The following is a 51,647-nucleotide window of genomic DNA, read 5'->3' as shown; positions in this document are numbered from 1 at the left end:
GATTGCCGCGTTTGCTGAGCACCAGCACCCGGAAATCGGTGCAAATCTTGGCGTCCAGAAGATCTTTGGGCAGGCGCTGCGGGTCTACCGCGTCCAGGTCGATTAGGGGGGTTGCGAACGCCTGCGACAGTGTTTGCGCCAGATCGGCCGAGGACACGGCCGCTGAACCCACCAGCTCTGCGATGAAACTATTTTTGCCTGAGACCGCCTTGCGGTAGATATCCTCTGCTGCTTTTTGCGGCAGTTTGCCGGCCGCCACCAAAGCGCGGCCAATACCCGGCAGGGCAATCGAGGCGGTGTCGCCGGTCAACATGTCAGCAGAGGCCATAGCGCCCGAGGATAGCCGATGCTTTTTACGTTTGTACTAGGCGCCCCACGGGCTGCCCGCTGCGTCTTTAGCGGAGAGCAGGGGCGCGAAACGCAGCGCCGGCCAAGCGATAGCCAATGTCGGGTCGTTCCAGGCGATGCAACGCTCGTGTTCAGGGGCGTAGTAGTCGGTGGTCTTGTACAAAAACTCGGCGGATTCCGACAGCACCACAAAGCCGTGCGCCAGTCCCGGCGGCACCCAGAGTTGTCGCTTGTTGGTGGCGGACAGAATCTCCCCGACCCACTTGCCGTAGGTGGGAGACTGCGGGCGGATGTCCACCGCTACATCGAACACTTCCCCCGCTGTCACCCGAACCAGCTTGCCCTGCGGCTGCTGAGTCTGGTAATGCAGGCCGCGCAGCACGCCGTAGGCTGACTTGGAGTGGTTGTCCTGCACAAAGGGCAGCGTGACGCCGGTGGCTTGGCGGAAAGCGCGCTCGTTAAAGCTCTCAAAAAAGAAGCCCCGCTCATCCCCGAACACCTTGGGCTCAATCAGCAAGACGTCGGCAATCGCCGTTGGGATGACCTGCATCAGAACACCTTGTCCTGCAATAGGCGCAGCAGGTATTGGCCATAACCCGACTTGGCCAGCACCTGCGCGAGCTTTTCCAACTGTGCGTCGTCAATCCAGCCGCTGCGCCACACAATTTCCTCGGGGCAAGCCACTTTGAGGCCTTGGCGGTTTTCGATGGTGTGGATGAACTGCCCCGCTTCCAGCATGGACTCGTGGGTGCCGGTGTCCAGCCAGGCGTAGCCACGGCCCATGGTTTGCACATCCAGCGTTCCGCGCTCCAGGTATAGGCGGTTGAGGTCGGTAATTTCCAGTTCGCCACGGGCAGACGGTTTGACCTGTTTGGCCAATGCCACCACGTCCGCGTCATAAAAATACAGGCCGGTGACGGCGTAGCGGGACTTGGGCGCTTTGGGTTTTTCTTCAAGGCTGATGGCCCGGCCCTGCGCATCAAACTCCACCACACCGTAGCGCTCGGGGTCATTGACCGCATAGGCGAACACGGTAGCGCCGTGGGTCTGGCGGTTTGCGTTTTGGAGCAGGCCGGCAAAGTCGTGCCCGTAAAAAATGTTGTCGCCCAGCACCAGGGCGCTGGGGGCGCCATCCAGAAACTGCTCGCCAATCAAAAAGGCTTGCGCCAAACCGTCCGGAGAGGCCTGCACCGCATATTCAATATGGATGCCCCACTGGCTGCCGTCGCCCAGAAGCTGCTCGAAGCGCGGCGTGTCTTGCGGTGTGCTGATCACCAACACCTCCTTGATGCCTGCCAGCAGCAGCACGCTCAAGGGGTAGTAAATCATCGGCTTGTCGTAGACGGGCAGCAACTGCTTGCTGACCGCCTGCGTGGCCGGGTAGAGCCGCGTGCCCGAGCCGCCGGCGAGGATGATGCCTTTGCGAAGTTTGTCGCCTGCGACCGCGCTGCCAAGTTTGCTGGTGTTTTCGCTGGTGTTTGTCATGGTCTTAGTTCCCTGAAATCTCAATCAACATGCGTTTCACACCCTCTTGCCAGTGCGGCAGGCGCAGCCCGAAGGCGTTCTGCAGTTTGGTGGTGTCCAGCCGGGAGTTCAGCGGCCGGCGGGCGGGGGTGGGGTAGCTGCTGGTGGGCGTGGGTGCCACCTGCGCCGCCGTGGCCTTGAGTGGGAGTCCCAGCGCTGCGGCCTGCTCCAGCACAAACTGCGCATAGCCATACCAGCTGGTTTCTCCTGCCGCAATGCAGTGGTAGAGCCCGGCCAGATCAGGCTGGGTTTGCAGGCTGCGGATGGCGTGGGCCGTCACGTCGGCTAAAAGTTCAGCGGAGGTGGGCGCACCGAACTGGTCGTTGATGACGGTGAGGCTTTCGCGCTCAGCGGCCAGGCGCAGCATGGTCTTGGCAAAGTTGCCGCCGCGCGCGGCATAGACCCAGCTGGTGCGCAGGATCAGGTGCCGTGGAGTGTTCGCCACCGCCTGCTCACCTTCCAGCTTGGTCTGGCCATAGACACTCAAGGGGCCGGTGGCATCGGATTCTTTCCAGGGCGCGCTGCCGCTGCCGTCAAACACATAGTCAGTGCTGTAATGCACCAGCCATGCTCCTGTTTTTGTAGCTGCTTGCGCAAGTATGGCGGGCGCTCGGGCGTTAATAGTGTGTGAAAGTTCGGGTTCGGACTCGGCCTTGTCGACAGCCGTGTGGGCCGCGGCGTTGACGATGACATCGGGCTGCACCGCTTCTACCGTGCGGGCCAGACCTTCGAGGTCGGTAAAGTCGCCGCACAGGCCTTGCGGGTTCTGGCGGGCGTCAAAGTCCAGCGCGACCACCTCGCCCAACAGGCTCAGAGAGCGCTGCAGCTCCCAGCCCACCTGGCCGCCGCGGCCGAACAGCAGGATCTTCATGCCGTCGCTCCAGCGTGGCCCACAGTGTTACCGGTATTGCTGGGGTCGCCGTACTGCTTGCTCACCCAGTCGCGGTAGCTGCCGCTCAGCACGTTGGCCACCCACTGAGGGTTGTCGAGGTACCACTGCACGGTTTTTCGGATGCCGGTCTCAAAGGTTTCGGCCGGCTTCCAGCCCAGTTGCTGCTCAATCTTGCGGGCATCAATCGCGTAGCGGCGATCGTGTCCGGGCCGGTCGGTCACAAAAGTGATTTGATCCTTATAGGGCCTGCCGTCGGCACGCGGCTTGAGTTCGTCCAAAAGGGCGCACACGGTGTGGACGATGTCGAGGTTGGGCTTTTCGTTCCAGCCACCCACGTTGTAGGTCTCGCCCAACACACCGGCTTCCAGCACGCGGCGGATGGCGCTGCAGTGGTCTTTGACGTAGAGCCAGTCACGGATTTGCTGGCCGTCGCCATACACCGGCAGCGGCTTGCCGGCCTGGGCGTTCACGATCAGCAGCGGGATGAGCTTTTCCGGGAAATGGAAGGGGCCGTAGTTGTTGCTGCAGTTGGTGGTGAGTACCGGCAGGCCGTAGGTGTGGTGGTAGGCGCGCACCAGATGGTCGCTGGCGGCTTTGCTGGCGCTGTACGGGCTGTTGGGCTCGTAGCGCTTGGTCTCGGTAAAGGCCGGGTCGGTTTTGGCGAGTGAGCCGTATACCTCGTCGGTGGATACGTGCAGAAAGCGAAAGGCAGCCTTGGCGTCCGCGGGCAAGGCACCCCAGTAAGCACGCACGCTTTCCAGCAGGTGGAAGGTGCCCACGATATTGGTCTGGATGAATTCGCCCGGGCCGTGAATCGAGCGGTCCACATGGCTCTCTGCCGCAAAGTTCAGCACCGCGCGGGGTTGGTGTTCCTGCAGCAGGCGAGTGATGAGCTCCGCGTCACCAATATCGCCCTGCACAAACACATGGGCCGGGTTGCCCGACAGCGCAGCCAGATTCTCCCGATTGCCGGCGTAGGTGAGTTTGTCCAGGTTCACCACCGTCTCGCTGGAGCCGGCAAGCCAGTCCAGCACAAAATTGCTTCCAATGAAGCCGGCGCCGCCGGTTACCAAAATAGTCATGCTTCTTGTTCCCTGGGTTTGCGGTCATCCGGACAATTATCTGCCGCACTGTCCGTGCCAAAAGCGCAAAAAGCGCAAAAAGCAGCTGGCTTACCCTGCTGCCAGCGGGTGGCGTAGTTCGTGCCCCACACGCGCCAGGCAGTCGGCGCAGAGCAGACTGGCCTCCGTGGGGCTGCTGCTTTCTGCGTAGCAGCGCAGTTCGGGGGCGTTGCCGCTGGGGCGCAGGTGCACGATCTGGCCGCCGGCAAAGTGCACCCGCAGGCCGTCCGTCTCGTCGATGGATGTGATAGCGCCGGCATCAGGGGCCAGCAGCGTTTGCAATTGCGCCGCATTGCCCCGCAGGCGCTCCAGGAGCGCGCGGCTGTTGTCGGTGGGAATACCTTGCAGGCGGTCGCTGGCGGTAAATCGCTGTGGGAGGTTCCGGCTGAGCTCGGACATTTTCAGGCCGCGTGCCTTGGCACTGCACAGCAGCGCCAGGATGGGCAGTACCGCATCCCGCGTGGGAAGAGGGGCCAGGCATGGGCCTTGCGCAGGAGATGCGCCAGCGCGGAGCACCTCGCTGCCCAACAAAAATCCGCCATTGGCCTCAAAGCCCACTACCAGCGGTGCGCCGGATTCGGCGGCCTGCTGCATGCCCTCAATCACATAGGGCGAGCCGATGCGGGTGCGGATGATGCGCGGGAATGACCCGCTGCGCTCCAGCATGGTGTTGCTGCTTACCGGTGTGACCACTGCCGTGGCTTGCAAGGTTTGTGCGCACAACACCCCCACCACATCGCCACGCAGCCAATCGCCGTTTTCGTCGCCAATCAGGGGGCGGTCGGCATCGCCGTCGGTAGAGACGATGGAGTCAAAGGCATGCTCCTGCGCCCATGTGCGGGCCTGCGCGATGTCCTCGGTTCGAACGGCTTCGGTGTCAATAGGCACAAACACATCGGTGCGACCTAAAGACACGACCTTGGCGCCCAGCGCCTCAAGGATGGTGCGCAAGATATCGCGCGCAACGCTGCTGTGTTCGTAGACGGCGATGGTTTTTCCGGCCAAGGCGTCTGTGCCAAAAAAACCGGTGTATCGCGCAAGATAAGCCTGCTGCACGCGCGCATCAGGCGTTGGCAATTCGACCAGCGCGGCCGCTGGACCTGCATTTACCGCGCAGGCCAGCATGGCTTGTTCATCGGCTTTGCTGATTTCGCCGCTGGCGGTATAGAACTTGATTCCGTTGCGGTCGAAAGGGATGTGGCTGCCGGTTACCACCATCGAAGGGGCGCCCATCTGCATGCCAAAGAGTGCCAGCGCCGGGGTGGGCAAGGCGCCGGCGAATACCACACGGATCCCGCGCTGTGCCAGGGCTGCTGCGCAGGCAGCCGCAATGGCGGGGCTGCTGGGGCGCAAATCGTGGCCCAGCACCACGGTGCTTGCTTGGGGCACCACCGCCTCGATGAAAGCGGCGGTGTAGGCCTGGCAGACGGCCGCTGTCATGTCGGCCACTTTGCCGCGCGCGCCGCTGGTGCCAAAGGCCACGCCGGACTGCGCGGCGACTTGCTGAAGGGTGATGGCGGGCACGGAGCGGGTGTTTGACTCAGGAATTGAGGACCGAATTGGCAACCTGCTCAGCGCCCGATGGCGAGGTATTCGATACCCATGCCGCGCACCTGTTGGGGGTCGTAGAGATTGCGGCCGTCAAAGATGACCGGTTGCTTGAGTTTGGCTTTGATGTTGTCGAAGTCGGGGCTACGGAACTCGCGCCATTCGGTCACGATGATGAGCGCGTCCGCGCCTTCGAGCGCAGCCGTCTGGTTGTCGGCATACGACAGGCGGGCTTCGTCGGGGAAGCAGTGTTGCGCCTCTTTCATCGCTACCGGGTCGTAGGCGGTGATGGTGGCGCCGGCGTCAAGCAGGTCTTGAATCACGTCGCGGCTGGTGGCTTTGCGCATGTCATCGGTATTGGCCTTGAAGGCCAGGCCCCACACCGCAAAGTGCTTTCCCTTCAGATCCGCGCCAAACCGTTGAATCACCTTGCCGCCAAGCACCCGCTTTTGGGCGTCGTTCGCCTCTTCCACCGCATTGAGCACGCGCAGGCGGATGCCGGCATCGGTTTGGGCTGTTTTGATCAGCGCCTGCACATCTTTGGGAAAGCAGGAGCCGCCGTAGCCTGCGCCGGCGTACAAGAAGTCGTAACCGATGCGGGGGTCCGATCCGATGCCCTTGCGCACGTTTTCAATGTCGGCACCCAGCTTCTCAGCCAGATTGGCCAGCTCGTTCATAAAGCTGATGCGGGTGGCCAACATGGCGTTGGCGGCGTATTTGGTGAGTTCTGCACTGCGGATGTCCATCACGATCAGGCGGTCGTGGTTGCGCTGGATAGGGGCGTAGAGCGCGCGCATGTTGAGCGCGGCCTGCTCGTCGTCGCAGCCCACCACGATGCGGTCGGGGCGCATAAAGTCGTCAATGGCAGCGCCTTCCTTCAGGAATTCGGGGTTGCTGACCACGCTGAACGGGGTGCTCACGCCGCGTTGTGCCAATTCGTCGGCAATGGCGGCTTTCACGCGGTCTGCGGTGCCTACCGGCACGGTGCTCTTGTCCACCACGACCTTGTAATCGGTCATGTATTTGCCGATGTTGCGGGCTGCGGCAATCACGTACTTCATGTCGGCAGAGCCGTCTTCATCGGGCGGGGTGCCAACGGCGATGAATTGCACGGTACCGAAGTGCGCTGCTTTCTCGACGTCGGTGGTGAAATGCAAGCGGCCTGCGGCCACATTGCGTTTGACCATCTCTTGCAGGCCGGGCTCATAAATCGGAATACCGCCGTCTTCCAGGATTTTGATTTTTGCGGGATCCACATCCAGGCACAACACGTCGTTGCCGACGTCGGCGAAGCATGCGCCTGAGACCAGGCCCACGTAGCCGGTTCCGATGACAGTGATTTTCATAGCTAGAGTTTAAAAAACGCGCAACAGGCGCTTGGGCAGGCAAAGCCCGCTTGAGTGACAAAAGAGTGAAAATTTAATGCTAATAATATTTCACTAATAAGTCTGATTTGAGTGCTCTCGCGCAAGCCGAACGGCTTGGTGTGAGGGGTCTGGCTGCGGGTACATTATTTGGTCACACCGCATTTTTCAGGGCGCGAGGAGAAAGACAGCATGGCAAAAGGAATGATTCTGGCGGCGGGTCAGGGAACGCGGGTCCGCCCCCTCACCAAAGACCTGCCCAAGCCGATGGTGCCCATTCTGGGTAAGCCGGTCATGGAGTACCTGATTGAGCATCTGGCCCGCCACGGCATCCGCGAAATCATCGTCAACGTGGCCTACCACCACCAGCGCATCGAGCAGTATTTTGGCGACGGCAGCCGCTGGGGCGTGGAGATTGCCTACTCCTACGAAGGCGTGCGGGAGCATGGCGACATCCTGCCCAAGCCGATGGGGTCTGCCGGCGGCATGCGCCGGATTCAGGATTTCAGCGGTTTTTTTGACGAGACGACCTTGGTGCTGTGCGGCGACGCGCTGATCGACCTTGACATCACCGCCGCCTTGGCCGAACACAAGGCCAAGGGCGCGTTGGCCAGCGTGGTCGCGCTCGAGGTGCCGCTGCACGAAGTGCAAAACTACGGTGTGGTGGTGGCTGACGCTGATGGGCACATCCAGTCTTTTCAGGAAAAGCCCAAGCCCGAAGAGGCCAAGTCCACACTCGCCAGCACCGGCATTTACATTTTCGAGCCGGCCGTGCTCGACAAGGTGCCCGCAGGCAAGGTGTACGACATCGGCTCCGAGCTGTTTCCCCGTCTGGCGGCCGACGGTTCGGCATTTTTTGTACAAAACCGCCCTTTCAACTGGATTGATATCGGGCGGGTGAGTGATTACTGGACGGTGTTGCAGCGCGTGCTCAAGGGCGAGGTCGAGAACATGCCCATCCCCGGCAAGCAAGTGAAGCCCGGCGTCTGGGTGGGGCTCAACACCAACATTCCGTGGAACCAGGTGAAGATTGAAGGCCCGGTGTATATCGGCTCCAGCGTCAAGATTGAGGCTGGCGCCACCATCATCGGCCCGGCGTGGATCGGTCACGGCAGCGTTATCCGCTCGGGGGCCAACATCACCCGCAGCGTGTTGTTTGAGTACACCCGCGTCGCGCCCGACATGCATTTCTTCGAAATGATCGTCTCGCGCCTGTATTGTGTGAACCGGTACGGTGAAACCTTGTACGCCGGGGACGATACGTCCATGCTGCGCTGGGGCGATGCCCGGGCCTGAGCACAATGCCCCATCCTGTTTGAGAACTAACTTATGTTGATTCAACCTGTTGTCTTGTCCGGCGGCTCTGGTACCCGTTTATGGCCTTTGTCGCGCGAAAAATATCCCAAGCAGTTGCTCCCCCTGATTGGCGAAGATTCTCTCTTGCAAGCCACCATCCGCCGGGTGGACGGCATTGCCGGTGCCGAGTTGGCCGCACCCATGGTGGTGTGCAACGAGGAGTACCGCTTCGTCATCGCCGAGCAAATGCGGCTGATGGGCAAGCCGGGCAGTGTGATTCTGGAGCCTTTGGGCCGAAATACCGCACCAGCGCTCACCATTGCTGCGTGGGCTGCTCTTAAAAACGGAGCGGACCCCGTCTTGCTGGTGATGCCGGCTGACCATGTCATCATGGATTTGACGGCGTTTCAGGCGTCAGTGGCGCGCGGCGCGGCCTTGGCGGACGGCGGCGCGGTGGTGACATTCGGCATCACCCCCGATGCGCCTGAGACAGGCTACGGCTACATCCAGTCCGGCGCAGCGTTTGGCGACGATGGCGCACGACGCATTGCCCGGTTTGTGGAAAAGCCCAACCTGGCCACCGCCCAGGCCTATCTGGACGAGGGCAGTTATTCCTGGAACAGCGGGCTCTTCATGATGAAGGCGTCGGTGTGGCTGCGGGCCTTGGCGATCTGCCGGCCCGATATCGCCCAGGCGTGCGAAGCGGCGTGGCAGGACGGCAGCGCCGACGGCACCTTCACCCGGGTCGGTAAAGAGGCCTTCAGCGCCTGCCCCAGCGATTCGATTGACTACGCTGTGATGGAGCGTCTGGCGGGTGATGGCGGCGCTGCGCCGCAGGGCCTGCCTGTGGGTGTGGTCATTCCCATGAGTGCGGGCTGGTCCGACGTGGGTGCGTGGGAGGCGCTGTGGAATGTGCTGCCCAAAGATGCGTCCGGCAATGTGACGCAGGGCGACGTTCTCATGCAGGACAGCAGTAACACGCTGGCCCTGTCCGAGGGGCGCTTGATTGCGTGCGTCGGCGTGGATGATTTGATCGTCGTGGAAACCGCCGATGCGGTTTTGGTGGCGCACAAGAACAAGACGCAAGACGTGAAGAAAATCGTGGACCGCCTGAAACAGATGGGCCGCCAGGAGGGGCAAACCCACCGCAAGGTGTTTCGCCCCTGGGGCTGGTACGACAGCATCGACCACGGCGAACGCTTTCAGGTCAAGCGCATTGTGGTCAAGCCCGGCGCAGCACTGTCTTTGCAAATGCACCATCACCGCGCAGAACACTGGATTGTGGTGAGCGGCACCGCCCGGGTGACGGTGGGCGACAAAGTGGTCCTGTTGTCAGAAAATGAGTCCACCTATATTCCGCTGGGGACCACCCATAGGCTGGAAAACCCCGGAAAGCTGGAGCTCGAAATGATTGAGGTGCAGTCGGGCAGCTACCTGGGCGAAGACGATATCGTTCGCTTTGAGGACGTTTACGGGCGCTCTGCCTAAAGGGCCTGGGGGGGAAGTGTCGGATTGAGAGGGTTTGAGCCTCCTGATTCCTCGCCCCTCCGCCCTGTTAGTGGTTTCGCTCCAGCAGCTGGTGCGCCAGATTGATCAAACAGGCTGAATAGTCGTTCTCCGGCAGGCGCCGGGCAGCCGCAATGGCGCGCTCAGCTTCTGCCCGGGCGCTGGCCCTGGCTACATCGAGCGCGCCGGTCTTGAGCACGATGGCAACCACCGCGTCCAACATGGCAACGTCGCCGTTTTCGATGGCAGTTTGGATGGTGGTTCGCTCGGCTTCGCTCGCGCGTTGCATCGCAGCAATCAGGGGCAGGGTGGTCTTGCCCTCGCGCAAGTCGTCGCCGAGGTTCTTTCCCATCACCGCGGTGTCGCCGGTGTAGTCCAGTACATCGTCAATGACCTGAAAGGCGGTACCCATGGCCTGGCCGAATTCCGCGCAGGCCTCTTCCTGCAGAGGCGACGCACCCGACAAAATGGCGCCGACCCGGGCGCTGGCCTCGAACAATTTGGCGGTTTTCGATCGAATGACCTGCAGGTACCCCGCCTCATCGAGGTCGGCGTTGTGCATATTCATCAGCTGCATCACCTCGCCCTCCGAGATGATGTTGGTGGCGTCCGCCAGCACATGCATGATGCGCATGCTCTGGGCGTCGACCATCATCTGAAAAGCACGGGAATACAAAAAGTCACCCACCAACACGCTGGCCGGATTGCCAAAATTCGCGTTGGCGGTGGGGGCGCCGCGGCGCAGGGCGGACTCGTCCACCACGTCGTCGTGCAGCAAGGTCGCGGTGTGGATGAACTCGACCACCGCAGCCATATTGAAGCGTTGATCGCCCCGGTAGCCCAGCGCGCCACAGCACAGCAACAGCAGCGCCGGCCGCAACCGCTTACCGCCGGCGGAGATGATGTACCGGGACACACTGCTGACGAGTGGTACGCCGGAGTCCAACCTCCGGGCGATTACCCTGTCAACTTCGCGCATATCGCTCTCGACGATCGAAAGACCCGTCGCAGGAGCAGGAGTAGAAACTTGCAAGGCGTATGACCGTTTTTGTTTCGCGGATTATAGGGACGCGGGAGTCGCTGCAAGGGCACGGGGTATACCGCTTTTGTTAAGCGATTTTGACGAATTGCCACCCAATGCTATAATCCTAGGCTCTGTAAAAATCAATTTGCAGAATTTCCTAGTCGAAGAGGTCAATATGTACGCGGTCATAAAAACCGGCGGCAAGCAATATCGCGTTGCGGCCGGCGAAAAAATTAAAGTAGAACAGATTGCTGCGGACGTAGGCCAAGAGATCGTGTTGGACCAGGTTTTGGCAGTCGGCAACGGCGCTGAACTCAAGGTCGGCACACCCTTGGTGTCCGGTGCGACCGTTACGGTCACAGTAATTTCCCACGGAAAGCACGACAAAGTGCGCATTTTCAAAATGCGTCGTCGTAAGCACTACCAAAAACGTCAAGGTCACCGCCAGCAGTTCACTGAACTGCAAATCGGCGCGATTTCTGCTTAAGGGGCATAGGTCATGGCACAGAAAAAAGGCGGCGGCTCTACGCGAAACGGGCGCGATTCCAAGCCCAAGATGCTCGGTGTGAAGGCTTTCGGCGGTGAGTTGATCAGCGCCGGCTCCATCATCGTGCGCCAACGCGGCACCAAGTTCCACGCAGGCGAAAACGTCGGCATGGGAGTGGACCACACCCTGTTTGCACTGGTGGACGGCAAAGTGTCGTTCGCAGTCAAGGGTGCATTGAACAAGCACACAGTGAGCATCACTGCAGCGTAATCTGCACAGGCTCCCCCGAAAAACCCTGCGCCCTTCGCGCGGGGTTTTTCATTTCTAACCGCGGTGTACCACCATGAAGTTTGTTGACGAAGCCTACATTGATATCTCCGCGGGAGACGGTGGCGCAGGTTGCGTTTCATTCCGCCATGAGAAGTACAAAGAGTTCGGCGGTCCCAACGGGGGAGACGGCGGGCGTGGCGGGCATGTGTTCGCGGTGGCCGATTCCAATCTCAACACGCTGGTGGACTACCGGTTTGCGCGCCGCTATGACGCCAAGCGGGGCGAACACGGCATGGGCTCCGACATGTTCGGCGCCGCCGGTGACGACATCACCCTCAAAATGCCGGTGGGCACCATCATCACCGACGCCGAGACCGGCGAGGTCTTGTTTGAGCTGCTGCAACCCGGCGAGGTCATCACCATTGCCAAAGGCGGCGACGGCGGCTTTGGCAACCTGCGCTTCAAGAGCGCCATCAACCGCGCCCCGCGCCAAAAGACACCCGGCTGGCCCGGCGAGAAGCGCAACCTCAAGCTCGAACTCAAGGTGCTGGCCGATGTGGGCCTCCTGGGCATGCCCAACGCCGGCAAATCCACTTTTATTTCGGCGGTCTCCAACGCCCGCCCGCGGATCGCCGACTACCCGTTCACCACCCTGCACCCCAATCTGGGCGTGGTACGGGTCGGTCCGGAGCAAAGCTTTGTGGTGGCCGATTTGCCGGGCCTGATTGAAGGTGCGGCCGAGGGCGCCGGTCTGGGGCACCAGTTTTTACGTCACTTGCAACGCACCCGGCTGCTGCTGCATGTGGTGGACATCGCGCCGTTTGACGAAGGCGTGGACACCGTTGCGCAGGCCAAGGCCATTGTGAACGAGCTCAAAAAATACGACGAGAACCTCTACAACAAGCCGCGCTGGCTGGTCTTGAACAAGCTCGACATGGTGCCCGCTGATGAGCGCGCTGCGGTGATCAAGGATTTCGTCAAGCGCTACAAGTTCAAGGGGCCGGTGTATGAGATCTCGGCCTTGACGCGGGAGGGGTGCGACCCTCTGATCAAGGAAATCTACAAGCACATCAAGGCGCAGCAAGTGGCCGAGATGCCTCATGTGGAGGTGGACCCGCGCTTTGCTCCAGGTTCCACGGCACCAGACCTCCCGTCCGCAGAACAAGCCTCTGCCGACAAGTCTGCTGAAGAATAGTCGGCGGTAGTTGATTCTGCTTTCGCCTGGCATTCGCTCCTGTTTTTATAGCTGCCTGCGCATATTCCATAAGGGTTTGAGTCGCTTATGAGCCAAAAATTTAGTTCGACCGTGTTGCGCGATGCGCGCCGTGTGGTGGTCAAGGTTGGCTCCAGCCTGGTCACCAACGATGGCCGCGGGTTGGACGAGGTGGCCATCGGCGAATGGTGCCGGCAGATGGCGCACCTGATTCGCGACGGGCGCGAGGTCATCATGGTCTCCAGCGGCGCCATTGCCGAGGGCATGAAGCGGCTGGGCTGGACCACCCGCCCTCACGCTGTGCCGGAGCTGCAGGCCGCCGCCGCGGTGGGGCAAATGGGGCTGGCCCAGATGTACGAGACCAAGCTGCGCGCCAACGGACTGGGCAGCGCACAAGTTTTGCTGACGCATGCCGACCTGGCCGACCGCGAGCGTTACCTCAACGCCCGCTCCACCTTGCTAACGCTGCTCAAGCTGGGGGTGGTGCCAGTCATTAACGAGAACGATACGGTGGTCAATGACGAAATCAAGTTCGGCGACAACGACACCCTGGGCGCGCTGGTGGCCAATTTGGTGGAAGCGGACGCACTGGTCATCCTGACCGACCAGAGGGGCCTGTTCACCGCCGACCCCCGCAAAGACCCCCACGCCACGCTGGTGACCGAGGCGCTGGCAGGTGATGTGGCGCTGGAGTTGATGGCCGGTGGCGCCGGCAGCAGTATCGGCCGCGGCGGCATGCTGACCAAGATTTTGGCGGCCAAGCGGGCGGCCGGTTCGGGCGCGTCCACCGTCATCGCCTGGGGGCGCGAGCCCGATGCGCTCATCCGTTTAACGCAGGGCGACGCGATTGGCACCCTGCTCACCGCCGACACTCCCAAGCTGCAGGCCCGCAAGCAGTGGATGGCCGACCACCTGCAAATGCGGGGTGCCGTGGTGGTGGATGCGGGAGCCGCGGCCAAGCTGCGCGACGAAGGCAAAAGCCTCCTGCCGATTGGCATGCTGCAGGTCGAGGGGGAGTTTTCCCGGGGTGACGTGATTGCGGTGCGCGATGAAGGCGGCCTTGAGATTGCGCGCGGCTTAGCCAACTACGCCAGCGCTGAGGCGCGGCTGTTGTGCCGCAAGCCCTCCGCTGAATTTGAGCGCTTGCTGGGCTACGCTGCCGAGCCTGAAATGCTCCACCGCGACAACCTGGTCATCAGCCGCTGATACCGCCCGCTAGCCCCGCCCGCTAGCCCCAGCGGTTATGAATCGACTGCTTGCCCGCTGCCTCAAAACTGCAGGTTGGGCGTGGTGATGCCGGTTTTCTTGCCGGTTTGCAAGGATTTGATGATGTCTTCCTTGCTGCTGGCCAGGCGGGTGTCGCAGGCGGCTTGCCTGGCAAACACCCGCGCGTGCTGCGATCCCATGTTGTCCATCACATCGCGCCACACCGGGTTAGATGCCGGATTCCAAACGCCGTTCGATCCCGCCCGGGCGTAGGTCTTCACTTCACTGGTCAGGCAGCGCAAGCCCTCGTACACCGCGTTGCTGTTGCCATTGGCGTTGGTCATGACCGCCACATAGCGCACCACGCCGTCGTCTCCGACCTTGATAGTGTTCGGGTCGATGCCAATCTTCACCGTAACGAATTGCGGCATCTCGAGTGCCAGCACCTTGGTCGTGGAGTAAGCGGGCGCAGGGGGCTCTTTCTCTTCCTTCCAGTCGAGGTTGTCCCGGGTGTTCTGGGCCAGACTTGCGGCGCAACTCAGGCACAGGACCAGGGCCGTGGTGATGGGGGGGAATTTATTCATGGTGCGGTGGCCGGTTGGTGCCCGGGTCGGGCTCGAAACTGGCGCCCGGTGGCAGTTCCATCTGGTTGTTCGGTTGCGAATCTTCCCGCCCCGAATCGGACTCCCGCGGGCGGCTGCCGCCGTGTCGCAAAAAACGATTACGCGGCTCTGTGCCCGCCTCATGGCGCGGCAGGTAACGGGCGAGTTCGATCAGCGCCATCTCGTACACACCGCGCTTGAATTCGACCACTGCATCCAGCGGCACCCAGTAGTCGTTCCAGCGCCAGGCGTCGAATTCGGGATGGCTGGTGGCGCGCAGGTTCAGGTCCCAGTCGTGGCCCACTAGCTGCAGCAGGAACCAGATCTGTTTCTGTCCCTTGTAATGGCCTCTTGCATCTCTGCGGATGAATCGATCCGGCACCTCGTAGCGCAACCAGTCGCGGGTACGGGCCACAATGCTCACATGCTCCGGGAGGAGCCCGACTTCCTCGTGCAACTCGCGGAACATGGCCTGCTCGGGGGTCTCTCCCCGGTCAATGCCACCCTGCGGGAATTGCCAGGAGTGGGTGCGTATGCGCTTGCCCCAAAATACCTGGTTTTTCTGGTTGAGCAGGACGATGCCGACGTTGGGCCGAAAGCCGTCCCGGTCAAGCATAATCAAACCCCAATTTTTAAACTTCATTCATTATGCACAGCGAAAGCAGTGCTTCAAGGTGTGGAGTTCCCGTAGTCCACCGAGCGACCCATGAAAGCCTCCCAATTCCTGATTTCCACCCTCAAAGAAGCGCCCACCGATGCCGAAGTGGTGAGCCACAAACTCATGATGCGGGCGGGCATGATCAAGAAACTGGGCGCCGGCATTTACAACTACATGCCCATGGGCTTGCGTGTGATTCGCAAGGTCGAAGCCATCGTGCGCGAGGAAATGAACCGCGCCGGCGCCGTGGAGCTGACCATGCCCGTGGTGCAACCCGCTGAGCTGTGGCAGGAAACCGGCCGTTTCGACAAGATGGGCCCTGAGCTCTTGCGCATCAAAGACCGCCACGACCGCGACTACGTGGTGCAGCCCACCAGCGAAGAGGTGGTGACCGACATCGCCCGCCAGGAAATCAAGAGCTACAAGCAGCTACCCAAAAACTTTTACCAGATTCAGACCAAGTTTCGTGACGAACGCCGGCCCCGTTTTGGCCTGATGCGCGGGCGCGAGTTCATCATGAAGGACGCCTACAGCTTTGACCGCGACCAGGACGCCGCCAAGGCCAGCTACCAAGTCATGGCCCAGGCCTACCGCCGGATTTTTGACCGTTTTGGCCTGACCTACCGCGCGGTTGCCGCCGACAGCGGCGCGATTGGTGGCGATTTGAGCGAAGAGTTCCAGGTGATTGCTGCGACCGGCGAAGACGCCATCGTCTATTGCCCCACCAGCGACTACGCCGCCAACATGGAAAAGGCCGAGGCCCTGGCTCCAGTTCCTGTGGTTTCGCGTGCGGCGCCGGAAGCGACTGCGCAAGCCGCTATGGAAAAAATAGCAACTCCGGGCAAGAGCACCTGCGCGGATGTGGCGGCCTTGCTGCAAGTGCCCCTCACCAGCACCGTCAAATCGCTGGTGCTTGCGACCGACGAAATGGACGAGCAAGGCGCTGTCAAAAAAACGCAGGTGTGGCTGCTGCTGCTGCGCGGTGACCACGATATGAACGAAGTCAAGGTCGGCAAGCTGCCCGGCTTGGAGGGCTTTCGGTTTGCCACCGTGCCGGAAATTGAGGTGCACTTTGGCGCCAAGCCCGGCTACCTCGGGCCGATTGGCCTGCGCCAGCCGGTGCGCCTGGTGGCGGACCGCGACGTCGCCGTCATGGCGGACTGGATTTGCGGCGCCAATGAAGAAGACTTCCACATCCGCGGCGTCAACTGGGGCCGCGACCTGCCCGAGCCCGACCTGGTGGCCGACATACGCAACGTGGTCGAGGGCGACGCGTCTCCGGACGGACGGGGCGTGTTGGCGATTGAGCGCGGCATCGAGGTGGGTCATGTGTTTTACCTCGGCACCAAATACAGCCGCGCGATGAACGCCACTTTTCTGGACGTGAACGGCAAGCCCCAGTTCATGGAAATGGGCTGCTACGGCATTGGCGTGACCCGGCTGCCGGCTGCTGCCATCGAGCAAAACCACGACGACCGGGGCATCATCTGGCCTGACGCGCTGGCCCCGTTCACCGTGGTGCTATGCCCCATCAGCCCCGACCGCTTTCCCGACGTTAAGTCCGCTGCCGACGCGCTCTACCAAGAGCTGCTGGCAGCCGGGGTCGACGTGATTCTGGACGACCGCAACGAACGCCCAGGCGCCATGTTTGCCGACTGGGAGCTCATCGGCGTGCCGCACCGCGTCAACATTGGCGACCGCGGGCTGAAGGAAGGCGTTGTCGAATACCAGCACCGCCGCGACAGCGCGCCCACCAGCGTGCCCTTGGCGGATATTGCCTCGCTCCTGCTCGGCCGCCTCAAGGCATGACCCAGCTGGTCGCCGGTTCGCAGTTTTCAAGGCGAATCGGCCTCCAGCGCGCTGCAGCATTGTGCGGGCTGCTATTTTTTTCGGAGCGCAGCGCCCGGGCTGGTGCGCAAATCGAGGAGCCGCTGGCAGACGCCGTGCGCACCGCGCTGAGCTCTGCCATTCACAACGCTGCGCCGCCGGTGCCCGAGTTCTCTGATACCGAATCGCGCCTTGCGTATTTGCGCTGGCTGGGCGCCATGAGCGAGCGTCTCAAGAAGAAAAAGCCCGAATGGGACGTGCGTCGCGAGTTCCTGCAAACCGTTTGGTACGAGAGCAAGCGCGCGGGGCTGGACACCGCGCTGGTGTTGGGCTTGATTCAGGTGGAGAGCAACTTCCGTAAATTTGCGGTGAGTAGCGCTGGCGCGCGGGGCTATATGCAGGTGATGCCCTTCTGGACACGGGCCATCGGCGATGGCGACCCCGGCACACTCTTTCACATGCAAACCAACCTGCGCTTCGGCTGCGTGATCTTGCGCCACTACCTGGAGCGCGAGCGTGGCGATTTGTTTCTGGCCTTGGGCCGCTACAACGGCTCCCGGGGCAAGGCCCCGTACCCGAACGCGGTGCTGGCAGCCCGCCGCAACTGGGAGCCGCCGGCGCCTTGAGCGTGTTTCGCCGGCCTTGATGGGGCGTGCTTAGCTGGCCTTATTGGAGCGTGCTTAGCTGGCCTTGTAGGCCAGGGCCTGCGCCAGTTCGCCGGATTCGTACATCTCCATCATGATGTCAGAGCCGCCGATGAACTCGCCCTTGACGTACAGCTGCGGGATGGTGGGCCACTGGCTGTATTCCTTGATGCCCTGGCGGATGCCGTCGTCTTCCAGCACGTTCACCGTCTTGATGGCCTTGGTCTCCACGCCGCAGGCTTTCAGGATTTGAATTGCTCGGCCCGAAAAGCCGCACTGCGGAAAGCTCGCCGTGCCCTTCATGAACAGCAGGACCTCGTTGGATTTCACCAGTTCGTCAATACGTTGTTGTGCGTCGCTCATATCTCAGTTCCCGAAAACGTTAAGGCCACGATTATTTCACCTCAGGCCGGCCTTGTCGCCCCGCGGCCGCCTAGGCGCATGGGCAGCATGGCTTTTTACGATAATTGCAGTCATGAACATCACCAAAAACACCGCAGTCACGCTGCAATTCAAGATCTCTGACACCAGCGGCAAGCTGCTGGACCAGAGCCAGGAACCCATTGCCTACCTGCACGGCGGTTATGGCAACACCTTCCCGAAAATTGAAGAGGCCCTCGAAGGCCAAGCTGCCGGTTACGCCACTACCGTGGAGCTTGCGCCCGCCGACGCCTTTGGCGAATACAGCGAAGCCCTGCTGCAGACCATTCCCAAGACGCAGTTCCCGCCTGGCGTCAAGGTGGGCGGCCAGCTCGAAGGCCGCGCCGAAGACGGCAAGACCATCGTCTTTAACGTCGTCAAGATCAAAGGTCCGGTGGTGCATCTGGATGGCAACCACCCGCTGGCCGGCAAGACCCTGCGCTTTGCGATCAAGGTGCTGGAAGTGCGCGCAGCCAGCGACGAGGAAATCGCCCACGGGCATGTGCATGGGGCCCATGGCCATCACCATTGATTGCTATCTATTGGGATAAAGATCGCTATTTATTCCATTAATTTTTAATTTATTGGCAATAACTGCCAACAAATAACATTTTTTGGCAAATAAAGCAATCTGCTGCCTGGCCTGAAGGACTACGATACTAATTCGTTCATTGGTGTCATGCCCTTCAGGAGTTTTGCCGTGTTGTCCCATCCCGCTACCAAGTACCGCGCCTTCCCTGCCATCGATTTGCCCCAGCGGCAATGGCCCACACGGACCATCACCCGGCCGCCCATCTGGATGAGCACCGACCTGCGCGATGGCAACCAATCCCTGTTTGAGCCCATGAACGCAGAGCGCAAGCTCCGCATGTTCCGCACGCTGCTGCAAGTGGGGTTCAAGGAAATCGAGGTGGGTTTCCCCAGCGCCTCGCAAACCGACTTTGACTTTGTGCGCCTCCTCATCGAGGGCGGCCATATTCCGGATGACGTGACCATCGAGGTGCTCACCCAGTCTCGCGAGCCGCTGATTGCCCGCACCATCGAGTCGCTCAAAGGCGCGCGGCGCGCCATCGTGCACGTCTACAACGCCACTGCACCGGTATTTCGCGAAGTCGTGTTCGGCATGAGCAAGCCCGAGGTGAAGGAACTGGCCGTGTCCTCGGTGCGGCTCATCAAAGACATCACAGACACCATGCCCGAGACCGAGTGGGTGCTGCAATACAGCCCCGAGGTGTTCACCAGCACCGAGCTCGAATTTGCCTGCGAAGTGTGCGACGCCGTCACGGCCGCATGGGGCGCCACGCCGGACAACAAAGTCATCCTCAACCTGCCCGCCACGGTGGAAGTGGCCACCCCCAACATTTACGCTGACCAGATCGAATGGATGCACACGCACCTGGCCCGCCGTGACAGCATCGTCCTGAGCCTGCACCCGCACAACGACCGTGGCACCGGCGTGGCGGCAGCCGAGCTTGGCATGATGGCCGGCGCCGACCGTGTCGAGGGCTGCCTGTTTGGTAATGGCGAGCGTACCGGCAACGTCGACCTTGTCACCCTCGCACTCAACATGTACACCCAGGGCGTGAGCCCGGGCCTCGATTTCTCGGACATCAACGCCATTGCCCGCACTGTCGAGTATTGCAACCAGTTGCCCATTCACCCGCGCCACCCGTATGTGGGTGACCTGGTGTTCACCGCGTTCAGTGGCTCCCACCAGGACGCCATCAAAAAAGGCTTTGCCGCCCAAAAGGCAGCCGGGCCCGACGCGATGTGGAATGTGCCCTATATGCCCATCGACCCCGCCGACGTGGGCCGCAGCTACGACTCGGTCATCCGCGTCAACAGCCAGAGCGGCAAGGGCGGCGTGGCCTACCTGATGGAGGCCGAGTTCGGCGTCGTCATGCCGCGCAGGCTTCAGGTGGAGTTTTCGGGCGAAGTGCAGACCTACACCGACACCCACGGAGGTGAGATGAGCGCGCAAGACATCTGGAACCTTTTTGACGCAACCTACCTGAACGACCCCGAGGCCCGGGTGCGCTATGTCGAGCACCACCTCTTCGAACAACCCGGCCAAGCCGGCAAGGCCCACGTGCAGGGCATCCGCATCGGACTCGAGGTGGACGGTCAGTCTGTGACGCTCAGCGGCGAAGGCAACGGCCCGATAGACGCGGCCGTGCAGGCCCTGCAGACGATTGGCGTGCGGGTGGAAGTGCGCAGTTATGAAGAGCGCAGCACCAAGTCCGCGCCTGGCGCCAGCGGTGCGCAGGGCCAGAACGAGGGCGCTGCGGCCCGGGCCTGCGCCTTTCTGGAGCTGGTCGCCACGCAGGGCGGGGCCGGCACCACGGGCGACGCGGCTGGCACGGCCGACGCTGGAAAGGGCGGTGAACGATTTGGCGTTGGCCTCGACACCAACATCGTCACCGCGTCCATCAAAGCTCTCATCAGCGGCGTGAGCCGGCTGGGGCTGGTGGACAGGGGCGTGGTGGAGGCGGCGTAAATCGACAGCGTCAGCAGCCGGTTGTTGACGTACCCCTACCCAACCCAGTTTTCCAGCTGTAGGGCGGGCACACGCTCAAACTCACGCAGGTTGTTGCTCACCAAAATCAGCCCCTCGCTGCGCGCGTGCGCGGCGATGTGCAAATCGTTCACGCCGATGGGAGTGCCGGCTTGCTCCAGCGCGGCGCGAATCTGTCCGTAATGCTGTGCTGCTTTGGGGCCATAGTTCAGCACCTCCAGCCGGCTGCAAAAGTCTTCCACCACGGCCAGGGATTTGGCGGAAGCGCTGCTTTTTTCTGCGCCGTGCAGTAACTCGGACAGGGTGATGGACGAGATGGCAAGGTGCCCCGCATGGGCATTAAAAAGGGCAAGTGCGGCCGGTGGTCTGCGCTTGATGACGTAAATGGCGATGTTGGTATCGAGCAGATACTTCAGCATCACAGACTTTCCCGCGGGGCTTGCTCCTGGCTGGCGCGCTCGGGCATGAAGTCTTCAGGCACCGGCTCAGTTTCCTGAAAGAAGCTGTCCCAGGTGTTTTCCACCGGTGTGATGATGCGTTCCAGGCCCCGCGCACGCACATTCACCCGCTTCACAAAAGCGGGCAAGCGCATGTCGGCTGGCAGCCTGATGGCTTGGCTTCGGTTGGTGGTGAATACGGTGCTGGTGGACATGACGCCTCCTAGCTGCGGGATATAGCGCATTGTATATGGCGCATTTCAACTGTCCGCCCACGCCCCCCCGCTGCATCGCTCGATGCCGGCCAGGTCTTTGCGGCTTTGCACTTGGCTGTAGCCTGCGTCTGCCAGCAGGGAGCGAACGGCAGGGGCCTGGTCGTAGCCGTGCTCCAGCAGCAGCCAGCCGCCGTCTCGCAGGTGGCTGCGGGCCGCTGTGATGATGGTGCGGATGTCGTCCAGCCCGTCGGCGCCGGCGGTTAATGCCTGCCGCGGTTCAAAGCGGAGGGCAGGCAAGTGGTCATCGTCTTCGCGGATGTAGGGCGGGTTGGACACGATGGCGTCAAACACTCCTGCCGTATCCTCCAGCCACACGCCTCGGCGAAATTCGACCTCCAGCCCGAGGCGTTGGGCGTTAGAGCGCGCCACCGCCAGGGCGTCGGCGCTGGCGTCCACCGCCTCCAATTGCCAGTCTGGCCGCTGTGATTTCAGGGCCAGCGCGATGGCACCGCTGCCGGTGCCAAGATCCAGCACGCGGGGGGCCCCTTCCTCCGTTGTTTGGGTAGGTCTTTGAGGCGGTGATTCAGTGGCGGCGCGGCAGGGCACGACCTCCAGCGCCCAATCCACCAGTGTTTCGGTGTCGGGCCGGGGCACCAGCACCCGGGCGTCTACCAGCAAGTCCAGTCCGTAAAAGGCTTTGTGCCCGGTGATGTAGGCCAGCGGCTCACCGTCGCAGCGGCGTTGCGCGGCCTTGGCAAGGGATTCAAAAACGCCTGCGGGCAGTGCGTCGGTGTCGTGCGCCAGCAGCCAAGCCCGCTCATGCGGGGCGCGGCCCAGCGCGTGCAGCAGCAGCAGCTGGGCGTCCAGCGTAGCCATCCCCAGCGCGGTGCAGTGCTGCTGGGCCTGTGCGACGGTCAGTATGTCCATGTGCTATCAAAAAAGAAGCTGCTAGCGCAATAGCGGCGGGCGTTAGATGGCATTTTCTAATGCAGCGAGCTGCTGGGCGGCCTCATACGCCTGCAGCGCCTCGACCACATCGTCCATGTCGCCTTCCATGATGCCCAGCAGCTTGTAGAGCGTGAGGTTGATGCGGTGGTCGGTTAGCCGGCCCTGCGGGAAGTTGTAGGTGCGGATGCGGTCACTGCGGTCGCCGCTGCCCACCAGGCTTTTGCGTTCGGCGGCGTCTTTGGCGGCGCGCTCGGCGCGGTCCTTTTCGTGGATGCGGGCGGTCAGCACCTTCAGGGCCTGCGCCTTGTTGCTGTGCTGGCTGCGGCCATCCTGGCATTCGGCCACGATGCCGGTGGGAATGTGGGTGATGCGCACGGCCGAGTCGGTCTTGTTGATGTGCTGTCCGCCGGCGCCGCTGGCGCGGTAGGTGTCGATGCGCAAGTCGGACGGGTTGATCTTGATGGCCTCGGCCTCGTCCTGCTCGGCCAACACCGCGATCGTGCAGGCGCTGGTGTGGATGCGGCCCTGTGTTTCGGTGGCCGGCACGCGCTGCACGCGGTGGCCGCCACTCTCGAACTTGAGCATGCCGTAGGCCCCGCAGGAGCCGGCGCTGGTGGCCGTGGTGCCTTCGATGCGTAGCACCACTTCCTTGTAGCCGCCGAGCTCGCTCTCGGAGGCGCTCATGATTTCGGTGCGCAGGCCCCTAGCGTCGCAGTAGCGGGTGTACATGCGGGCCAAATCGGCGGCAAACAGGGCGGATTCGTCGCCTCCGGTGCCGGCGCGTATTTCAACAAACGCGGGGCGCGCATCGTCGGGGTCCTTGGGCAGCAGCATGCGCTGCAGTTCGGTCTCCAGTTGCGCCATCTCCGCGGTCGCAGCGGCAATTTCCTCTTGTGCCATGGCGAGCATGTCTTCGTCGCCTGCTGCGTCGCTCAGCATCTCCTGCCCGGTGGCCAGGTCGGTCTCGCGCTGCTGAAAGCGGGCCCAGCGGCCGGCGACTGCGGAGACCTCGGTGTGCTCGCGCGAGAGCTTGAGGAACTGCTCCATGTCTTTCATGATGTCTTCGCGAGAGAGCAAAAACTCCAGCTCCCCCTGGCGGTCGGTATAGCGGCTGAGCTGTTGGCGGAGAAACGGTTTCATGGGTAAGAAATTCTGAGGGTGAAAGTCGCAACGCCGGTCGGGGCCTCGTCGAAGCGAAAAAACAAAATGTGGGTGTTAAAGCACCCCTTTCACCCGGCGGGCTGAGAGGGGCCGGGGGAGAGGGGGGTGCCCTCCAAAAGGAGCGCAGCTAACGCCCGTTGCGCAGGAAGAAGTGCTGGATGGCGTAGCTCGCGCGCTCGCGGGCGGCAGCATCGCCGGCGTGCAACTCGGCCAGCGCGCCGTGCAGCATTTTCTGGCTCATGCCGCGGGCCAGTGCTTCCAGCACTGCGTCCACGTCCTCGCCCTTGGCCAGCAGCTTGCGGGCCCGTGCGAGCTCGGCAGCGCGCCACTCGTCGGCCTGCGCGTTGAGCTGTTGAATGAGGGGCACCGCGCTGCGCTGGTCCACCCAGTGCATAAAGCTCTGCACACCGGCGTCCACAATCGCCTCGGCCTGCGCCACCGCAGCCTGGCGGTTGGCCTGCCCGGTTTGCACCACGCCGGCCAGGTCGTCCACGGTGTAGAGGTACACGTCGCCCAGCGCCTTCACATCAATCTCGATGTCGCGCGGCACGGCCAGATCGACCATGAACATAGGACGGTGGCGGCGCTTTTTGAGTGCCCGCTCCACCGCGCCCAGCCCGATGATGGGCAGCGTGCTGGCGGTGCAGCTGATCACTGCGTCAAACTCGTGCAGCCGCTCGGGCAGATCAGCCAGGCGCAGCACCTCGGCGCCGAAGCGGCTGGCCAGCTTCTCGCCGCGCTCGAGGCTGCGGTTGGCAATCGCCATGGCTTTGGGCGTTTTGGCGGCAAAGTGGGTTACGCAGAGCTCGATCATCTCGCCGGCGCCCACAAACAGCACCTTGATCTGGGCCAGGTCTTCAAACAAATTTCCCGCCAGACGCACCGCGGCGGCAGCCATGCTGATGCTGTGGGCGCCGATTTCGGTGGAGCTGCGCACCTCTTTGGCCACCGCAAAGGAGCGCTGAAACATCTGCGACAGCGTGGTGCCCAGGGCGCCGGCCTCGTCGGCGGCACGCACCGCGTCTTTGAGCTGGCCGAGGATCTGGGGCTCGCCCAGCACCATGCTGTCGAGCCCGCTGGCCACCCGGAAGGCGTGGCGCGCGGCGGCCTGGTCTTCCAGACGGTAGGTGTGCGAATGCAGCTCGCTGGCCGACACGCCGCCGCTGTGGGCCAGCCATGCCAGCGTGTGGTCGAGCGCGGCTTCGTCACCGGCGCAGTAGATTTCGGTGCGGTTGCAGGTAGAGACGATGGCGGCTTCGGGCGGGCGGGCCATGCTCTGGCGCAGGCCGTTGAGTTGGTTGGCGAGCTGGTCGCCGGCGAACGCAAACCGGCCCCGCATATCCAGCGGAGCGGTGGTGTGGTTGATGCCTAATGCCCAGACTGCCATATGTGTAGAGGGCGGATTATAAAATCCGGCGTCATCGCAGCGTTTGCAAAGCCCTTTGCGGCCTTCGCCATCCAATACATGGGCCCCTTCGACCTCCTCAACCACCTGCTGAACTTTGCGGCGCCCGCCCTGGTGGTGGGTGCCCTGGTCGCATGGATTGCGCCCATAGTGTGGCGGAAAGTGCCGCAGGCGCACAGCCTGCGTGCGCAGGTAGCTATGAACTTTGTAGCAGGCCTGGCGGTGCTGGTGGCCGGGCTGGTGTTCTTCGGCCGCGACGGCAAGATGGCCACCTACGCTGCGCTGGCGCTGGCCTGCGGCTTCAGCCAGTGGTGGGGCATGCGCCGCTAAGCCACGCTTATCTCGCCGGAGCGAATACATCCACCCGGTCGGTGATGATGCCGTCGGTGTTCAGGGCGATGAGGCGGTTCACCGACTCAGTGTCATTCACCGTGTAGCTCAGGGTGCGCAGGCCGGCGGCCTTTGCTAGGGCCACAGTGGTTGCGTCCCACAGACGGTATTGGCAGACAACGGCGCAGCATTCCAGCCGAAGTGCGGTTTCCAGCCAGTAGGGCCCGAGTTCTGCCAGCAAAAGTCCGCGGGGTAGGGCGGGCTCGCAGGCCAGCGCGCCCTCGAGCGCCGGCACATCGAACGAGGTCAGCAGCGGCGGCACGCGCTGGCCGGCCCACAGGCGGGCGGCGTGTTGCGCCACCACCTCGCCGGTGTGGCGCCCGGTGCCGGGGCTGGGTTTGATCTCTATATTGAGCAGGTGGCCCCCTGTGAGGCAAAAGGCTGCCACGTGCGCCAGCGTGGGCAGCGGCTCGCCGGCAAAGGGCGCGCTGTGCCAGCTGCCGGCGTCCAGCTGGCACAGACGGCTCCAGGGAAGGTTCCCGGCCAAGGCTTCGGTCAGGGGCCCGGACGGGTCTCCCGTCGAGCTTTGCGGCGCTTCCTCGGCCGGCTTTGCTATAGCGTTGATAGCTGCTGGCGCAGTATCCGCGGGCGCTGGCTGCACTTTTGATGCATTGGTGGTGCGGGTCAGCGTGGCGTCGTGCAGCAGGAATGGCACCCCGTCGGCGCTGAGCTTCACGTCGCACTCGAACATGCGGTAGCCAAACTTGGCGCCCAGCCGGAAGGCGGCCAGCGTGTTTTCGGGCGCCAGCCGGCCGGCGCCGCGGTGGGCGATCCAGCGGGGGTAGGGCCAGTCCGGGGTGTGCATGGCCGCCACATTACCCTAAGCCGGGGGGGCTTTCCATCCTGCGGCCGTGGTGATTAGGCCTGCGGTACTATCGTGAGCCTTACCTGAAAGACTGCTGCCCGCCTTGCGACAGGCCCCCGGGCTGGCACCAGAAACACTGATGAATGCTCTCACCTCGTTGAACCACCTGTTGTCGGCGGCAGGCGCTGCTCCCCACGGGGCCGAACGCATCCGCGAGATTCCGTACAACTACACGTCTTTCTCGGACCGCGAAATCGTGATCCGGCTGCTGGGCGCCCAGAGCTGGGATGTGCTCAACCACCTGCGCGGCGAGCGCCGCACCGGCCGCTCCGCCCGCATGCTGTATGAAGTGCTGGGTGATATCTGGGTGGTGCAGCGCAACCCCTATCTGCAGGACGACCTGCTGGACAACCCCAAGCGCCGCAGCCAGCTGGTGGAGGCGCTGAACCACCGCCTCTCCGAAGTCGAAAAGCGCCGCACCCCCGAAGCGGACCCTGAGCGCGACGCCATGGTGGGTCAGCTGCTGGTGGCTGCCCGCGCTGCGGTCAAGGCTTTTGACGCCGCTTTCATCGAGGTGGCGGCTCTGCGCAAGAAGACGCAAAAGGTGTTGTACAAGCTCACCGCCAAGGACAACGTCAAGTTCGACGGCCTCTCCCGCGTGAGCCATGTGACCGACGCCACCGACTGGCGGGTGGAATACCCGTTTGTCGTGCTGTGCCCCGACTCGGAGGCTGAAATGGCCGGTCTGGTGAAGGGCTGCATTGAGCTGGGCCTGACCATCATCCCGCGCGGCGGCGGCACCGGTTACACGGGTGGCGCGATTCCGCTGACCTGGAAGAGCGTGGTCATCAACACCGAAAAGCTCGAGGCGATGACAGAGGTCGAAATGCGGCGCCTGCCCGGGCTGGACCGCGATGTCGCCACGATCTGGAGTGAAGCCGGTGTGGTCACCCAGCGGGTGGCCGATGCGGCCGAACGCGCGGGCTTTGTGTTTGCCGTAGACCCGACCTCTGCCGAAGCGAGCTGCATTGGCGGCAACATCGCCATGAATGCCGGCGGCAAAAAAGCCGTTTTGTGGGGCACCGCCCTGGACAACCTGGCCAGCTGGCGCATGGTGACGCCGCAGGCCGAGTGGCTGGAGGTGACCCGCCTCAACCACAACATGGGCAAGATCCACGACGCCGAGATGGCCAGCTTCGAGCTGCAGTACTTCAAGGCGGATGGCAAAACCCCCATCCGCACCGAACGGCTGGACATTCCCGGTGCCACCTTCCGCAAAGAGGGCCTGGGCAAGGACGTGACCGACAAGTTCTTGAGCGGCCTGCCCGGCATTCAGAAAGAAGGCACCGACGGGCTGATCACCAGCGCCCGCTGGGTGGCGCACAAAATGCCGGCCCACACGCGCACCGTGTGCCTCGAGTTTTTTGGCAACGCCAAAGACGCCGTGCCCAGCATTGTGGACATCAAGGACTTCATGTTCGCCGAGCAAAAGCGCTCGGGCGTGATGCTTGCGGGGCTGGAGCATCTGGACGACCGCTACCTTAAGGCGGTGGGATACGCCACCAAGAGCAAGCGTGGAACCGACGCCGGCGGCGGCCGTAGTTCCGCGTTGCCGAAGATGGTTTTGTTCGGCGACATTGCCGGCGACAACGCTGACGACGTGGCCCGCGTGACCAGCGAGGTGGTGCGTCTGGCCAACAGCCGCAGCGGTGAGGGCTTTGTGGCCATCAGCCCCGAGGCGCGCAAGAAATTCTGGCTGGACCGAAAGCGCACCGCTGCCATCAGCAAGCACACCAACGCCTTCAAGATCAATGAAGACGTGGTGATTCCGCTGCCGCGCATGGCCGAGTACACCGACGGCATCGAGCGCATCAACATCGAGCTGAGCCTGCAGAACAAGCTCGCCCTGTGCGACGCGCTGACCGCATTTTTTGAGCGCAGCGACCTGCCCCTGGGCAAGGCCGACGATGCCAACGACATTCCCGGCGCCGATCTGCTGGGCGAACGGGTGGCGCAGGCGCTGGAGCTGGTGGCGCAGGTGCGCGGCCAGTGGCAGGGCTGGCTGGACGGGGTCGAAGCCCTGTTCCCCCAACTGCAAGACCACAGCCTGCGTGCGAGCTGGAAGACGCAGCTGCGCGCGCCGCTGCAAACCATCTTCACCGGCGCGGCGTTTGACGCCATCCTGGCCGAGTGCGTGGCGATTCACAAGCGGGTGCTCAAAGGCCGCGTCTGGGTGGCGCTGCACATGCACGCCGGCGACGGCAATGTGCACACCAATATCCCCGTCAACAGCGACGACTACGACATGCTGCAGGCTGCCCACGGCGCGGTCAAACGCATCATGGCGCTGGCCCGCAGTCTGGATGGCGTGATCTCCGGCGAGCACGGCATTGGCATCACCAAGCTCGAATTTTTGAGTGAGGCCGAGCTGGCCCCCTTCATTGCCTACAAGGCCAAGGTCGACCCCGAGGGTCGCTTCAACAAAGGCAAGCTGCTACGGAATCAGGAGCTGCCTGCGCAGCCCGGGAGCGCGTTTGCGCCGCATTTGACAGCTGACGGATCCAGCATCTACGCCGACCTGACCAACGCCTACACCCCGTCGTTCGGGCTCATGGGGCACGAGTCGCTCATCATGCAGCAGAGCGATATCGGGGCAATTGCCGACTCGGTCAAGGACTGCCTGCGCTGCGGCAAATGCAAGCCGGTGTGCGCCACCCACGTGCCGCGCGCCAATTTGCTCTACAGCCCGCGCAACAAGATTCTGGCCACCTCGCTCTTGGTGGAGGCTTTTCTGTACGAGGAGCAGACCCGCCGCGGCATCAGCGTCAAGCACTGGGAAGAATTCGAAGACGTGGCCGACCACTGCACCGTGTGCCACAAGTGCGAGTCGCCGTGCCCGGTGAAGATTGACTTCGGCGATGTGACCATGAACATGCGCAACCTGCTGCGCAAGATGGGGCAGAAGTCCTTCCGCCCGGGCAACGCCGCGGCCATGATGTTCCTCAACGCCACCAGCCCCGAGACCATCAAGTTCATGCGCGCGGCCATGGTCGGCGTCGGATTCAAGGCCCAGCGCTTGGCCCACAGCGTGTTGCGCCTGGCCGCCAAAAAGCAAACCGCCAAGCCGCCGGCCTCGGTGGGCACTGCGCCCATCAAGGATCAGGTGATTCATTTCATCAACAAGAAAATGCCCGGCGGCCTGCCCAAGAAAACTGCGCGCGCGCTCCTGGACATTGAGAACTCGGACTACGTACCCATCATCCGCAACCCGCAAACCACCACCGCGGAGACGGAGGCGGTGTTTTACTTCCCCGGTTGCGGCAGCGAGCGCCTGTTCAGCCAGGTCGGTCTGGCCACCCAGGCCATGCTGTGGCATGCCGGCGTGCAGACCGTGCTGCCGCCGGGCTACCTGTGCTGTGGCTATCCGCAGCGCGGCAGCGGCCAGTTTGACAAGGCCGAGAAGATCATCACCGACAACCGTGTGCTGTTCCACCGCGTGGCCAACACCCTCAACTACCTCGACATCAAAACCGTAGTGGTCAGCTGCGGCACCTGCTACGACCAGCTGCAGGGCTACGAGTTCGACAAGATCTTCCCCGGCTGCCGCATCATCGACATCCACGAGTTCTTGCTGGAAAAGGGAATCACGCTCGGCGCCCAAGCAGGCGCGGGCTACCTGTACCACGACCCCTGCCACAGCCCGATGAAGCTGCAGGACCCGATGAAAACCGTGAAGTCGCTGGTCGGCGATGCGGTCATCAAGAGCGAGCGCTGCTGCGGCGAATCCGGCACCTTGGGTGTGACCCGGCCCGATGTGTCGACCCAGATCCGCTTCCGCAAGGAGGAAGAGCTGCGCAAGGGCGAGGTCGCTTTGCGCGCCCTGACCGCGCCGGCGGGCGAGTCGTCCGATACGCCGCGTAATGTGAAGATTCTCACCAGCTGCCCGAGCTGCCTGCAGGGCCTCTCGCGCTATGGCGACGACCTGAACAACGGCCTGCTGGAGGCCGACTACATCGTGGTCGAAATGGCAAACCAGATCCTTGGCAAGGAGTGGCTGCCCGAATATGTGCAAATCGCCAATGCCGGTGGCATTGAGCGCGTCTTGGTCTGAAGGTCGCTATGGCAGGTCTTACATCCAACACCCCCACGCCGCTGGACCTTACCGTCCACGGCCAGTCGCGATTGCTTGAGGTGAGCTTTTCTGATGGCGCGCGCTTTCGCATTCCGCTGGAGCTGATGCGGGTGTACTCCCCATCCGCCGAAGTGCAGGGCCACGGGCCCGGCCAGGAGGTTCTGCAAACCGGCAAGCGCATGGTGGAGCTGCTCGCGCTGGACCCGGTAGGCAACTACGCGGTGCAGCCCCGTTTTTCCGACGGGCATGACAGCGGCATCTTCACTTGGGACTATCTGTATTTTCTGGGCTCCCAGCAGGACAGCCTCTGGCAGGAATACGAGAGCAAGCTGCAGGCCGGCGGCGTCTCGCGGGACGCGCCCATGCCGCCCAAAGGCGGGCAGGGCTGCGCCAGTCACTAAGCAAAACCAGCTGATTGCTATACTTTCGGTAGCTGTCGGCGCATGTGTAACGGGCGCAAACGGCTCACTTGATTGAAAACTATGAGCACCACCCATTTCGGTTTCAAGTCAGTTGACGAGTCGGAGAAGGCCCGCCACGTGCGCGGCGTGTTCGACTCGGTCGCGCCAAAGTACGACCTGATGAACGACCTGATGTCCGCAGGCCTGCACCGCGCCTGGAAGGCCTACACCGTGTTGGTTGCCAACTTGCACGAAGGCGACAAGGCCCTCGACATCGCCGGCGGCACCGGCGACCTGGCCATGGCCTTCTCCAAAAAGGTGGGCAAATCGGGCCAGGTGGTGCACACCGATATCAATGAGGCCATGCTCTCCACCGGCCGCAATCGCCTGCTGGACGCCGGCATCGCCTTGCCCACGCTGGTGTGCGATGCCGAAAAGTTGCCCTTTCCCGACCATTATTTCAATGTGGTCAGCGTGGCCTTCGGCCTGCGCAATATGACGCACAAGGACGTGGCGCTGGCCGAGATGCAGCGGGTGCTCAAGCCCGGAGGCAAGCTCTTGGTGCTGGAGTTTTCCAAGGTGGCGCCGCCGCTGGAGAAAATTTACGACTGGTATTCCTTCAAGGTGCTCCCCCGTCTGGGCCAGTGGATTGCCGGCGACGACGCAAGTTACCGGTATCTCGCCGAGTCCATCCGCATGCACCCCGGCCAGGGGGAGCTAAAGACCCTGATGCACAAAGCGGGTTTCGGGCATGTGGACTATCACAACCTGACCGGCGGCATTGCGGCCTTGCATGTTGGAATCAAGCGCTGAAATAACATTTTCGGAGGTGACTATGAAATTATGGACATTGGTTTTAACCGTCGCATTGGCCCTGACGGGACTGAACGCAGAGGCCGCCAAGCGCATGGGCGGCGGTAAGTCGGTCGGCAAGCAGTCGAGCAACGTAACGCAGCGCGATTCGGCAGGCCCGGCACCGGCAGCACCTGGTGCGGCCGGCCAGAGCGCGAACAGCGCCGCCGCCAAACCCGCTGCCGCTGCGCAGCCGCCGAGCCGCCCGTGGGGCGCCATGCTGGGTGGCCTGGCCGCCGGTCTGGGCTTGGCCTGGTTGGCGAGCTCCCTCGGAATGGGTGAGGCATTCGGCAACATCCTGATGTTCGGACTGCTGGCTCTGGGTGTGATGCTGGCCATCGGCTGGTTCATGCGCCGCCGCAAGCCCGCGCAGTCCTCTTCGCCCTTTGCCTTTGAGGGCGCGGGCGGTGCACCGGTGCAAGACGCACCCAACTACCGCGCTGAAAACGTAGGCAACGACGCCTCGGCCCGTCCGTGGGAGCGCAGCACCATGGCCTTCGAAGCGCCGCAGGCGAGCGCATCAGGCGGCTCCATCATCGGTTCTGGCTTGATGGGCTCGCAGAACTGGGGCGTGCCTGACGGCTTTGATACCGAAGGCTTCCTCCAGTCCGCCAAGGCAAACTTCGTGACCCTGCAGGCTGCATGGGACCGCTCTGACGTGGCCGCCCTGCGCGCCATGATGACTGACGACATGACCCGCGAAATTCAGACCCAGCTGGGCGAGCGCGAAACCCACACCGGCGCCGGCCAGAACCGCACTGATGTGGTGATGATCGAAGCCCGCCTGCTCGGCATCGAAGAGTTGTCCGACGAATACATGGCCAGCGTGGAGTTCTCCGGCATGATCCGCGAGGAGCCCTCGGCCGGTCCGAGCCCCTTCCGCGAAGTCTGGAATATGACCAAAGCCAAGAGCGGCAACAGCGGCTGGCTGGTAGCCGGCGTGCAGGCCCTGCAGTAAGCGCGGACTTTTTTCAGGCTGATAATCGGGGACTATGGCAACACAGTCCCCTTTTTCTTTTCTGGAAGACCTCTTCCAGAAGCTCCCAACCCCACCCGCACCGCCCGCCTGGATGGTGGAAGAAACCCACCGCCGCATCGTGCTGTTGCTCAATCATGTGCTGCAGCAGGAGCCCCAGGCGATGGAGCGGCTGGCCCGCCAGAAGGGCCGTGTCGTGCACGCCCAGTGGCGCGAATACTCCTTCCGCGTGCAAGCCACGCCGGTCGGTCTTCTCGACCTGGCGGGCCCGGAAGCTAAGCCGGACCTCACCCTCACCATCACCGAACACTCTCCGGTGACCATTGCCCAGACGGTCCTGCAGGGCGCCAAGCCCAACGTGCGCGTGGAGGGCGATGTGCAACTGGCAGCCGAAGTGAACTGGCTGGTAGACCACGTCCGCTGGGACATGGAGGAAGACCTCTCCAAATTCATGGGCGACGCGCCGGCGCACATGCTGGTGCAGGCCTGCACCACCGTGGCAGAGGCACTGCAGCAATTTGTGGGCAAGCGCGCCGCTTCGCATCCGTCCCGCGGCCCGTCTCTATGAGCCGTCTCGGCCGGGGGCTGTTTATTGCCTGGGTGGTTTTGCGGTATGGCTTGGATGAGCTGGTACTGACTAGTTTCCAAACGCCCTGGCTGCGCTTGCTGGCGCGCATCGTTTCCGTAGGCCGCTCGCTGGACGAACCGCGCGGCCAGCGTCTGCGCGAGGCGCTGGAGCGCCTGGGGCCGATCTTCGTGAAGTTCGGACAGGTGCTCTCCACCCGCCGCGACCTGCTGCCGCTGGACATCGCCAACGAGCTTGCCAAGTTGCAAGACCGTGTGCCGCCGTTTGATTCCGCGGTGGCGGTGGCCACCATCGAGCGTGCCCTGGGCAAGCCGGTGTCTGAATTGTTCGTGTCGTTTGAGCGCACGCCGGTGGCCAGCGCCTCGATTGCTCAGGTGCACTTTGCGGTGCTGCGCGACCGCAGTGGTCGCGAGCGCGAAGTGGCGGTCAAAGTGCTGCGCCCCGACATGCTGCGGGTCATTGATAAAGACTTGAGCCTGATGCGCATGATGGCCGGCTGGGTCGAGGGCCTCTCGGCAGACGGCAAGCGCCTCAAGCCGCGAGAGGTGGTGGCAGAGTTCGATAAGTACCTGCACGACGAGCTGGATTTGGTGCGCGAAGCCTCCAGCGCCGCCCAGCTGCGCCGCAACATGGAGGGGCTGAACCTGGTTCTCATCCCCGAGATGCTCTGGGATTACTGCACCACCGAAGTCCTGGTGATGGAGCGCATGCATGGCGTGCCCATCAGCCAGCTCGACACCCTGCGCGCGGCCGGTGTCGACATTGCCAAGCTCGCACGCGACGGCGTCACGCTGTTTTTCACGCAGGTGTTTCGTGATGGTTTTTTCCATGCGGACATGCACCCCGGCAACATCCAAGTCAGCCTGGCGTCCGAGACATTCGGGCGCTATATCTCGCTCGACTTCGGCATCGTCGGCACTCTGACCGAGGTGGACAAAGAGTATCTCGCGCAAAACTTCGTAGCTTTCTTCCGGCGCGACTACAAGCGCGTGGCCGAGCTGCACATCGAGTCGGGCTGGGTTCCCGCTGCCACGCGGGTGGACGAGCTCGAAGCTGCGGTGCGCGCCGTGTGCGAGCCCTACTTCGACCGGCCCCTGAAAGAAATTTCGCTCGGGCTGGTGCTGATGCGCCTGTTCCAGACCTCGCGCCGCTTTCAAGTCGAAATCCAGCCGCAGCTGGTGCTCCTGCAAAAAACGCTGCTCAATATTGAAGGCTTGGGGCGCGACCTCGACCCCGAGCTCGACCTGTGGGCCACCGCCAAGCCGTTTCTGGAAGAGTGGATGCTCAAGCAAGTGGGACCGCAGCGTCTGCTGCACGAGCTCAAGGCCCAGGCTCCGCGCTACGCCAAGATGTTGCCCGAGCTGCCGGGTTTGCTGCACCAGTACCTCAAGCGGGGTCAAGGCAGTCCGGAGCTTCTGATGCGTGAACTGCTGCAAGAGCAAAAGCGCACCAACCGCTTGCTGCAAGTGCTGGTGGCGGTGGTCATTGGCTTCTCGGTGGGGCTGGTGGCGGTTCAGCTCGTGTCACACCTGCGGTGGTTTGGAGGCGGGCTCCTATAATTGAGGGCTTTGCAACTCCTGTCTGAGCGCTAATTTCATGCCCATTTACGCCTATAAATGTGAGTCCTGCGGGTTTGCCAAGGACGTTTTGCAAAAAATCTCGGATGCGCAGCTCCAAGATTGCCCCCAGTGCAACGCACCCGCCTTCAAAAAACAAGTCACCGCGGCCGGCTTTCAGCTGAAGGGCTCGGGCTGGTATGTGACTGATTTCAAAGGTGGCAACGCGCCCGCGCCGGCCTCGGCGGGTGCTCCCGCTGGTACAGCGTCCAGCCCAGGTGCCGCCGGCTCCGGCAGCGATGGTGGTGCAGCCGCTTCTGAGGCAGCGTCCGCCCCCAAGTCAGAAGCCAGCCCCGCAGCTCCGGCAGCGGCTGCAAGCAGCACAACCCTTCCCCCACCCCCTGAATCGGAGCCGCCGTGCCCATCAAGAAATACCTCCTTACCGGCCTGATGGTGTGGCTTCCCCTGGCCATCACCTTGTGGGTGCTCCTCTGGTTGGTCGGACTGCTGGACGCTCTATTCGCCAGCGTGCTGCATGGCGTGGCGGTGGTCACGCCGGTGTCCTCAGGCGCTGTGCTGGAGCGGCTTCAGCACATCCCCGGGCTGGGGGTGCTGCTGGTGTTCGTGGTGCTGCTCGTTACCGGCGGCCTGGTCTCCAACGTGGCGGGCCGCTGGTGGGTCAAGCAGTGGGACAAGCTCTTCACCAACATTCCCATCGTCAAGTCCATCTACACCAGCGTCAAGCAGGTCTCCGACACCCTGTTCTCGAGCAGCGGTAACGCGTTTCGTACCGCGCTGCTGATTCAATACCCGAGAGAAGGGTGCTGGACGATTGCCTTTCAGACCGGCACGCCCAGCGGCGAGTTGGCCTCGCATCTGGGCGCTGATGTGGTCAGCGTCTATGTGCCGACCACGCCCAACCCGACCAGCGGCTTCTTTTTGGTGCTGCCCCGCAAAGACGTGATCGAGCTCGATATGAGCGTTGATCAGGCTCTGACCTATGTTATTTCCATGGGTTCGGTCGCCCCGGCAGACCCCGCCGCTGCACCTGTGGCGCCCCGCTCCTGATTTGTTACCAACCCGCTGCATGGCTGCAGCGCATTGAAAGTTCCCTATGGCTATGCGTACTCACTACTGCGGTCTTGTGACCGAGGCCCTGCTGGGCCAGACCGTGACCCTGTGTGGTTGGGTCAATCGTCGCCGTGACCACGGCGGCGTGATTTTTGTGGATGTGCGGGACCGCGAAGGTTATGTGCAGGTGGTCTGTGACCCCGACCGCGCCGATATGTTCAAGGTGGCTGAAGAGATTCGCAACGAGTTCTGCGTGCAGATCAAGGGCCTGGTGCGTTTGCGCCCCGATGGCACGACCAATGACGGCCTCAAGAGCGGCAAGATTGAGGTGCTGTGCCACGAACTCACCGTGCTCAATGCCTCGGTCACGCCCCCCTTTCAACTGGACGAAGACAACCTCTCGGAAACCACACGCCTGACCCACCGGGTGCTGGACCTGCGCCGCCCTTACATGCAAAACAACCTGATGCTGCGTTACCGCGTGGCCATGGAAGTGCGCAAGTTTCTGGATGCCAACGGTTTTGTCGATATTGAAACCCCCATGCTCACCAAAAGCACGCCCGAAGGCGCTCGCGACTACCTGGTGCCCAGCCGGGTGCATGACGGGCAGTTTTTCGCATTGCCGCAGTCGCCCCAGCTGTTCAAGCAGCTGCTGATGGTGGCTGGTTTTGACCGCTACTACCAGATCACCAAATGCTTTCGCGACGAAGACCTGCGTGCCGACCGCCAGCCCGAGTTCACCCAGATTGATATCGAGACCTCCTTCCTGACCGAAGAAGACATCCGCGAGATGTTCCAGGGCATGATCATCACCGTGTTCAAGAACACCATCGGCGTGGATCTGGGTGAGTTCCCGGTGATGAGCTACTTCGATGCCATGCGCCTGTACGGCTCCGACAAGCCCGACCTGCGCGTGAACCTGCAGTTCGCCGAGCTCACTGATGTGATGAAGGACGTGGACTTCAAGGTGTTCTCCGGCGCCGCCACCATGAAGGGCGGTCGTGTGGTGGCCCTGCGCGTGCCCGGAGGCTCGGTCGAAGGCGGCGGCATCAGCCGCGGCGAGATTGATGCGTACACCGAATTCGTCAAGATTTATGGCGCCAAGGGGCTGGCGTACATCCGCGTGAATGATGCAGCCAAGGGAGCGTGTCCGGATGCCAACGGCAAGTCAACATGGCCCGGGCTGCAAAGTCCCATCGTCAAAAACATCCACGACGCCGCGCTCACCGCGGTGCTGGAGCGCACCGGCGCGCAAGACGGCGACCTGATCTTCTTTGGCGCTGACAAAGAAAAAATCGTGAACGACGCCATTGGCGCGCTGCGCATCAAGATCGGCCACAGCGAATTCGGCAAGAAAAACGGCCTGTTCACCGCCGGCTGGCGCCCGATGTGGGTGGTCGACTTCCCGATGTTCGAGTTCGACGAAGACAACCAGCGCTATACCGCAGTGCACCACCCCTTCACCGCGCCCAAGGAAGGCCACGAAGACTGGATGGTCACCGCGCCCGAGAAATGCATCTCTCAGGGCTACGACATGGTCTTGAACGGCTGGGAAATGGGTGGCGGCTCGGTGCGGATTCACCGCGCAGACGTACAACAAAAAGTGTTTGATGCGCTCAAGATCACCCCCGAAGAGGCTCAGCTGAAGTTCGGCTTCCTGCTCGATGCGCTGCAATACGGCGCGCCGCCCCACGGCGGCCTGGCCTTCGGGCTGGACCGCATCGTCACCCTGATGACGGGTGCCGAGTCCATCCGCGACGTGATTGCCTTTCCCAAGACCCAGCGCGCCCAGTGCCTGCTCACCCAGGCGCCGAGCCCGGTGGATGAAAAGCAACTGCGCGAGCTGCACATCCGCCTGCGCAACGTCGATTTGGCGAACCCCGCCTGAGGCGTACAGACGCCCGGGGTGGCTGATGCACAATGAAAGGGCGTCCTTGCGGGCGCCCTTTATCGCTCGTGAGGGCGCCCTTTTTGGATGGTGAGGCCCATGCCCAGCAGCTTCAAAATTCCGCAGTCGGTGCTGGTGGTGATTTACACGCCTCAGCGCGATGTGCTGCTCATCAAGCGCACAGAGTCCGACCCGGACGCGCCGCCGTTCTGGCAATCGGTGACCGGCAGCAAAGACCACGAAGATGAAGACTGGGCAGAAACTGCCGCCCGAGAGGTGTGGGAAGAAACCGGCCTTGACTGCCGCCCGGGCGCTCCCCTGTGCGCCCACTTGCGCGACTGGAGGCTGGAAAACACCTACACCATCTACCCCCGCTGGTTGCACCGCTACGCCCCGGGCGTGACGCACAACACCGAGCGCGTCTTCGGCCTCATGGTGCCGGCGGTGTGCGATGTAGCCCTGCAGCCGCGCGAGCACACCGATTTTTGCTGGCTGCCCTATGCGCAGGCGGCCGACCTGTGCTTTTCGCCCTCCAATGCCGAGGCGGTGCTGCAGCTCACCCATCTGCCCCCTGAGGGATTCGCTTCGATCCAGCGCGGGCCGCTGCTGTGAAGCCGGGCACCCTGCGGGTCGTGAGTTACAACATCCACAAAGGCGTGCAGGGCGTAGGCCCGTTGCGCCGGCTGGAGATTCACAACCTCAGCCACTCCATGGCGAAGATGGATGCCGATTTGCTGTGCCTGCAGGAAGTTCGCAAGACCCACCAGGGCGAGGCCCGGCATTTCCCGCATTGGCCGGACCAGCCGCAGGCCGACTTTCTGGCGCCGGAGGGGTACCACACGGTGTACCGCACCAATGCCTTCACGCGGCAAGGTGAGCACGGCAACGCTTTGCTCAGCCGCTGGCCGGTGGTGCTGCACCAGCACGAGGACATGTCGGACCACCGGTTGGAGCAGCGCGGGCTGCTGCATGCCGAGCTGGATGTGGCCGGGCGCAGCGTGCATGTGCTGGTGCTGCATTTGGGCCTAATCCGCTCCAGTCGCACACGGCAGCTGCGTCAGCTGCTCCGTTTTTTAGAGCGTGAGGTGCCGCGTTCGGCCCCGGTGGTGGTGGCGGGCGACTTCAACGACTTGCCGGACTGGGTGGCGCGGCAGCTTGCTCCGGCTGGGCTGGAGGCGCCCCGGGCGCTTCGCTGTGCGACTTTTCCGGCGCGCTTGCCGCTGGTGCAGCTCGACCATGTATTTGCCCGCGGACTGCAGCCTCTGGGTGTGCGGGTTCCCAAGGGGCTGGCCTGGTCCCGCATGTCGGACCACCTCCCCCTGATCACCGAATGGGGGCTGCCGCCCGCCCCGCCATGCTGAGGTCTGCCACGCTGACAGCAGGGCACTCGCTGGAGTTGCTCGAGGGAGGGGCGCAGTTTTTTCCTGCCCTGATTGCGGCAATGGACGGTGCCGCGCGCGAGGTGCGGCTGGAGACCTATATCTTCGACTTTGACCCGCAGGGCATTGCTGTGGCACAGGCGCTCGAGCGCGCCGCAGGGAGAGGTGTGGCGGTGTTTGTGGTGGTGGACGGCGTCGGCACGCCCCGCGTTCCGCAGGAATGGCAGCAGCGCTGGGCGCAGAGCGGGGTGCGCTGGCAACAGTTTCAGCCCTTGGGGCAATGGGGGCTGCTGATGCCCGGGCAGTGGCGGCGCATGCACCGCAAGTTGTGTGTGGTGGACGGCGAGTGGGCGTTTTGTGGTGGCATCAATGTGCTGGACGACTGGCTGGACTCCCGCCACGGCCCGCTGAGCGCGGCCCGGCTGGACTATGCCGTCAAGGTGCGCGGCCCCTTGGTAGAGCAGTGCCTGCAGGCGATGCAGCAATTCTGGGCGCGTGCGCAGGTTGCGCGCCAGCTCGAGCATTTGCAGTGGCGCGAAGTGCGCAGCCAGTGGCCGCAATGGCGCTCGTTGCCGTCCTCCGGCAAGCCCTTGCAAGCGCTTGCAGCCCAGACGGATGCCGCCACTGGTGCTGCCGACAGCCATGCGGCGCTGGTGTTGCGCGACAACGTGCGTAACCGCAGCCGCATCGAGCGCAGCTACCTCAAGGCCATAGGCGAGGCACGCCACGAGGTGGTGCTGGCGAATGCGTATTTCCTGCCCGGCGGGCGATTGCGCCGCGCCCTGATGCATGCCGCGCGGCGGGGTGTGCGGGTGCAGGTGGTGGTGCAGGGGCGCTACGAATATTTCATGCAGTACCACGCCAGCCGGCCGGTACTGGGCGAGCTGGTGCGCGCGGGGGTGGAGATTTACGAGTACACGCCGGGTTTCTTGCACGCCAAAGTGGCGGTGGTCGACGGTGTGTGGGCCACGGTGGGCTCCTCCAATCTTGATCCCTTGAGCCTGCTGCTGGCCCGCGAGGCGAATGTGGTGGTGTACGACGCTGCCTTCGCGCAGCGCCTGCAGGCAGCATTGCTGACGGTCATCAGCGGCAGCACCCGCCGCTGGGATATTGCGGCCGATGCCCGGCGCCCCTGGCACCAGCGCGTGCGCGACAGGCTGGCCTTCGGGCTGATGCGGTTTTTGATATTCTTTAGCGGTATCCGCTACTAGTTTGATAGCTGCTCGCGCAATGCCTACGGGCGCTTGATTGCAAAAACCCTTTAAATCCAATCGCTGCTACCATCGCTGCACTTTCATGACAACCTCATTCACTATGCCCCCCAATGACGAAGCGGAAGGAACGCCGGTTTCCGTAAAAATCCGCGAACGCCTGCAGGCGTCCCGCAAGCGTTTCCATGCCAATGACAACATCGCCGACTTCATCCAACCCGGCGAGCTCGAGTCCTTGCTCGATGAAGTCGAAGTCCAGATGCGCGGTGTGCTCACCAGTTTGGTGATCGACATCCAGAACGACCACAACACCGACAACACCGCCCGCCGTGTGGCCAAGATGTACCTCAATGAGGTCTTCCGCGGCCGCTATGTGCCCGCGCCCACCATTACCGAGTTCCCCAATGTCGGCCACCTCAATGAGCTGATGATCGTGGGCCCCATTACCGTGCGCAGCGCCTGCAGCCACCACTTCTGCCCCGTGATCGGCAAGATTTGGATCGGCGTCATGCCCAACGAGCACACCAATGTGATTGGCCTCTCCAAATACGCGCGCCTGGCCGAATGGATCATGGGCCGCCCGCAGATCCAGGAAGAGGCGGTGGTGCAGCTGGCCGACTTGATCCAACACAAGACCCAGCCCGACGGACTGGCTATCGTCATGGAAGCGAGTCACTATTGCATGGCTTGGCGGGGCGTGAAGGACATGAACAGCAAGATGATCAACTCGGTCATGCGCGGTGTGTTCCTCAAAGACCCCAACCTGCGCCGCGAATTTTTGTCCCTCATTCCCCAGAAAGGTTAATGCCATGTTGGTCCGTTTGCTTTATGCCAGCCGCGCCCTCGACTCCAACCCCGAGGCGATCGACACCATCCTGGCCCAGTCCCGCAATTACAACCCTACCTGCGGCATCACCGGGATTCTGTGCTACGGCGGCGGCATCTTTTTGCAGGCCATCGAAGGCGGCCGCATGGCAGTGAGCGAGCTCTACGGCCACATTCAGAGAGACAAGCGGCACAAGGAAGTGGTGCTGCTGCACTACGAAGAAATCACCGAACGCCGTTTCGGTGGCTGGACCATGGGGCAGGTCAACATGTCCAAGATCAACACCAACATCCTGCTCAAGTACGCAGAGCGCCCCGAGCTCGACCCCTACGCAGTCTCGGGCAAGGTGTCTCTGGCTTTGCTGGAAGAACTGATGGCCACGGCCTCCATCATCGGGCGCGCCTGAGCGAGAGCGTTTCGACATGAGCCTGCTGGTTGGTTGCGATTTCACCAGCAGCCCCAGCACCCGCAAGCCCATCGTCTGCGCCCGCGGTCACCAGAGCGCCGGCCGGCTGGTGCTCGAGGGCCTGCAAACATTGCCTTCGCTGGATGCGTTTTCGCAGTGGCTGGTTCAGGACGGGGCCTGGGTGGGCGGGTTTGACCTGCCGTTCGGCCTGCCGCGCGAACTGGTGCAGACCCTGGATTGGCCCCTGCAGTGGGGGCCCTGCCTGCGGCATTACGCCAGCCTCTCGCGTCAGGAGATCCGCGACCAGTTCTCTGCCTTTTGCGACGCGCGCCCTGTGGGCGGCAAATTCGCCCACCGTGCCACTGACCGGCCGGCCGAATCAAGCCCCTCGATGAAATGGGTGAACCCGCCGGTGGCCTTCATGCTGCACGCCGGTGTGCCCCGCCTGATGGACGCCGGTGTGTACCTGCCCGGCCTACAGGAAGCGCCCGCCGGCCCGCCTGCTGGGATGCGGGTGGGGTTGGAGGCCTACCCCGGCATGGTGGCTCGCGCCATCATCGGCGCGCGCAGCTACAAAAGCGATGACCGGGCCAAGCAAACGCCCGAGCGGCTGATAGCCCGCAAAGACCTGCTCAACGCGCTTGAGACCGGGCAGCACCGCTGGCAGGTCCGTCTCAAGCTGCGCCATGCGCAGCGCGATGCGCTGGTGGACGACGCCAGCGGCGACAGCCTGGATGCGGTGTTATGCCTTCTGCTGGCCGCTTGGGCTGAAGCGCAAAGCCTGCAAGGCCACCCGCTGTGGGGCCTGCCGGCAGATCTGGACCCCTTGGAGGGCTGGATCATTTCGGCTTGACGGGCACCGGTGCCGGCGGCTGAGGAGCCGCAGGCGACTTTGGCGGGCTCAGTTGCCTTTGGAGCCCACGACCTCGGCCACCTTGACGGCGAGCTGCGACACCGCTAGCGCGGCGGGGCTGCCGGGCGTGGCCTGCATCAGCAACTGGCGGCGCATGATGGCCTGGCGCACTGCGGGGTCGGCGGGAATATCGCCCATGTGCACCAATCGCAGCGGCCGGCCGCTGTCGGTGGTGACAAAACGGTCCAGCACCTGTTGCAGCTGCGTGGTGATGGCTCGGCCGTCGCCCAGACGCGCGGTCTGGTTAATCACCATGCGGATGGTTTCACGCTTTTGCTGGCCCACCAGTACCTTGATGGTGGCGTAGGCGTCGGTTAGCGAAGTGGGTTCGGGGGTGGCAACCACCAGCACCTCGGAGGCCAGCGACACCGCAAACAGCACCACATCCGAGATGCCGGCGCCGGTGTCCAAAATCACCACATCGTAGTGGGGCACCAGCCCGTTCATGATGCGCAAAAAGTCGCCGCGCACCTCGGGCGTAAGGCGCGAATACTCCACCATGCCCGAGCCCGCCAGCAGCACAGAAAAACCGCCCGGCGCCCGGATGATGGCGTCTTCGAGCTTGGCCTTGCCGGTGAACACATCGTGCAGGGTGACCTTAGGGTAGAGGTTGAGCACTACGTCCAGGTTGGCCAGACCGAGGTCGGCGTCCAGCACCAGCACCCGCTGCCCGCGCTTGGCCATGGCGGCGGCGAGGTTGGCGGAGAAAAACGTCTTGCCCACGCCCCCTTTGCCGCTGGTCACGGCAATGACTTTGCCCCAAGGCTTGAGGGGGGCGCCTGCCTTGCCCTCGGCCGATTCAGGTGGATTCAACACGTCAGACATCAAATAAACCTTTGCACAGCGGCGCCGGCATGGAGGCCGGTCGGATCGCTAGAAATACCCTCAATCCATGCCGGCTCGCCCAGGGCGAGGTGGCCGAAGAGCATGCTTTTTTCTTCGGCGCTGACATAGATTTCCTGTTGCGTGTCCAGAAAAACGCAGTTGCGGCCCTCGCTCTTGGCGCGGTAGAGCTGCATGTCGGCGCGTTCGGTCCACAGGCTGGTGGTCGATCGCACCCACTCGGGCGCAAAGGCGCCGCCGATGCTCACAGACACATGGATAGTCAGCCCCGGCGCAATGGGTATTGCCATCGCCTCGATGTGCGCGCGGATGCGCTCTGCCACCGCCGTGCCGTAGCTGGTGTGGCAGCTCGGCAGGATGAGGGCAAATTCCTCGCCGCCGAAGCGGCAGACGGTATCCATCTGACGCACGGAGGTGGCGAGCAGCCTGGCAATGGCCTGCAGCACCTGGTCGCCGGCCTGGTGGCCGTAGTTGTCGTTGACGCGCTTGAAGTTGTCGATGTCAACCATCAACAGCAATGCGGGCTCGCCCGAGCGGGCCACCATGTCGATGGAACGCTCCAGCACGCTGCGGAAATGGCGGCGGTTGCCCAGACCGGTCAGGGGGTCTCGCAGCGAGAGCTCGCACAAGCCGTCGATCAGGGCTTGCAGATACGCGGCGGGGGACAGATCGGGCGCGGGCAAAGGTGCGCCCGCATCGTGGTCCAGCAAGGCGATTGCATCGTCCAGCCGGAGGCGCTGTAGCTCAACAAGGGAGGAAGTAAGCGTTTGGGCCACGGGAGGTGAGATTTGATGAAAGAAAGTCTAACAGGAAGCCTGCGCTGCGCGCGTGCCACGCAGGCTTCCAAAGCACCAAACTGGCAGGCCCGAGGGCCTTAATTGGCGGCCTGCCGAGACCCGCAAACCGTACATGCTGGATTGCGTGGCAGGCGAATGTCGGTCCACTCCATGCGCAGCCCGTCAAGCAGCAGCATGCGTGTGGCCAGTGTGCCGGGCAGTCCCAGCACCAGCTTGAGCGCTTCGGCCGCCTGCATGGAGCCGATGATGCCCACCAGCGGTGAAAACACGCCCATGGTGGAGCACTCGGTGGGAGGCGGCGCGTCGTCCGGCGGAAACGCACAGGCGTAGCAGGGAGACGTGGGAACGCGGCTGTCGTACACAGCGATCTGCCCGTCAAACCGGATGGCAGCGCCAGATACCAGCGGTACACCAGCCCGCACGCAGGCCTGATTGACCGCTTGGCGGGAGCTGAAGTTGTCGCAGCAGTCCAGCACTACATCCACGTCCGCCAGCACACTGTCCAGCCAGGCCTTGTCGGCAAGTGCCTGCACAGCATTCACCGCGGTGTGGGGGTTGAGTGCTCCTAAAGCAGTAGCAGCTGAGGCAACCTTGGCCTGGCCTACGCTGGACGTGGAGTGGATGATCTGGCGCTGCAGGTTGGTGAGGTCGACCACATCCGGATCGATCAGGGTGAGCTGACCGATGCCCGCGGCCGCAAGGTACATGGCAGCCGGTGCCCCCAGGCCGCCTGCGCCTACGATGAGCGCATGGGCCTGCCGGATGCGCTGCTGGCCCTCGATGCCGATTTCATCCAGGAGAATGTGGCGCGAGTAGCGCAGCAGTTCCTCGTCGGTCATCGGGAAGGTTAGTTGTCCTTGACGTCTTCTTTGCGTTCGACTTGCGTTTTGCTCACCAGCACCGGCTTGCCCTTGAGCTGGTTGAGGGCCTGCAAGAGCTGGAAGTCTTTGTCCGAGCCGAACTCGGGGACCTTGCGCTCAGCGGCGGGCTTGCGTGACTCTTCCTCGAGCCGTTTGAGGGCTTCATCACGCGCCTTCTCGCGGGCGGTGTCTTTCTTGTCTTCGCCCTGGCCGCTGCTCAAGTGCTTTTCCAGGTCGGCTTCGCGCATGCGCAGGGCGGCAAACGGGCTGCCCTCTTCGGTTTCGTCGACCATCACATCCGGCACGATGCCCTTGGCCTGAATGGATCGACCGCTTGGCGTGTAGTAGCGCGATGTGGTGATTTTCAGGCCGGTATCGGGCCCCAAGGGGCGGAAGGTCTGCACCGAGCCCTTGCCGAAGGACTGGCTACCCAGAATGGTGGCGCGTTTGTGGTCCTGCAGGGCGCCGGCCACGATTTCGCTGGCCGATGCCGAGCCTTCGTTCACCAGCACCACCAGCGGCACCTTTTTAAGCGCAGCGGGAAGCGTCTTGAGCGCTTCAGCACCTTGCAGGCCGCGAATGTCGCTGGCGGTGGCACGCAGCACCTGTTTGCTGTCGGCGGTTTGGCCTTTGGTGGAGACTACGGTCACGTTCTCCGGCAAGAAAGCGGCCGACATGGCCACCGCGGATGTCAACAGGCCGCCCGGGTCATTGCGCAAGTCCAGCACCATGCCCTTGATCTTGGGGTCCTGCTTGTAAAGCTCTTCCACCTTCTTGGCGAAATCTTCGAAGCTTCTCTCCTGGAACTGGCTCACGCGGATCCATGCATAGCCCGGCTCCACCATCTTGCCGCGCACCGACTGTTGCTTAATTTCTTCGCGCGTGATGGTCACCGGGAAGCTGCGGTTCTCGTCCTTGCGGAAAATCGTCAGCAGCACCTTGGTGTTGGGTTCGCCGCGCATGCGTTTGACGGCTTCATTCAGTGTGAGACCCTTGACGGCGGTGTCGTCAATCCTGGTGATCAGGTCGTTGGTCTTGAGGCCGGCGCGGAATGCGGGCGAACCTTCAATCGGCGACACGATTTTGACCAGGCCGTCCTCCTGGGTGATTTCGATGCCAACGCCGACAAACTTGCCGGAGGTGCCTTCGCGGAATTCCTTGAAGGACTTCTTGTCAAAGTACTGGGAGTGGGGGTCCAGGCTGGCGACCATGCCGGTGATGGCGTCGGTGATGAGCTTTTTCTCATCCACCGGCTCCACATAGTCGCTCTTGACCATGCCGAACACCGTGGCCAATTGCTGCAGCTCTTCCAATGGCAGCGGGGACAGGCTGCTACGCGCAACGGTCTGTAAAGAGACGGTAGTGAGGGCGCCGGCGACCACGCCCAATGCAACCCAGCCGGTGATTTTTAGTTTGTGACCCATAGTATTTCCTGTGCCGTACCAATATACACCGTGGCCCCACGGCGCAATGCAGAGCCGGCGCATACCCCGCAACAGCGCGCATTTTCCAGCAGACAACCGCCGACGCGGGCTGCGCTCAGGCTCTGCCTTGGGAGGCGACAGCTGCTGCTGCCTTGGCGGCCGCCTCGGCGTCGCCCAGGTAGTAGTGGCGTATCGGCTTCAGGTCGGCATCGAGCTCGTACACCAGCGGAATGCCGTTGGGGATGTTCACGCCCACGATGTCTTCGTCAGAAATGTTGTCGAGGTACTTGATCAGTGCGCGGATCGAGTTGCCGTGTGCGGCGACCACGATGCGCTTGCCGGCCTTGATGGCGGGCGCCATCGATTCGTTCCAGAAGGGCAGCACGCGCGCGACCGTGTCTTTCAGGCATTCGGTCAGGGGCACTTGCTCCGGGGGCAGCTTGGCGTAGCGCACGTCAGCGCGCTCACTGCGCGGGTCGCCGGCTTCGAGTGCGGGCGGAGGGGTGTCATAGCTGCGGCGCCAGACAAGTACTTGATCGTCGCCAAACTTCTTGGCCATGTCGGCTTTATTGAGCCCCTGCAGGGCGCCGTAATGGCGCTCGTTCAGGCGCCAGCTGTGCACCACGGGCAGCCAGGTTCGGTCCATCTCGTCCAGGGTATGCCACAGGGTGCGGATGGCGCGCTTGAGTACGCTGGTGTAGGCGACGTCGAATTCATAACCTTCGGCCTTGAGTTGGCGCCCTGCGTTCTTGGCCTGTTCGATGCCGGTGGGGGTCAGGTCCACATCGGTCCATCCGGTAAAGCGGTTTTCGAGATTCCAGGTGGATTCGCCGTGGCGAACGAGAACAAGTTTGTACATGGTGAGGGGTTCTATCGTTGCGAAAACCGACAGCAGGCAGCGTCGGTCAAGACGGCGCATTCTAAAATGCGGCTCCCGCGTGACGTAACCAACAAGGAACAAAGTGAAATTTTTTATCGATAACTGGATGCTGATTTCCATCGCACTATCCTCCGGCGGCCTGTTGCTGTGGCCGGTCCTGCAGGGTGCGACTGCGGTGGGCTTGGAGCCTTCCGGTGTCATTCAGTTGATCAACCGTGAGCGGGCTACGGTGGTGGACGTGTCGGACGCGGCCGAATTTGCCGGCGGCCATATTGTCGGATCCAAGAATCTGCCGCTGGCCGACCTGGAAGCCAAGTTGGCCGGCATGGTGAAGAACAAGACACTGCCCCTGGTGCTGGTCTGCCAAGCCGGGGCCCGCTCGGCACAGGCGGTGGGCCTGGCGAAAAAGCTGGGCTACGAGCAGGCCCAATCGCTGCAGGGCGGGCTCAAAGCATGGAAAGCCGCTAACCTCCCGGTGGAGAAGGCATGATTCAGGCTTCGCGATACCAAGGAAAATCTGTATGCAAACCGTCAAGATGTACACCACCGCTGTCTGCCCCTACTGCGTGCAGGCCAAGCGGATTCTCAAGTCAAAAGGCGTGGAGTCGATTGAAGAAATCCGCGTCGATCTGAGCCCTGACGACCGCGTCAAGATGATGGAGCTCACCGGCCAACGCACCGTTCCGCAAATCTTCATCGGCGAGACCCATGTGGGCGGTTGCGACGATTTGATGGCGCTCGACAGCCGTGGCGGCTTGCTGCCGTTGTTGGGTGCAGCTGCCTGACATAATTCCAACCAGTGTCAATTCCCCCAGCCCGTCGGCCTCGTTGCGGCGGGCTTTTGTTTATCCCAAAGAGACCTGACCATGTCCGACCAAGAACCCGTTTTCCAGATTCAGCGCGTCTACCTCAAAGAGGCTTCGCTGGAGCAACCCAATTCCCCTGCGATCCTGCTCGAGCAAGAGCAGCCCACGGTTGATATTCAGCTGGGTGTGGAAGCAGCTCCCGTGGCGGACGGCGTGTTCGAGGTGTGCGTCACTGCGACCGTGCAGGCCAAGATCAAGGACAAAACCGTTTTTCTGGTGGAGGCCAAGCAGGCCGGCATTTTCGAAATCCGCAACCTGCCCGAGGAGCAACTCGGCCAGATCATGGGCATTGCATGCCCGCAAATCGTCTATCCCTACCTGCGTGGCAACGTGGCCGATGTGATTCAGCGCTCCGGCTTCCCACCCGTGCATCTGTCTGAAATCAACTTCCAGGCCATGTACGAGCAGCAGCAGGCCAACACCACTTCCGCAAGCCTGCCCCAGTAACCGGATTTCAGGGGTTTTTGGCCCCTGGCCCCCGTAGAACATGCGCGAGCAGCTATGAAAATCATAGTATTGGGCGCCGGAGCCTGGGGCACGGCCTTGGCCATCAGCGCGGCCCGCAATGCCCGCCGGCAGCATGCGGTGACGCTATGGTCGCGTGATGCGGAGGCCGTCCGTGCCATGCAGGGCGAGCGCTCTAACCGGCGCTATTTGCCGGGTCGCGTGTTCCCGCCTACTTTGACTCTCAGCGCCGAGCCACTCGAGGTGTTGCTGACCCCGTGCGGCTCACCGCCGGACTTGGTCATCATCGCGACGCCCATGGCCGCCCTGCGGGAGATGTTGCAGCGCGTCTCGGCATTGAGTTGTCCGGTGGCCTGGCTTTGTAAAGGGTTTGAGGCTCCGGTGGGCGGCAGTCACGGCCTTCTGGGCCATGAGGTGCAATCCTTGGTAGCGCCTGGCTTGCACGCCGGAGTGCTGAGCGGCCCCAGTTTTGCGCAGGAAGTAGCTGCCGGACAGCCCACCGCCTTGGTGGCTGCCAGTGCCCATGAAGGCGTGCGCCGTGCGCTGGTGGACGCTTTTCACAGCGCCGAGCTGCGGGTTTATGCCAACGACGATGTGGTGGGCGTGGAAGTCGGCGGTGCGGTGAAAAACGTGCTGGCGATTGCCACCGGCCTGTGCGACGGGCTGGCGCTGGGGCTTAATGCGCGGGCAGCGCTCATCACCCGCGGACTGGCCGAAATCAGCCGACTCGGGCTGGCCCTGGGCGCGCGGCCCGAGACCTTCATGGGCCTGAGCGGTCTGGGCGATTTGGTGCTGACCGCCACCGGCGACCTCTCACGCAACCGCAAGGTCGGTCTCGCGCTGGCCCAGGGGAAGACGCTGGATCAGGCGGTCGCCGAGCTGGGCCATGTGGCCGAAGGTGTTTACAGCGCGCGCACCGTCTGGCAGCGCGCCAGCAGCCTGGGCATTGACATGCCGATCACCCAGGGCGTGGTGGACTTGCTCGACGGTCGGCTGCAGGCGGCGCAGGCCGTCATGGCGCTGATGGGCCGTGGGCCCGCTAACGAGGTTCATTAGCGGTCCCTCCAGCCGTGGCCGGCCCCGCTATCCCACAGCCGCCACCTTGGCAGCAATGTGGGCAATGGCCTCTTCCACCTGATCGACCAGCACCAGACACAGTTCGCCGGCTTGCAGCTTGTCTAGCGCGGTGTCGATGGCCAGAAACTCGCCGAAGACTTCAGTTTGTTGCGTGGTGCGCTTAGCCTGCGCCAGCCCCTCGCGCAGCAGTGTCAGCACCTCGCCATCTTTGCGGCCGCGCTGGCACTGGTCTTCAAACATCACCACCTCATCAAACGCATCACCCAAAATCTGGGTCTGCTGGCGGATGTCCTGGTCGCGCCGGTCGCCGGCGCCGCTGATGACCACCGAGCGGCGGCTGGCCGGCATGGCCTGTACCGCCTGCACCAGCGCCTGCATCGCGTCTGGGTTGTGGCCGTAGTCGGCAATCACGGTGGCGCCGCGGTAGTGGAATAAATTGAAGCGGCCGGCTGCATTGTGGTTGTCGTTCGAAAAAGTGGCCAGGCCCTGGCGGATGGCGTCCCATCCCAGCCCCAACGACCAGGCGGCGGCCACGCTGGCCATCACGTTTTCCACCTGAAAGCCAATCGTGCCGCCCATGGTGATCGGCACCTCGGACAGCGCAATCGACTCGGTCTGGCTGCCCTTGCGTGCTACCAGCTGCTTGCCCTGCACATAAACCACGGCATGGCCCTGCGCGCGGTGCGTGGCCATCACGGGGTTGTTCTTGTCCTCGGCAAAAAAGATGACCTGCCCCTTGCACTTGGCCGCCATGCGGGCCACGATGGGGTCGGCCGCGTTGAGCACGGCGGCGCCGGTGGCGGCTACGTTTTGCACAATCACCCGCTTGAGCACTGCCAGTTCGTCGACGGTGGTGATGTAGTTCAGACCCAGGTGGTCGCCGCTGCCCACATTGGTCACTACCGCCACATCGCACTTGTCGAACGCCAGCCCCTCGCGCAAGATGCCGCCGCGTGCGGTCTCCAGCACCGCAGCGTCTACATCGGGGTGCAGCAACACGCTCTTGGCGCTCTTGGGGCCGCTGCAGTCGCCGGTGTCGATGCAGTCGCCGTTCACGTAAACGCCGTCGGTGTTGGTCATGCCGACCCGCAAACCGCTGTGGGCGAGCACGTGCGAAATCAGCCGCACGGTGGTGGTTTTGCCGTTGGTGCCGGTCACCGCCACGATAGGAATGCGGCCGTCCTGTCCCTTCTTGAACATGCTGCCGATGATGGCCTCGCCCACCGCGCGGCCTTTGCCGAAGGAGGGCGAGAGGTGCATGCGCAGGCCGGGGGCGGCGTTCACCTCGACAATGCCGCCACCTTGTTCTTCGAGCGATCGCAGGATGCTGTCGCACACTACATCGACACCGCAGATATCGAGCCCCACCATGTGCGCCGCGGCAATGGCGCGGGCAGCGACCTCGGGGTGAACATCGTCAGTCACATCGGTGGCAGAGCCGCCGGTGGAGAGGTTGGCGTTGTTGCGCAAGTTGACCCGCTGGCCCTTGGCGGGCACCGAATCCGAGTTGAAACCTTGCGTGGCGAGCGTGGCCTTGGCGATTTCGTCGAACCGGATTTTGGTCAGTGAGGTGGAGTGGCCGGAGCCGCGGCGGGGGTCGGCATTGACCTGCGCCACCAGCTCGGCGATGGTGTGTTTGCCGTCGCCCACCACTTTCGGCGGATCGCGCCGCGCCGCCGCCACCAGCCGGTCACCCACCACCAGGAGGCGGAAATCGTTACCTGGCATAAACCTCTCGACCAGAATATCGTCGCGGAACTCCTTGGCTACTGCAAACGCCTTGAGCAGCTGCTCTTTGCTGGTGATGTTGACGGTTACGCCCTTGCCCTGGTTGCCGTCATTGGGCTTGACCACCACAGGCAGCCCGATTTCCTGCGCCGCGGCCCAGGCGTCGTCCGCGTCTGCCACCGAGCGGCCGCCCGGCACCGGCACGCCAGCCGCCGCCAGCAGCTTCTTGGTGAGTTCTTTGTCTTGGGCGATGGCCTCTGCGATGGCGCTGGTCACGTCCATCTCTGCGGCCTGAATGCGGCGTTGCTTGCTGCCCCAGCCCAGGCGCACCATGCTGCCTTCGGTCATGCGACTGTAGGGAATGCCCCGGGCAACCGCGGCATCCACAATGGAGCCGGTGCTGGGGCCGAGGCGAACATCTTCGTCCAGATCGCGCAGAGCCTCCAGGGCCGCTGGCAGGTCAAAGGGCGTGTCATGCAGCGCGGCGTTGCACAACTTTTCGGCCAGCTCCATGGCGAGCATTCCCACCTCTTCCTCGCTGTACTCCACGACCACCTGGTAGGTGTTGGCGTCGACCGTGGGAGTGGTGCAGCTGAAGGTCACCGGGCAGCCGGCCTGCGCCTGCAGGCCCAAAGCCGCCAACTCCAGCACGCGGGCCAGCGACACGCTCTCCGCATGGCCGAC

Annotated in this window: 52 protein-coding genes and 1 pseudogene; 30 read left to right on the top strand and 23 right to left on the bottom strand. The window is 63.0% G+C overall.

What is annotated here, in order from left to right:
• The 7 genes and pseudogenes from Q0O05_RS01755 to Q0O05_RS01725 all read right to left on the bottom strand — a co-directional run.
• Positions 1-328: pseudogene (locus Q0O05_RS01755) on the bottom strand (type IV-A pilus assembly ATPase PilB); the annotation flags it as partial.
• Positions 329-364: 36 nt separating this feature from the next.
• A complete protein-coding gene (rfbC, locus tag Q0O05_RS01750) occupies positions 365-898 on the bottom strand; it encodes a dTDP-4-dehydrorhamnose 3,5-epimerase (protein ID WP_293660125.1) in 534 nt (177 codons plus the stop codon).
• Complete coding sequence (rfbA, locus tag Q0O05_RS01745; RefSeq protein ID WP_293660124.1) at positions 898-1,833, bottom strand: glucose-1-phosphate thymidylyltransferase RfbA; 936 nt, start codon at positions 1,831-1,833, stop codon at positions 898-900. The genes rfbC and rfbA overlap by 1 nt, the downstream gene beginning before the upstream one ends.
• A gap of 4 nt (positions 1,834-1,837) precedes the next feature.
• Positions 1,838-2,743, bottom strand: coding sequence for a dTDP-4-dehydrorhamnose reductase (gene rfbD / locus Q0O05_RS01740; protein WP_293660123.1), 906 nt, complete (start codon positions 2,741-2,743; stop codon positions 1,838-1,840).
• Positions 2,740-3,846 carry a dTDP-glucose 4,6-dehydratase gene (rfbB, locus tag Q0O05_RS01735; protein WP_293660122.1) on the bottom strand — a complete coding sequence of 369 codons (1,107 nt, stop codon included), beginning with the start codon at positions 3,844-3,846 and terminating at the stop codon, positions 2,740-2,742. The genes rfbD and rfbB overlap by 4 nt, the downstream gene beginning before the upstream one ends.
• A 90-nt stretch (positions 3,847-3,936) precedes the next feature.
• Positions 3,937-5,409, bottom strand: coding sequence for a phosphomannomutase (locus Q0O05_RS01730; protein WP_293660121.1), 1,473 nt, complete (start codon positions 5,407-5,409; stop codon positions 3,937-3,939).
• Positions 5,410-5,456: 47 nt separating this feature from the next.
• Positions 5,457-6,779 (bottom strand): UDP-glucose/GDP-mannose dehydrogenase family protein, encoded by a 1,323-nt coding sequence (locus Q0O05_RS01725; RefSeq protein WP_293660120.1) that lies wholly within the window; start codon positions 6,777-6,779, stop codon positions 5,457-5,459.
• 210 nt (positions 6,780-6,989) lie between these two features.
• Between Q0O05_RS01725 and Q0O05_RS01720 the strand changes: the two genes are divergently transcribed.
• Positions 6,990-8,093 carry an NDP-sugar synthase gene (locus tag Q0O05_RS01720; RefSeq protein WP_293660119.1) on the top strand — a complete coding sequence of 368 codons (1,104 nt, stop codon included), beginning with the start codon at positions 6,990-6,992 and terminating at the stop codon, positions 8,091-8,093.
• Positions 8,094-8,126: 33 nt separating this feature from the next.
• On the top strand, positions 8,127-9,581 hold the full coding sequence (locus Q0O05_RS01715) for a mannose-1-phosphate guanylyltransferase/mannose-6-phosphate isomerase (RefSeq protein ID WP_293660118.1): 1,455 nt from the start codon (positions 8,127-8,129) through the stop codon (positions 9,579-9,581).
• A gap of 67 nt (positions 9,582-9,648) precedes the next feature.
• On the opposite strand, the gene Q0O05_RS01710 is transcribed toward Q0O05_RS01715, so the two are convergent.
• Entirely contained in the window at positions 9,649-10,578 is a 930-nt protein-coding gene (locus Q0O05_RS01710) for a polyprenyl synthetase family protein (protein WP_293660131.1), read from the bottom strand.
• Between the two features lie 220 nt (positions 10,579-10,798).
• On the opposite strand from Q0O05_RS01710, the gene rplU reads away from it, so the two are divergent.
• From rplU to proB, 4 genes are all read left to right on the top strand, one after another.
• On the top strand, positions 10,799-11,110 hold the full coding sequence (gene rplU, locus Q0O05_RS01705; RefSeq protein WP_293660117.1) for a 50S ribosomal protein L21: 312 nt from the start codon (positions 10,799-10,801) through the stop codon (positions 11,108-11,110).
• Positions 11,111-11,122: 12 nt separating this feature from the next.
• Positions 11,123-11,380, top strand: a complete 258-nt coding sequence (gene rpmA / locus Q0O05_RS01700; RefSeq protein WP_293660116.1) for a 50S ribosomal protein L27 — start codon at positions 11,123-11,125, stop codon at positions 11,378-11,380.
• A gap of 73 nt (positions 11,381-11,453) precedes the next feature.
• Positions 11,454-12,575, top strand: a complete 1,122-nt coding sequence (cgtA, locus tag Q0O05_RS01695; protein WP_293660115.1) for an Obg family GTPase CgtA — start codon at positions 11,454-11,456, stop codon at positions 12,573-12,575.
• 87 nt (positions 12,576-12,662) lie between these two features.
• Positions 12,663-13,799: a glutamate 5-kinase gene (gene proB / locus Q0O05_RS01690; protein ID WP_293660114.1), complete on the top strand. Its 1,137-nt coding sequence runs from the start codon at positions 12,663-12,665 to the stop codon at positions 13,797-13,799.
• 62 nt (positions 13,800-13,861) lie between these two features.
• Here proB and Q0O05_RS01685 read toward each other — a convergent pair whose 3' ends face one another.
• Together Q0O05_RS01685 and Q0O05_RS01680 are read right to left on the bottom strand one after the other, a co-directional pair.
• Complete coding sequence (locus Q0O05_RS01685; RefSeq protein ID WP_293660113.1) at positions 13,862-14,383, bottom strand: CNP1-like family protein; 522 nt, start codon at positions 14,381-14,383, stop codon at positions 13,862-13,864.
• Positions 14,376-15,017: an RNA pyrophosphohydrolase gene (locus Q0O05_RS01680; RefSeq protein WP_293660129.1), complete on the bottom strand. Its 642-nt coding sequence runs from the start codon at positions 15,015-15,017 to the stop codon at positions 14,376-14,378. The genes Q0O05_RS01685 and Q0O05_RS01680 overlap by 8 nt, the downstream gene beginning before the upstream one ends.
• Positions 15,018-15,107: 90 nt before the next feature.
• On the opposite strand from Q0O05_RS01680, the gene Q0O05_RS01675 reads away from it, so the two are divergent.
• Both Q0O05_RS01675 and Q0O05_RS01670 read left to right on the top strand, forming a co-directional pair.
• Positions 15,108-16,868 (top strand): proline--tRNA ligase, encoded by a 1,761-nt coding sequence (locus Q0O05_RS01675; RefSeq protein ID WP_293660112.1) that lies wholly within the window; start codon positions 15,108-15,110, stop codon positions 16,866-16,868.
• Positions 16,865-17,512 (top strand): lytic transglycosylase domain-containing protein, encoded by a 648-nt coding sequence (locus Q0O05_RS01670; RefSeq protein ID WP_293660111.1) that lies wholly within the window; start codon positions 16,865-16,867, stop codon positions 17,510-17,512. The genes Q0O05_RS01675 and Q0O05_RS01670 overlap by 4 nt, the downstream gene beginning before the upstream one ends.
• Before the next feature lie 54 nt (positions 17,513-17,566).
• Here Q0O05_RS01670 and grxD read toward each other — a convergent pair whose 3' ends face one another.
• Entirely contained in the window at positions 17,567-17,893 is a 327-nt protein-coding gene (gene grxD, locus Q0O05_RS01665; protein ID WP_293660109.1) for a Grx4 family monothiol glutaredoxin, read from the bottom strand.
• 112 nt (positions 17,894-18,005) lie between these two features.
• Between grxD and Q0O05_RS01660 the strand changes: the two genes are divergently transcribed.
• Positions 18,006-18,482, top strand: a complete 477-nt coding sequence (locus tag Q0O05_RS01660; protein WP_293660107.1) for a peptidylprolyl isomerase — start codon at positions 18,006-18,008, stop codon at positions 18,480-18,482.
• 168 nt (positions 18,483-18,650) lie between these two features.
• Entirely contained in the window at positions 18,651-20,447 is a 1,797-nt protein-coding gene (gene leuA / locus Q0O05_RS01655) for a 2-isopropylmalate synthase (RefSeq protein WP_293660106.1), read from the top strand.
• A gap of 35 nt (positions 20,448-20,482) precedes the next feature.
• Here leuA and Q0O05_RS01650 read toward each other — a convergent pair whose 3' ends face one another.
• The 5 genes from Q0O05_RS01650 to hemA form a co-directional block, all read right to left on the bottom strand.
• Complete coding sequence (locus Q0O05_RS01650) at positions 20,483-20,884, bottom strand: type II toxin-antitoxin system VapC family toxin (RefSeq protein WP_293660105.1); 402 nt, start codon at positions 20,882-20,884, stop codon at positions 20,483-20,485.
• Complete coding sequence (vapB, locus tag Q0O05_RS01645) at positions 20,884-21,117, bottom strand: type II toxin-antitoxin system VapB family antitoxin (RefSeq protein WP_293660104.1); 234 nt, start codon at positions 21,115-21,117, stop codon at positions 20,884-20,886. Before vapB ends, Q0O05_RS01650 begins: the two co-directional genes overlap by 1 nt.
• A gap of 45 nt (positions 21,118-21,162) precedes the next feature.
• Positions 21,163-22,044 carry a peptide chain release factor N(5)-glutamine methyltransferase gene (gene prmC, locus Q0O05_RS01640; RefSeq protein ID WP_293660103.1) on the bottom strand — a complete coding sequence of 294 codons (882 nt, stop codon included), beginning with the start codon at positions 22,042-22,044 and terminating at the stop codon, positions 21,163-21,165.
• A 42-nt stretch (positions 22,045-22,086) separates the two neighbouring features.
• Positions 22,087-23,205: a peptide chain release factor 1 gene (gene prfA, locus Q0O05_RS01635; RefSeq protein WP_293660102.1), complete on the bottom strand. Its 1,119-nt coding sequence runs from the start codon at positions 23,203-23,205 to the stop codon at positions 22,087-22,089.
• Positions 23,206-23,353: 148 nt separating this feature from the next.
• A complete protein-coding gene (gene hemA, locus Q0O05_RS01630; protein WP_293660101.1) occupies positions 23,354-24,613 on the bottom strand; it encodes a glutamyl-tRNA reductase in 1,260 nt (419 codons plus the stop codon).
• A gap of 78 nt (positions 24,614-24,691) precedes the next feature.
• On the opposite strand from hemA, the gene Q0O05_RS01625 reads away from it, so the two are divergent.
• Positions 24,692-24,961 carry a hypothetical protein gene (locus tag Q0O05_RS01625; RefSeq protein WP_293660100.1) on the top strand — a complete coding sequence of 90 codons (270 nt, stop codon included), beginning with the start codon at positions 24,692-24,694 and terminating at the stop codon, positions 24,959-24,961.
• A gap of 7 nt (positions 24,962-24,968) precedes the next feature.
• On the opposite strand, the gene Q0O05_RS01620 is transcribed toward Q0O05_RS01625, so the two are convergent.
• Positions 24,969-25,826 (bottom strand): glycerophosphodiester phosphodiesterase family protein, encoded by an 858-nt coding sequence (locus Q0O05_RS01620; RefSeq protein ID WP_293660098.1) that lies wholly within the window; start codon positions 25,824-25,826, stop codon positions 24,969-24,971.
• 139 nt (positions 25,827-25,965) lie between these two features.
• Here Q0O05_RS01620 and Q0O05_RS01615 point away from each other — a divergent pair, with 139 nt between their 5' ends.
• The 15 genes from Q0O05_RS01615 to Q0O05_RS01545 all read left to right on the top strand — a co-directional run bounded on the left by Q0O05_RS01615 (position 25,966) and on the right by Q0O05_RS01545 (position 41,963).
• Positions 25,966-29,937: an FAD/FMN-binding oxidoreductase gene (locus Q0O05_RS01615; RefSeq protein ID WP_293660097.1), complete on the top strand. Its 3,972-nt coding sequence runs from the start codon at positions 25,966-25,968 to the stop codon at positions 29,935-29,937.
• A gap of 8 nt (positions 29,938-29,945) precedes the next feature.
• Positions 29,946-30,359: a DUF971 domain-containing protein gene (locus tag Q0O05_RS01610; protein WP_293660096.1), complete on the top strand. Its 414-nt coding sequence runs from the start codon at positions 29,946-29,948 to the stop codon at positions 30,357-30,359.
• An 81-nt stretch (positions 30,360-30,440) separates the two neighbouring features.
• Positions 30,441-31,172, top strand: coding sequence for a bifunctional demethylmenaquinone methyltransferase/2-methoxy-6-polyprenyl-1,4-benzoquinol methylase UbiE (gene ubiE, locus Q0O05_RS01605; RefSeq protein ID WP_293660094.1), 732 nt, complete (start codon positions 30,441-30,443; stop codon positions 31,170-31,172).
• Positions 31,173-31,194: 22 nt separating this feature from the next.
• Positions 31,195-32,169 (top strand): Tim44-like domain-containing protein, encoded by a 975-nt coding sequence (locus Q0O05_RS01600; protein WP_293660093.1) that lies wholly within the window; start codon positions 31,195-31,197, stop codon positions 32,167-32,169.
• Positions 32,170-32,203: 34 nt separating this feature from the next.
• A complete protein-coding gene (locus Q0O05_RS01595) occupies positions 32,204-32,755 on the top strand; it encodes a hypothetical protein (RefSeq protein ID WP_293660092.1) in 552 nt (183 codons plus the stop codon).
• A complete protein-coding gene (gene ubiB, locus Q0O05_RS01590) occupies positions 32,752-34,332 on the top strand; it encodes a ubiquinone biosynthesis regulatory protein kinase UbiB (RefSeq protein ID WP_293660091.1) in 1,581 nt (526 codons plus the stop codon). Before Q0O05_RS01595 ends, ubiB begins: the two co-directional genes overlap by 4 nt.
• A gap of 37 nt (positions 34,333-34,369) precedes the next feature.
• Positions 34,370-34,780, top strand: a complete 411-nt coding sequence (locus tag Q0O05_RS01585; protein WP_293660089.1) for an FmdB family zinc ribbon protein — start codon at positions 34,370-34,372, stop codon at positions 34,778-34,780.
• Positions 34,753-35,397 (top strand): DUF502 domain-containing protein, encoded by a 645-nt coding sequence (locus Q0O05_RS01580; RefSeq protein ID WP_293660127.1) that lies wholly within the window; start codon positions 34,753-34,755, stop codon positions 35,395-35,397. The genes Q0O05_RS01585 and Q0O05_RS01580 overlap by 28 nt, the downstream gene beginning before the upstream one ends.
• A 46-nt stretch (positions 35,398-35,443) precedes the next feature.
• A complete protein-coding gene (gene aspS / locus Q0O05_RS01575; RefSeq protein ID WP_293660088.1) occupies positions 35,444-37,288 on the top strand; it encodes an aspartate--tRNA ligase in 1,845 nt (614 codons plus the stop codon).
• 99 nt (positions 37,289-37,387) lie between these two features.
• Positions 37,388-37,900, top strand: a complete 513-nt coding sequence (nudB, locus tag Q0O05_RS01570; protein ID WP_293660087.1) for a dihydroneopterin triphosphate diphosphatase — start codon at positions 37,388-37,390, stop codon at positions 37,898-37,900.
• Entirely contained in the window at positions 37,897-38,649 is a 753-nt protein-coding gene (locus tag Q0O05_RS01565; RefSeq protein ID WP_293660086.1) for an endonuclease/exonuclease/phosphatase family protein, read from the top strand. The genes nudB and Q0O05_RS01565 overlap by 4 nt, the downstream gene beginning before the upstream one ends.
• Positions 38,643-39,878, top strand: coding sequence for a cardiolipin synthase ClsB (clsB, locus tag Q0O05_RS01560; RefSeq protein ID WP_293660084.1), 1,236 nt, complete (start codon positions 38,643-38,645; stop codon positions 39,876-39,878). The genes Q0O05_RS01565 and clsB overlap by 7 nt, the downstream gene beginning before the upstream one ends.
• 103 nt (positions 39,879-39,981) lie before the next feature.
• Positions 39,982-40,683 (top strand): GTP cyclohydrolase I, encoded by a 702-nt coding sequence (folE, locus tag Q0O05_RS01555; RefSeq protein WP_366519033.1) that lies wholly within the window; start codon positions 39,982-39,984, stop codon positions 40,681-40,683.
• A 4-nt stretch (positions 40,684-40,687) separates the two neighbouring features.
• Positions 40,688-41,110 (top strand): BLUF domain-containing protein, encoded by a 423-nt coding sequence (locus Q0O05_RS01550; protein ID WP_293660082.1) that lies wholly within the window; start codon positions 40,688-40,690, stop codon positions 41,108-41,110.
• A 16-nt stretch (positions 41,111-41,126) separates the two neighbouring features.
• Complete coding sequence (locus Q0O05_RS01545) at positions 41,127-41,963, top strand: DUF429 domain-containing protein (protein ID WP_293660081.1); 837 nt, start codon at positions 41,127-41,129, stop codon at positions 41,961-41,963.
• A 48-nt stretch (positions 41,964-42,011) separates the two neighbouring features.
• Here the strand turns inward: Q0O05_RS01545 and Q0O05_RS01540 are convergent, their stop codons facing one another.
• The 5 genes from Q0O05_RS01540 to gpmA all read right to left on the bottom strand — a co-directional run bounded on the left by Q0O05_RS01540 (position 42,012) and on the right by gpmA (position 46,806).
• On the bottom strand, positions 42,012-42,848 hold the full coding sequence (locus tag Q0O05_RS01540; protein ID WP_293660080.1) for a MinD/ParA family protein: 837 nt from the start codon (positions 42,846-42,848) through the stop codon (positions 42,012-42,014).
• Positions 42,848-43,642 carry a GGDEF domain-containing protein gene (locus Q0O05_RS01535; protein WP_293660079.1) on the bottom strand — a complete coding sequence of 265 codons (795 nt, stop codon included), beginning with the start codon at positions 43,640-43,642 and terminating at the stop codon, positions 42,848-42,850. Before Q0O05_RS01535 ends, Q0O05_RS01540 begins: the two co-directional genes overlap by 1 nt.
• A 98-nt stretch (positions 43,643-43,740) precedes the next feature.
• Positions 43,741-44,502: a molybdopterin-synthase adenylyltransferase MoeB gene (gene moeB, locus Q0O05_RS01530; protein WP_293660078.1), complete on the bottom strand. Its 762-nt coding sequence runs from the start codon at positions 44,500-44,502 to the stop codon at positions 43,741-43,743.
• A gap of 8 nt (positions 44,503-44,510) precedes the next feature.
• Positions 44,511-45,947 (bottom strand): S41 family peptidase, encoded by a 1,437-nt coding sequence (locus tag Q0O05_RS01525; protein WP_293660077.1) that lies wholly within the window; start codon positions 45,945-45,947, stop codon positions 44,511-44,513.
• 115 nt (positions 45,948-46,062) lie between these two features.
• Positions 46,063-46,806 (bottom strand): 2,3-diphosphoglycerate-dependent phosphoglycerate mutase, encoded by a 744-nt coding sequence (gpmA, locus tag Q0O05_RS01520; RefSeq protein WP_293660076.1) that lies wholly within the window; start codon positions 46,804-46,806, stop codon positions 46,063-46,065.
• Positions 46,807-46,909: 103 nt separating this feature from the next.
• Between gpmA and Q0O05_RS01515 the strand changes: the two genes are divergently transcribed.
• From Q0O05_RS01515 to Q0O05_RS01500, 4 genes are all read left to right on the top strand, one after another.
• Positions 46,910-47,317, top strand: coding sequence for a rhodanese-like domain-containing protein (locus Q0O05_RS01515; protein WP_293660074.1), 408 nt, complete (start codon positions 46,910-46,912; stop codon positions 47,315-47,317).
• A 31-nt stretch (positions 47,318-47,348) separates the two neighbouring features.
• Positions 47,349-47,612, top strand: a complete 264-nt coding sequence (gene grxC, locus Q0O05_RS01510; RefSeq protein ID WP_293660073.1) for a glutaredoxin 3 — start codon at positions 47,349-47,351, stop codon at positions 47,610-47,612.
• Between the two features lie 81 nt (positions 47,613-47,693).
• Positions 47,694-48,140, top strand: coding sequence for a protein-export chaperone SecB (gene secB, locus Q0O05_RS01505; RefSeq protein WP_293660072.1), 447 nt, complete (start codon positions 47,694-47,696; stop codon positions 48,138-48,140).
• Between the two features lie 54 nt (positions 48,141-48,194).
• The gene (locus Q0O05_RS01500) at positions 48,195-49,214 is read left to right on the top strand and encodes an NAD(P)H-dependent glycerol-3-phosphate dehydrogenase (protein WP_293660071.1); all 1,020 of its coding nucleotides are present in this window, start codon (positions 48,195-48,197) and stop codon (positions 49,212-49,214) included.
• A gap of 27 nt (positions 49,215-49,241) precedes the next feature.
• Here the strand turns inward: Q0O05_RS01500 and cphA are convergent.
• On the bottom strand, positions 49,242-51,647 hold a 2,406-nt coding region (gene cphA, locus Q0O05_RS01495; protein WP_293660070.1), incomplete at its 5' end, for a cyanophycin synthetase.

Source organism: Rhodoferax sp. OV413 (assembly GCF_945881795.1).
GTDB lineage: Bacteria > Pseudomonadota > Gammaproteobacteria > Burkholderiales > Burkholderiaceae_C > Allorhodoferax.
The sequence above is the reverse complement of the archived record's forward strand: the minus strand, read 5'-3'. Positions and strand labels throughout refer to the sequence as shown.

Coding starts and splice junctions, on each gene's coding strand:
- rfbC (WP_293660125.1), bottom strand. CDS start 898: ATGCAGGTCATCCCAACGGCGATTGCCGACGTCTTGCTGATTGAGCCC.
- rfbA (WP_293660124.1), bottom strand. CDS start 1,833: ATGACAAACACCAGCGAAAACACCAGCAAACTTGGCAGCGCGGTCGCA.
- rfbD (WP_293660123.1), bottom strand. CDS start 2,743: ATGAAGATCCTGCTGTTCGGCCGCGGCGGCCAGGTGGGCTGGGAGCTG.
- rfbB (WP_293660122.1), bottom strand. CDS start 3,846: ATGACTATTTTGGTAACCGGCGGCGCCGGCTTCATTGGAAGCAATTTT.
- Q0O05_RS01725 (WP_293660120.1), bottom strand. CDS start 6,779: ATGAAAATCACTGTCATCGGAACCGGCTACGTGGGCCTGGTCTCAGGC.
- Q0O05_RS01720 (WP_293660119.1), top strand. CDS start 6,990: ATGGCAAAAGGAATGATTCTGGCGGCGGGTCAGGGAACGCGGGTCCGC.
- Q0O05_RS01715 (WP_293660118.1), top strand. CDS start 8,127: ATGTTGATTCAACCTGTTGTCTTGTCCGGCGGCTCTGGTACCCGTTTA.
- Q0O05_RS01710 (WP_293660131.1), bottom strand. CDS start 10,578: ATGCGCGAAGTTGACAGGGTAATCGCCCGGAGGTTGGACTCCGGCGTA.
- rplU (WP_293660117.1), top strand. CDS start 10,799: ATGTACGCGGTCATAAAAACCGGCGGCAAGCAATATCGCGTTGCGGCC.
- rpmA (WP_293660116.1), top strand. CDS start 11,123: ATGGCACAGAAAAAAGGCGGCGGCTCTACGCGAAACGGGCGCGATTCC.
- cgtA (WP_293660115.1), top strand. CDS start 11,454: ATGAAGTTTGTTGACGAAGCCTACATTGATATCTCCGCGGGAGACGGT.
- proB (WP_293660114.1), top strand. CDS start 12,663: ATGAGCCAAAAATTTAGTTCGACCGTGTTGCGCGATGCGCGCCGTGTG.
- Q0O05_RS01685 (WP_293660113.1), bottom strand. CDS start 14,383: ATGAATAAATTCCCCCCCATCACCACGGCCCTGGTCCTGTGCCTGAGT.
- Q0O05_RS01680 (WP_293660129.1), bottom strand. CDS start 15,017: ATGCTTGACCGGGACGGCTTTCGGCCCAACGTCGGCATCGTCCTGCTC.
- Q0O05_RS01675 (WP_293660112.1), top strand. CDS start 15,108: ATGAAAGCCTCCCAATTCCTGATTTCCACCCTCAAAGAAGCGCCCACC.
- Q0O05_RS01670 (WP_293660111.1), top strand. CDS start 16,865: ATGACCCAGCTGGTCGCCGGTTCGCAGTTTTCAAGGCGAATCGGCCTC.
- grxD (WP_293660109.1), bottom strand. CDS start 17,893: ATGAGCGACGCACAACAACGTATTGACGAACTGGTGAAATCCAACGAG.
- Q0O05_RS01660 (WP_293660107.1), top strand. CDS start 18,006: ATGAACATCACCAAAAACACCGCAGTCACGCTGCAATTCAAGATCTCT.
- Q0O05_RS01650 (WP_293660105.1), bottom strand. CDS start 20,884: ATGCTGAAGTATCTGCTCGATACCAACATCGCCATTTACGTCATCAAG.
- vapB (WP_293660104.1), bottom strand. CDS start 21,117: ATGTCCACCAGCACCGTATTCACCACCAACCGAAGCCAAGCCATCAGG.
- prmC (WP_293660103.1), bottom strand. CDS start 22,044: ATGGACATACTGACCGTCGCACAGGCCCAGCAGCACTGCACCGCGCTG.
- prfA (WP_293660102.1), bottom strand. CDS start 23,205: ATGAAACCGTTTCTCCGCCAACAGCTCAGCCGCTATACCGACCGCCAG.
- hemA (WP_293660101.1), bottom strand. CDS start 24,613: ATGGCAGTCTGGGCATTAGGCATCAACCACACCACCGCTCCGCTGGAT.
- Q0O05_RS01625 (WP_293660100.1), top strand. CDS start 24,692: ATGGGCCCCTTCGACCTCCTCAACCACCTGCTGAACTTTGCGGCGCCC.
- Q0O05_RS01620 (WP_293660098.1), bottom strand. CDS start 25,826: ATGCACACCCCGGACTGGCCCTACCCCCGCTGGATCGCCCACCGCGGC.
- Q0O05_RS01615 (WP_293660097.1), top strand. CDS start 25,966: ATGAATGCTCTCACCTCGTTGAACCACCTGTTGTCGGCGGCAGGCGCT.
- Q0O05_RS01610 (WP_293660096.1), top strand. CDS start 29,946: ATGGCAGGTCTTACATCCAACACCCCCACGCCGCTGGACCTTACCGTC.
- ubiE (WP_293660094.1), top strand. CDS start 30,441: ATGAGCACCACCCATTTCGGTTTCAAGTCAGTTGACGAGTCGGAGAAG.
- Q0O05_RS01600 (WP_293660093.1), top strand. CDS start 31,195: ATGAAATTATGGACATTGGTTTTAACCGTCGCATTGGCCCTGACGGGA.
- Q0O05_RS01595 (WP_293660092.1), top strand. CDS start 32,204: ATGGCAACACAGTCCCCTTTTTCTTTTCTGGAAGACCTCTTCCAGAAG.
- ubiB (WP_293660091.1), top strand. CDS start 32,752: ATGAGCCGTCTCGGCCGGGGGCTGTTTATTGCCTGGGTGGTTTTGCGG.
- Q0O05_RS01585 (WP_293660089.1), top strand. CDS start 34,370: ATGCCCATTTACGCCTATAAATGTGAGTCCTGCGGGTTTGCCAAGGAC.
- aspS (WP_293660088.1), top strand. CDS start 35,444: ATGGCTATGCGTACTCACTACTGCGGTCTTGTGACCGAGGCCCTGCTG.
- nudB (WP_293660087.1), top strand. CDS start 37,388: ATGCCCAGCAGCTTCAAAATTCCGCAGTCGGTGCTGGTGGTGATTTAC.
- clsB (WP_293660084.1), top strand. CDS start 38,643: ATGCTGAGGTCTGCCACGCTGACAGCAGGGCACTCGCTGGAGTTGCTC.
- folE (WP_366519033.1), top strand. CDS start 39,982: ATGCCCCCCAATGACGAAGCGGAAGGAACGCCGGTTTCCGTAAAAATC.
- Q0O05_RS01550 (WP_293660082.1), top strand. CDS start 40,688: ATGTTGGTCCGTTTGCTTTATGCCAGCCGCGCCCTCGACTCCAACCCC.
- Q0O05_RS01545 (WP_293660081.1), top strand. CDS start 41,127: ATGAGCCTGCTGGTTGGTTGCGATTTCACCAGCAGCCCCAGCACCCGC.
- Q0O05_RS01540 (WP_293660080.1), bottom strand. CDS start 42,848: ATGTCTGACGTGTTGAATCCACCTGAATCGGCCGAGGGCAAGGCAGGC.
- moeB (WP_293660078.1), bottom strand. CDS start 44,502: ATGACCGACGAGGAACTGCTGCGCTACTCGCGCCACATTCTCCTGGAT.
- Q0O05_RS01525 (WP_293660077.1), bottom strand. CDS start 45,947: ATGGGTCACAAACTAAAAATCACCGGCTGGGTTGCATTGGGCGTGGTC.
- gpmA (WP_293660076.1), bottom strand. CDS start 46,806: ATGTACAAACTTGTTCTCGTTCGCCACGGCGAATCCACCTGGAATCTC.
- grxC (WP_293660073.1), top strand. CDS start 47,349: ATGCAAACCGTCAAGATGTACACCACCGCTGTCTGCCCCTACTGCGTG.
- secB (WP_293660072.1), top strand. CDS start 47,694: ATGTCCGACCAAGAACCCGTTTTCCAGATTCAGCGCGTCTACCTCAAA.
- Q0O05_RS01500 (WP_293660071.1), top strand. CDS start 48,195: ATGAAAATCATAGTATTGGGCGCCGGAGCCTGGGGCACGGCCTTGGCC.